This is a genomic window from Alcaligenes faecalis (assembly GCF_041521385.1).
Taxonomy (GTDB): domain Bacteria; phylum Pseudomonadota; class Gammaproteobacteria; order Burkholderiales; family Burkholderiaceae_B; genus Alcaligenes; species Alcaligenes faecalis_E.
Genome location: NZ_CP168006.1, coordinates 170,615 through 227,799, shown reverse-complemented (window position 1 = coordinate 227,799; position 57,185 = coordinate 170,615). Strand labels below are relative to the sequence as shown.

Below are 57,185 nucleotides of genomic sequence, written 5' to 3'. Positions count from 1 at the left end.
GGAACGTGAAGGTGTCTTGCAGGCGCAAGTGGTTCAGTTGGAAGGCGACAGTCCTAACGTCAGCGTGGAGATCAAGCCCGAATGGGGGCCGAACGTTTACGTGTCCGTGCTGGTTCTGCGTGGCCGTCTGCGTGAGGTGCCTTGGTACTCCTTTTTTAGCTGGGGCTGGAGTCAGCCTTTGAATTGGTATAAAGCCTACTCGGAAGGTGGTGGCGAATTTGTGGCCCCGACGACCACCGTGGATTTGTCCAAGCCTAGCTATCGTTTTGGTCTGGCCAGCATTGAAGTCAGCAGCCAGCAAGATGCGCTGGATGTGAAAGTGACGACAGACCGCAGCCAGTACGCGATTCGCGAACAGGCCAAAGTGGACATTCAGGTTCTGAAGTCTGATGGCACACCGGCAGCCGGTGCGTCCGTGGCTTTGGCTGCCGTGGATCAGGCCTTGCTGGAATTGAGCCCCAACAATAGCTGGAACCTGCTCAACGCCATGCGTGCCTTGCGTGGCTACAACGTGCAGACCGCCACCGCGCAGTCTGAAATTGTGGGTCGTCGTCACTATGGTCGCAAGGCTGTCGCAGCGGGTGGTGGCGGTGGCAAGAGCCCCACTCGCGAACTGCTGGATACCTTGCTGCTGTGGAAGGGCAATGTGGAGCTGGACGCAGAAGGTCGCGCAACGGTGACCGTGCCGCTGAAAGATTCCCTGACTCAATACCGTATTGTGGCCGTGGCCGATTTGGCAGGCGACCGCTTTGGTAGTGGTTCGGCTCAGATCGTTACGACGCAAGATTTGCAAATCATTTCCGGTTTGCCGGCCATTGCTCGTGAGGGTGATGACTACCAGGCTCAAGTGACGCTGCGTAATAGCAGCCCTCGTGCCATGACCGTGAAGGTGAAGGCGCAGTACCGTGGTAAAGGCTTGCCCTCGGCGGACTTGCCAGAGCAAACTGTTGAGCTGGCTTCGGGCTCGGCCAAAGTGGTTTCCTGGCCCATGTCGGTTCCACTGTCCAGCGGCTCAGCCGATTCGCACCAGATGGAGTGGACACTTGATGCACAGGAGGTTCAGCAGTCTGGTGCCACGGGCAAAGCCGCCAAAGACAGCCTGACGATTAAGCAGGAGGTCTTTACTGCCACCCCCGTGACGGTTCAGCAGGGAACGCTGGTTGCCGTGGGCATTGAGGAGCCGTTGAATATGTCGGTGCAAGCACCGGCCGGTGCCTTGAAGAATGAACAAGGTGTGGTTCAAGGAGGCTTGCAAATGCTGTTCCGTTCGTCCTTGGGTGGCGGTATGGAAGGAGTGCGTGCCTGGTTCGAACGCTATCCGTACAGTTGTTTTGAGCAGCAAGCCTCGCGCTTTATGGGCCTGCGTTCCGAACAGGCCTGGGCGGGCCTGATGCAGCGTATGCCCTCGTATATGGACCAGAATGGTTTGCTGCGTTACTTCCCAAGCAACTACGGGTGGGGCAGCCGCGTGCTGACCAGCTACATCCTGGATATCAGCTATATGGCTGAATCCATTGGTTTGAACTTCCCCATCCCGGATGGCATGCGCAACGAGATGCTGCAAGGTCTGGAAAACGTGGTGAATGGTCGTATCCCGAGTATGCAAACGGTTTCTCGTCAGGAGCGCGATATCGAAGTGATTCGTGCGACAGCCGTGTTGGCCAAGTACGATCGTGCACGCGTCAACATGCTGGATTCGGTGGAACTGAACCTGCAAAGCTGGCCCACTGAAATCCTGCTGGCCTGGGTGGATCTGACTCAGCGTTTGCCTGGTATCAAGAAGGCAGAGGAAACACGTCAAGAAGCCATGAATCTGATCCAGGCACGTCTGATCAGCCGTGGTACCCGTCTGGTCTTTGGTGAGGACGCGCTGAACGGCAGCCCATGGGCCATGACCAGCCGTGTGACCAACCAGGCGCGCTTGATGTTGCTGGTCAATGAGATGCCGGACTGGGCCGAGGATATGCCTCGTCTGGCCCAAGGTCTGTTGGCAGAACAGCAACGTGGTGCATGGCGCATGACCACGGAAAACCTTTTGGGTAGTCTGGCCATTGAGCAGTTCAGCCGTCATCACGAACAGAAGCCTGGCGGTCAGTCCTTGGTGATTCTGGGTTCGGAAACGGCTCAGGTGGTGGACTGGGATAGGCTCAAGCCTGACGGTCAAGGTGTGCGCTCCTCCAAGATTGCTGTACCTTGGCGCGGCGATCAGGCCGATAATCTGAGCGTTGAGCAAATGGGCGAGGGCAAGGCCTGGATCGACGTCCGTTCTCTGGCTGCGGTGCCGGTGACCAAGCCCATCTCTGCTGGCTTGAGTATGGAGCGTCATATTGAAGCCGTGGAGCAGGCCAAGCCGGGCGTGTGGAGTCGTGGCGACATCATGCGCGTGAAGATCAAAGTCAAGGCTCAGGGTCAGGCAAGCTGGGTTGTTGTCTCTGATCCGGTTCCTGCTGGTGCCACTATCTTGGGCAGTGGTCTGGGTCGCGACTCTGCCATGGCAACAGCCGGTGAAGAACAATCCGGCCACTGGCCCAGCTTTGTCGAGCGTCGCTTTGATGGCTACCGTGCGTACTACGAGCGCTTTGAAGAAGGCACGACCGAAGTCAGTTACACGGTGCGTCTGAATACAGTGGGTCAGTTTGTGCTGCCAGCCAGCCGTGCTGAAGCCCTGTACGAGCCCGATGTATTTGCCGTCTGGCCTAACGAGCAAGTTCTGGAAGTTGTGGATGCACCCGCCAAGTAAAGCAGGACTGCTGGTGTTGGGACTGGCCCTGTGGGCCAGTCCTGGGCAGACGACACCTAGTTATGAGGACGTTCGGCAAGCGTACCGGTCTTCCGATGTGCAGGTTTTGGACCGTCAGGGTCAGCTTATCCAACGAGTCCGTTTGGACTTTCATCAACGGCGTGGCGACTGGGTCGCGCTGGAGCAAATTTCTCCGGCTTTGCAAATGGCAGTCTTGATGTCTGAGGACCGTCGTTTTGAGTCTCATGGTGGGGTGGATTGGTTATCAGTCGGCTCTGCGGCCTGGGACGGTTTGTTTGCCGGACGTAGTCGCGGTGCTTCCACCATTACCATGCAGTTGGCCGGCCTGATGGATCAGGATCTGGTCGGTGGTCGTGGTGGGCGCTCGGTCTGGCAAAAGCTGGACCAGGTGGTGGCCGCCCAATCGCTGGAAGATACCTGGACCAAGCCGGAAATTCTGGAGGCCTATCTGAATCAGGTGGCTTTTCGGGGTGAGCTGGTCGGGGTGGATGCGATGGCGCGCACCTTGTTTCAAAAGCAGGCCGCCGCATTGGATGCGCGTGAGTCGGCCATTGCCGCAGTGTTGTTACGTGGCCCGAATGCCTCGGCTCTGACGGTTGAACGTCGGGCCTGTCTGACCTTGCAGGAAATGGGACGTGCTGAGCAATGTCGTTCATTGAGTCATCTGGTGCCCGTGGCCTTGCGCCGGTCCGGACAAGCTCCTTTGGGACCGGTCCAACGGGCGCCGCATTTTGCCCGTTGGGTCCTGGATCAGAATCCACAAATCAAGGCGGGTGACAGTGTCCGCACAAGCTTGGATACGCGATTGCAAATGCAGGTGCAGGCCAGTATGCGGCGACACTTGCTTGATCTCAGTACCGCGCGTGTGCAGGATGCTGCCGTTGTAGTGCTGGACAATCTCAGCGGGCAGGTTCTGGCCTACGTAGGCTCCAGTGGTGAGCTGTCCGAGGCGGCTGAGGTGGATCATGCCCGCTCTTTGCGGCAAGCGGGCTCGACACTCAAGCCTTTTCTGTATGAGATGGCAATTGAAAAACGCCTGTTGACGGCGACATCCTTGCTGGAGGACTCCCCGCTGAATTTGTCCACCGGTAATGGCCTGTATATCCCGCAAAATTATGACAAGCAGTTTGTGGGTTGGGTCAGCGCGCGCAATGCTCTGGCCTCTTCGCTGAATATCCCCGCCGTGCGGGTATTGACCATGCTGGGGCCTGCCAATTTGGTGGATCGCTTGCGTGCATTGGGCTTGAGTCTGCGTCAGGATGGCGATTTTTATGGCTATAGCCTGGCCTTGGGCAGCGCGGATGTCACTTTGTTGGAATTGAGCAATGCCTATCGTGCGCTGGCCAATTTAGGCCAGACGCAAGCGGTGCAAACACGGATGGATCAGCAAGCTGCTCCCTTTCAGGTTGTGATGGATGCCGGTGCTAGCTGGATTGTGGGCGACATATTGTCGGACCGTCAGGCTCGGGTGCTGACCTTTGGCTTGGACAGTGCCTTGAGCACCCCATTTTGGAGTGCGGTTAAAACTGGAACCAGTAAAGATATGCGTGATAACTGGGCCTTGGGTTGGACAGAGCACTTTACCGTTGGTGTCTGGGTCGGAAATAGTGCCGGTCAAAGTATGCAAGATGTATCAGGCGTCAGCGGTGCGGCACCGATTTGGCACGAGGTCATTTCGATCCTGAATCAGCGTCGCCCGGGTCGTCAAATAGCCATGCCTGCGCAGGTACAGATGCGCCAGATTGAATTTGTCCCTGCCCTGGAGCCCCGCCGTGAAGAGTTTTTTGTCGAGGGCACACAGACAGATCGCGTGGAGTTAAGTGATGTAGAGCAGGCCTATGCTGGTCCGGCTCGTATTCGCGAACCTGTCAATGGCACTGTTTTCGCGCTGGATCCGGATATTCCGCCACAGAGCCAGCAACTGCGATTACTGGCCCAAGGACAGATTACCGAGCCCTTGGTGTGGTGGGTGCAGGGAGTAGAGGCGGGGAGGGGAGCACAGTTGCGAATTCCGCTGGTGCCGGGAACGCTGCGAATTGAATTGAAAACGCAACAGGGTCGCTTGATGGATCAAGTCAGCGTACAAGTTAGAGGTGCACAAATGACAAGCTTTAACAAAGATTAACCGCTTGCACTTTTACATGGCTGATACACTGCTATCCTTATTGATTCTTCGTAAAGAGAGAGGGAAACTTCATTATGGTGACTTTACGCGCGCTCGCTCGAATTGTGGCTCCTGTTGGCTTGGTTGCATTGGCCGCTTGTCAGACCGTTCAAGAAAAACCGAGCGATACCGCTGGTGCTTCCAGCACCGCAACGCAAACAACTCCCTCCACGCCTGCAACGGGCGCTCAGCAGCCTCAAGCACAAGCAGGTGCTCAGCAGCAAGCCGCACCGGTACAGATCTTCCTGGCGGACACGCAGGAACAGGCGGGTTGGGCTCGTGTCGATGTTCAGCCCAATGGTGTGCTATTTGTGAATCCACGTGCCGTTGTGGTGCGTCAGGATCTGGTTGGTGTGCAGGCTGGCACCAATGACAGCAAGGAAGGCTTGTTGGCGTTGGATTTGACGCCAGAGGCGGCTCAACGTCTGCTGCAAGTGACCACTCAGTTCCCCAAAAAGCGTTTGGCGTTGGTCGTCGGTGACACCATGCTGGCTGCTCCCGCTTATGGTTCACCCGTCAAAGATGGCCGCCTGATTTTCATGGTGGGTACAGAAGCGAATGCCTTGGCGGCTGCGCGTGCCATTGCTGGTCAAGACGCGGCACAAACCAACGGCAAGAAGTAAGCCCTGCTTACGACTTTAATGCCATCCTGGTCTTGGGTTCATCCATGCCTGGCTTGTTGAAAATGCGGTGGGTGCAAATCCACCTCTCTTGTTAAGAACAGGAAAGTCGGTATGGTGACCCCGCCCAGTAGTTTTACGTTTTATATCCTTTCTTTTCGGGTTCTGATGGGCCTGCATGGGGCCGCGCTGCTGTTCATCATGTTGATGGGCACAGGAGTGATCGGATCCGTTTTTGTCCCCGCTTTTTTACGCCTGCCCTTGTTCGTCTTTCTGATGGGGCTGGTCTCGGCGTTTCTGGCCTTGTGCTGGAGCCATTGGACCCTGGCGTGGCACAGTTCCAAAGCAGGGCGTCGCTGGGCCTGGATCCCCGGTTTCTGTTCGGCCTTCTTTCTGGCCTTGAGCCTGGCGCTTTTTGTGATCGGCGTCTGGGGCACGTTAGGCCTGGCTGATTTTGCCTACCAGCATAGCGAGTGGCTTAGCTCCGGTCAGCAAGATTACGAGGGCTTCATGATGCCCAATGATGATCAGGCCGCGCCTTACAACATGCCGTATCGGCAGCATCCTTAAGCGTCGTTCTCATTAGGCGGTGAGTCTGGGCAGCAGTGACTCTGGCCTGCTGCGTAGACTGTCGTTGTATTTTCTGCAATAGCCTCAATTTCTTCTCGCTTTTTTATCGCTTGCGGTTTTAGAATGTACGCATTGCGTATATTTTATAAGCGAGAGCTGATATGGCCGTCTCCCAACAAGTTTTTTTGCGTGATGCAATGCGTCGCCTGAACCTGACTCGTGACGTTTTTGCGGCACGTATTGGGGTCAAGCGTCGCGCACTGGACACTTGGCTGCTGCCTGAAGGCTCTTTGGAGTCGCGGGCCATGCCGGAAGTGGTGCAGCGTTTTGTCACGGAAATTGTGGAAAACGAAGCGTTGCTGAGCAAGTATGCGCAAAGCGCACAGTCCGGCCCCTTGCGTGATCGCATTGCCACCGGCGGCAAGCATCAGCTCTTGTCCGTTGAGCAGTTCACTCGTGAAACTGTGGAAGAGCTGTGCAGTCTGGCCGATATCATGCAGCCCATCGCTCGCCGTCAGAAAGTGTCGCGCGTGCTGGAAGGGGCAGTGCTGGGTAACCTGTTTTTTGAAGCCTCCACTCGTACCCGCGTCAGCTTCGGCTCGGCCTTCTGCCGCCTGGGCGGTTCGGTGTGTGATACCACCGGCTTTACTTTTTCTTCCATGGCTAAAGGTGAGTCCATTTACGACACCAGCCGAGTCATGAGCGGCTATGTGGATGCCATGGTGATTCGTCACCCTGAGCAAGGTTCGGTCGCGGAATTTGCGCGCGCCACCAATATCCCGGTGGTTAACGGTGGTGACGGCGCAGGCGAGCACCCCAGTCAGGCGTTATTGGACTTGTATACGATCAGCACGGAGTTTTCCCGTCTGGGCAAGTTGCTGGATGGCGCACATATCGCCCTGGTAGGGGACCTGAAATATGGACGTACCGTACACTCCCTGATCAAGTTGCTGGGCATGTATCGTGGCCTGAAATTCACCCTGATTTCGCCCCCTGGCCTGGAAATGCCAGAGCACATTGTGGAGCAGGTTGCCAAGCAGGGTAAGCATGTCATCGAACAGACGAGCTCCTTGGAAAAAGGTCTGCCTGGCGTGGATGTGATTTACGCTACGCGCGTGCAAAAAGAGCGTTTCGAAGAAGGGCAGGATGGCAGCTTTACCGCCGACTTCCAGGTCAATAAAGCCATTATTGATCGCTGTTGTGGCCCTGATGTGATTGTGATGCACCCGTTGCCGCGTGATAGCCGTGAAGGGGCGCATGATCTGAGCGTGGACTTGAACCACGATCCGCGTCTGGCGATTTTCCGCCAGGCAGACAACGGTATTCCCGTACGTATGGCGATTTTTGCCGTGCTGCTGGGGGTGGAAACGCTGGTGCAGCATTCCATGCGCGATGTAACCTGGAACCCTCCATCGCATATCGGTCCTGATGATGCCGTTTTCCATGGCATGTATTAAGCCGGGCAGATGACAGCGTTAATTACGTGTCAGCAGTAAAAAAAGCCGGGGCTCTGATTCAGAGCCCCGGCTTTTTTGTCTTTGATAAAAGTGTTTTTTAAGTCTGCTGGGTGAGCAAACTTATAGCGATATGCCAGGCCGAATTGTCGCTTGGAGACGAAGAGTCAGCCCGGCACATCCACTTTTACTTGGACGTGGGCATGGCAAATTCCGCACCCTTGGAGATGCTTTCAGGCCAGCGCTGCATGATGGATTTCTGGCGGGTGTAAAAGCGCACGCCTTCTTCACCATAGGCGTGCATATCGCCAAACAGGCTCTTCTTCCAGCCACCAAAACCGTGCCAGGCCATAGGGACAGGAATAGGTACGTTGATACCGACCATACCCACGTGGATGCGGCGGCCAAATTCACGGGCTACGTTACCGTCACTGGTAAAGCAAGCCACACCGTTGCCGAACTGGTGCTTGTTGATCAGTTCAATGGCGCTGGCCAGATCCGGTACGCGTACGCAGCACAGCACAGGGCCAAAGATTTCATCCTGATAGACGCTCATCTCGGGGGTGACGTGATCGAACAGGGTGCCGCCCATCCAGAAGCCGTTCTCGCAACCTTCACCGGCTTTGGCGCCGTCAAAGTGACGGCCGTCCACCAGCAGTTTGGCGCCTTCTTGTACACCTTTGTCGATGCAGCTGCTGATACGTTCGCGTGCTTGCTGCGTCACGATGGGGCCCATTTCGGCGGCGGCGTTAGTGCCGTTCAGAATCTTCAGGCTGCGAGTGCGTTCTTCCAGTTTGGGCAGGATGCGCTCGGCAGAGTCACCCACCAGCACGGCTACCGAGATGGCCATGCAACGCTCGCCCGCCGAGCCGTAGGCGGCGCCGATCAAGGCGTCCACGGTCAGGTCGATGTCGGCATCAGGCATGACGACCAGGTGGTTCTTGGCACCGCCCAAAGCTTGTACGCGCTTGCCACCGGTTGCACCCATTTCATAAATGCGGTTGGCAATTGGGGTTGAACCCACAAAGGATACGGCTTGCACGTCCTGATGATTGACCAGAGCCTCAACCGCGTCTTTATCGCCTTGCACCACGTTGAATACGCCATCGGGCAGCCCGGCTTCTTTCAGCAGCTCGGCGATGAACAAGCTGGGGCTGGGGTCGATAGGGCTGGGTTTGAGCACAAAGGTGTTACCGGCGGCGATGGCGACAGGGAACATCCACATGGGCACCATGACCGGGAAGTTGAATGGGGTGATACCGGCAACGACACCCAGAGGCTGACGCATGGTCCAGTTGTCGATATTCGTGCTGACCTGCTCGGTGAAATCGCCTTTGAGCAACTGAGGAATGCCGCAAGCAAATTCCACAATTTCGATACCGCGGGTGACTTCGCCCATCGCATCGGACAGAACCTTGCCATGCTCGGCCGTGATCATGGCGGCCAGCTTCTCTTTGTTCTCGTTGAGCAAGGCCAAAAAATTGAACAGTACGCGGGCGCGGCGCAGTGGTGGCGTGTCGGCCCAGGCGGGGAAAGCAGCCTGGGCACTGGCCACAGCGGCGTCAATATCTTGCTGGCTACCCAGTTTGACCTTGGCGCTGACCTGGCCGGTGGCCGGGTTGTACACCGGTTGAGTACGGGTACCGGCGCCAGCCTGCTGGCCACCTCCGATGTAGTGAGCAATGTCGGGGGCGTTTAACTCTGTCATGGTGATGCTCCTGCTGGGATGAATTAAAACAAGGGGCGGTAGCCCGATCAGGCTGGGCTACCGCCAGAGTACCAAGTATCTAGTGAGACACAGCGGCAATACCGACTGCAGTTTCAGCGCGGACTTGCTGGGCGTCAAACCCATCACGGTCTTGGCTGGCACGACGGCTGTGGTCCAGTTTTGATACAAAGTAGATCATGAAGAATGCCAAAGGCATGGAAATCAGGGTGGGGAAGTCGTAGGGGAATACGGCTTCGGAAAAGCCCAGAATGCGGACCCACACGGCTGGGGACAGAATCACCAGACCCAGCGCCACCAGCAGGCCGCTCAGACCTCCATAGATCACACCACGGGTGGTGACACCACGCCAGTACATGGACATTAGCAAGACCGGGAAGTTGGCCGAGGCGGCAATACTGAAGGCCAGGGCAACCAGGAAAGCGACGTTTTGACCACGAAACAGCAGCCCCAGAAAAATGGCGACCAAGCCAATACCGATTGATGCCAGGCGGTTGACCCGCATGGCTTGCGATGGCGTGACATCGTCGCGACGGATGACTTTGGCGTACAGGTCATGGGCAACCGCCGAGGCACCGGCCAGGGTCAAGCCACTGACCACCGCCAGAATCGTGGCAAAGGACACGGCAGCCAGCAAACCGAACAGCAGGTTGCCACCCAAGGCCGTTGCCAGGTGCATGATGGGCATGTTCGAGCCACCCAGCACCATGCCGCCTACCTTGCCGTCCACATAGAACTCGGGGTGGTTGGGCAGGATGGCCATGGCAGCCAGGCCCAGAAAGCAGATCACCACAAAGAAGATACCCATCAAACCCGTTGCCACGAATACCGATTTACGGGCAGCGCGTGCATCCGGCACCGTGAAGAAACGCATCATGATGTGGGGCAGGCCGGCAATACCAAACACCAGGGAAACGGCCAGAGACAGACCCGAGAACGGATCGGCCATCAACTTCCAGGGGCCTTTCATGGCTGCGCCAGCCTGGTGATGTTCAGCCGCAGCGCCGACCAGGGCAGAAAAGTCGAAGTTGAAGTAGTACAGGGCCAGGGCAGCCATCAAAAAGCCATTGCCCATCATCAAAATAGCCTTGATGATTTGCACCCAGGTGGTTGCCACCATGCCGCCCACCACCACGTACACCATCATGAGCAAGCCCACGGCCACCACGGCGTAGGTGTAGTCGATGCCAAACAGCAGTTGCACCAGTTGTCCGGCCCCGACCATTTGCACGATCAGGTAGAACAGCACCACCGTCAGCGAGCTGATTGCGGTAAAGATGCGGGTGCTGCGTTCATCCAGACGGTACGAGACGATATCGCTCAAGGTGTAGCGGCCCAGATTGCGCAGGCGCTCGGCAATCAGAAACATGATGATCGGCCAGCCCATGAAGGCGCAAACGGCATACAGCAGCGAGTCAAAACCGTTGGTAAAGGCCAGGGACGAAATACCCAGCAAGGTGGCGGCGGACATGTAGTCGCCCACAATGGCCAGGCCATTTTGTGTGCCACTAATGCCGCCGCCTGCCGTGTAAAAATCCGAGCTGGAACGTGTGCGTGACGAAGCCCAATAGGTAATGCCCAGGGTCACCAGGACAAAAGCCGCAAAGATCAGAATGGCTTGTGTATTCATGGGCGTACCTTTGCCAGTACTCGCTCGCACAGTGGGTCAAAGCGGGTGTTGGCGATATGGATATACACGCCGGTTAATAACCAGGACACAAAAATCAGTCCTATTCCGTACACCATGCCACTGTTGACAGCTCCTCCACTGCCCAGGTCATGGGTTAGAACGCCGGGCCAGAAAATGGCCGTCACGATGAGCAGGGTCGTCAGCCCCAGGCAGAGGCCGGCGCAGGCAAATGCCAGACGCCGACGCTGCGATTTGAGTTGCTCATATTCCTGCAGTCCGGCGAGTGCCCGGCTTAACTCTTGATGCGACAGCATGGTTTTGTCTCCGTATTGTTGTGATTACTGCCCATGTTCGCCTGGCCGATGTTACTTGGTCGGCTTCACTTTATGAGCTTTCTTATTAACAAACTCTCCCAAGCGGTCCTGCACATCCCGCCCGGTCTGTACTACCGCTGCCATTAAGCCTTCGGCAAAGAGGCCGTCGGTGGCAGACATATCGGCAATGCGACTGATCGAGCTGACAATGGCGTAGTTCGACAAGATGGCATTGCCGGCAATGCGCTGAGCCAGTTCCAGGCTCAGCTCATAGGCTGTTTTGGGGTTGGCTTCGTTGTTGCATACGTAATGTGCCAGTCCCAGTCGCTCTCCTTCCACGGCATCGAGCACGCGGCCTGTCAGCATCAGTTCGATCATGCGGTTGGGAGAGATGATTTTTGCGGTGCGAACGGTAGCGCCACCGCCGGTGAAGATGCCGCGTGTGCCTTCAGGCAGGGCAAAGAAGGTGCTGTTGTCGGCCACGCGAATGTGCGCTGCGCTGGCCAGTTCCAGACCACCGCCTACGACGGCGCCTTGCAGGCAGGCAATGACGGGGATGCCGCCGTGTTCGATTTTGTCGAACGCACGGTGCCAGCTTTGGCAAACGCGCAGAAAATCCACGGCGCCGCGTTCCTTGTCATGGTGCTCTTTCAGATCCAGGCCCGCGCAGAAATGGTCGCCTTCTGCCTTCATCAGAATGACCCGGATGTGTTCGGGAATATTGGAGAAGTACGCATCAATTTCAGCAATGGCATCTTCATCCAGGGCGTTGCGTTTGTGCGCCTTGTTCAGCGTGACAATTCCGATGTTGTCCAACTCGGTGGTGAGCAGGAAAGGGGCGGCCATAAAAAACTCCTTGTGTTACGTAATAGCGAAGGCGGCAGTGCAAGTCAGCTGGGATTGGTTTGATCTGCCAGCATTTTGCGCAGCGCCATTTTTTGAATCTTTCCAGTTGCCGTCATGGGCATTTGGTCGATGAAAATGACTTTGTCGGGCACCGACCAGCGGGTGACTCGATCCTGGTAGCGTTGCAGCATATGGGTCTCGTCCAGATCAGCCCCTTCGCGTGGCACCACGAACAGCACAGGGCGCTCGCCCCATTTGTCGTCGGCCTGGGCGATGCAGGCAGCCAGTTCTACCAAGGGCTCTTCCATGGCGATGTTCTCGATCTCGATCGAGGAGATCCATTCGCCACCGGACTTGATGACATCCTTGCTGCGGTCGGTAATGTAGACGTAGCCGTCAGCGTCGATGGCGCCGACGTCGCCTGTACGGAACCAGCCGTTTTCACTGGCCAGATCAGGTTTGCCGTAATAGCGGTCCATGATCCAGTTACCCTGGATCAGCAGGTGGCCGCTGCTTTTGCCATCACGGGGCAAGGTGTTGCCTTCGTCGTCGACGGTTTTCAGGCGTGCGCCGAACAGGGCACGGCCTTGTGAGGCCAGCACGTGCTGTTGCTGAGCTTCGGGCAGCGTGCTGTGTTTGGGCAGCAATTGGCACACCGTACCCAGCGGCGAGGTTTCTGTCATGCCCCAGGCGTGACGGACGGTAATGCCGTAGCTTGCCCAGGTGGCAATCATATTGGGTGGGCAAGCGGAGCCACCGATCAGGATGCGGCTCAGCGTAGTGAATTGCTTGCCATTGGCTTTGGCGTAGTCCAGTACGGTTTTCCAGATGGTGGGTACACCGGCTGATAGGGTGACGCCAGCGCGTTCACACAGGGAGTAAATACGCTCTCCCTGCAAGTTGGCACCGGGCAGAACAATTTTGGCTCCAGACATCAGGCCGGAGTAAGGCAGGCCCCAGGCATTGACGTGAAACATTGGAACCAAAGGCATGACGGCGTCTGCGCTGGCAATGCACAGCGCGTTCGGGTGGGCCGAGGCATAAGCATGCAAGAGGGTGGAGCGATGGGTGTACAGGGCACCCTTAGGAGCACCGGTGGTGCCGGAGGTGTAGCACAGGCCGCTGGCGGTATTCTCGTCAAACACGGGCCATTCAAAGCCCGTCGTGTCATTGCCCAGCCAGCCTTCGTACTCGTCGGCCAACGGGCCTTGAGCCTGACTGCCCATGCGTACCCACTGCTTGACGGTGGGACATTGGCCGCGCAGATCGCTGACCATTTCTTCGAAATGTTCGTCGTAGAACATTACCGAGTCTTGGGCATCATTGATGATGAAGGCAATTTGCTCGCGCGTCAGACGCGGGTTCACGGTGTGACAGATCAGACCGACGCCCGAGGTGGCGTAATAAATTTCCAGGTGGCGGTAGGTGTTCCATGCCAAAGTCGCCACGCGCTCCCCAGGCTGCAGGCCTTCACGGCACAGTCCCAGAGCCAGATCCTGAACCCGGTGGGCAAAGTCAAGATAGCTGTAGCGATGTAGCTCGCCATTATCCAAAGCGGTAACAATCTCCTGCTCAGGGTTATTCTCTAGGGCGTGGGTGAGAATTGAACTGATGAGCAAGGGCATGTGCATCATATTTCCAGTGCCTGACATGGTGATGTCTCCTTGTATTATGTGTGTCAGCATAGGATGGTTTAGCACCTTGCCCAATAGCGAATACTGACGTCGAATATGCAAAAAGTGACAATCTTTGAGGGGTCATAGGAAATGAATGCTTTGCCTGGCACGCTCCCGGTGCCTGTTGATGCGGCCCATACCACCACGGTGGCGCTGGATCTGGTGCAGGACTGGTTTCACAGCCTGCGCAGCAGCTATTCCGAAGCGGTGCTGGATCACTGCCTGAAGCAGTCGGGCATCGTGAAAGATTTTATTGATCGGCCCGGCGCTCGTTTGACGCGTGATCAATTAGTGCGCCTGTATCAGGAAAGCGCCCGGAAAACCGGCGATGAAATGATGGGTTTCTGGACTCGGCCCATACGGGCGGGCGCACTGAAATACATTGTGCGTACGGTGCGGGATGCGCCGTCCATCAATGTGGCCTTGTATCGCTTTACCCAGTTCTGGAATCTGTTGCTGGATGATTTCAACCTGAACCTGATACGCACGGATAAAGAATTGGGTATTGAGCTGGTGCCACGCTACCCCGCGGCTGATGTACATCGTTTCGGTCATGCCCTGATGCTGAAACTGACCCACGGGATTGTGTCCTGGCTGATGGGGCGCGAGGTGCCCGTGCAGCAAGTGGCCTTTGCCTTTCCCAGACCGGCTTTTGCGGCGGACTACTCGGTGCTGTTTCCGGCTTCAGTCAGTTTTGATACGCCGTACTCGCACATCTTGTTCGGGGCGGAGCTGGGCCAGGTGCGTCCGCAACGCACCCAGGTAGAGGCCAGGGCTTTTCTGGAACGGGCGCCGCGTGACTGGATTTTTACTTCCTATCACGAGCATGCCTTGCGCCTGAAAGTGCGGGAAATCTTGCATACTGATTTGGGTCATACCTTGCAGGACGTATCTGGCAAATTGCATATGTCGGCGCGCACCTTGATACGCCGGCTGCAAGAGGAAGGCCTGTCGTTTCAGGGGATCAAGGATGAGTTGCGCCGAGATTTGGCAATTTTCAAGTTGCTGCGCAAGGATATGTCGCTGGCTGAAATTGCTTACGCCTTGAAGTTCAGTTCGCCAGCGACATTTCACCGGGCTTTCCGCCATTGGACGGGCATGACGCCCGGGGTGTATCGCGCCGCCCAGCAGGAGCTGGTCTGAGGGGCGGCCCTAGCCGGGTTTGAGCCCGGCCTGGCCTGGGCTTTACTGGCGTTCGCCGCCCAGTACTTCGACCAGATCACTGATCATCTTGGCCAGCTCGGAGGTCATCAAGGTCATGTCGGCATCAAAGATTTCGTCATCGTTGACGGCCGTCACGTCTTGTTTTTCAGTCAGGATGTCCAGCGGGGCCACACGTTTGACGTCCAGCGCATCGGTCAGCACAAAGCTGATGCGATCCGCCCAGGTCATGGCCAAACGGGTGCATTGCTTGCCGGCTTCAACGTGCTTGCGCACTTCGTCAATGTCGGCGCTTTGCTTCACGTAGCGCACGGCAGCGCCGCTATCGCCGGTGGAACGCAGCTCAGTGTCCTGGTCCACAGTAAAGTTGGCCAGTTGCTCTTCGTCCACCAGCCAGGAGGTCATGGCCGCACCGGGCGATTGCTCGGTGTACAACGGCTGTACGGGGAAGGGTTCCACACTCTTGGCTAACAGACCCAGAACTTCGTCGCTCTTGGCGGTGGCCGCGGCGTCAATGACCAGCCAGTGATTGCGGGTATCCAGCCAGACACGGGTGTCGCGCGAGACGGCGAAGGCACGCGGCATCAAGTCCACGATGACTTGTTCCTTGATTTCCTTCATTTGCTTGCGGCCGGGCTTGTAGCCTTGCTGCTCTTCGATATCACGAGCCTTTTCACGAGCGACCTGATTGATCACGGTGGTGGGCAGCAGTTTCTTTTCGGCGCGCAGGGCGATCAGGTACTGCCCATTGACTTCATGCACCAGGGCATTGTTCTCACGGGGGCTGACCCAGCCCAGGCTGAGCGGTTCCTGGCTGGAGCCAGGGGTGAAGCTGTGTTTGGCCAGAGCTTCTTCCAGCTCTTGGGCGGAACATACCCAGTCGGGGGAGAGGCGATAGATGCGTAGATTCTTAAACCACATGGAGACGAAGATAAATAAACAGAAGAAAAGGGAGCGGGCACAAAACCCGGGGCAATGTTCGATTGTACGCGCAGATCTTCCTGTGTCGCCCTGCCATTTACGGACCCTTGCATTTGCTTGACAGGGGGCGGGAAATGACAGGCACAAGACGTGCGGATGTCTGGGCTTGCTAACGATTGATATCGTTATGGCGGGTTTCTCGCACAAAGGGAACGCCAATCGCAACCGTTACCAGGCAGATCAAAATTGGATACCACAAACCATCATATATATTGCCGGTGATGGCAATCATGGCAAAGGACAGGGTGGGTAAAAATCCCCCGAACCAGCCGTTGCCAATGTGATAAGGCAGGCTCATGGAGGTGTAGCGAATGCGGATCGGGAACATCTCCACCAGCATGGCAGCGATAGGACCGTAAACCGCCGTGACCAGACCCACCAGATAGGTCAGCAAGACCACTAACATGACCTTGTTGGCCTGGGCCGGATCGGCACCGTCCGGGTAGCCGTACTGGCGCATGGTCTGCGTTAGTTCATTTTTCAGTTCTTGCGAGTGGCGCGCAAAGTCGGCTCGGCTCAGATCACCGCCTTCAAAGCCGTCAATCACATGATCGCCAATACGTACCTGGGCCACCTGACCGGGTGAGCCCGTAATGTTGTTGTAGCTGACCGCGTGGCTGGCCATATAGGACTTCACAATATCGCAAGAACTGGTGAAGGTATGGCTGCCTACCGGATTGAACTGAAAGGAACAACTGGCCGGGTCGGTAATGACTGTTACGGGGGCGTTGCGCTGCGCCTGGACCAAAGCAGGATTGGCAAAATAGGCCAGGCCCTGGAAGGCTGGGTAATAGGTCAGGGCGGCCAGCAAGCAGCCCGTCAGAATGATGGGCTTGCGTCCGATTCGATCTGAGAGCCAGCCAAAAAAGATAAACAGCGGGGTGGCCAACAACAGAGCAATGACCATCAAGGTTTGCGCCAGGGTGGCGTGCAAGCCCAGCATATGGGTGATGAAAAACAAGGCGTAAAACTGCCCCGTGTACCAAACCACACCTTGGCCGGCGGTCAGCCCGAACAAGGCCAGCAAGGCAATGCGCAGATTTGCCCAACGACCAAAAGACTCGGTAATGGGCGAGGTCGAGAGTGTGCCTTCTTCCTTGATGTGCTGAAAGGCCGGGGACTCTTTCAGGTTCATCCGTATCCAGACGGAAATCGCCAGCAGCAGCACGGAAATCAGAAAGGGAATGCGCCAGCCCCAAATAACAAAGGCGTCTTCACCGACCAGGCTGCGTATTCCCATGATGACCAGCAAGGACAGCAGCAAACCCACGGATGCCGTGGTCTGAATCCAACTGGTGTAAAAGCCGCGCCGGTGCTGGGGCGCGTATTCAGCCACATAGGTGGCGGCACCGCCATATTCGCCACCCATGGCCAGCCCTTGCAGCAGGCGCAGGACGATCAGCATGATGGGGGCGGCAATACCGATGGCCTCATAGCTCGGCAACACACCCACCAGAAAGGTGGACAGACCCATTAGCAAGATGGTGATCAGGAAGGTGTATTTGCGGCCCACACGGTCACCGATCCGGCCAAAGAGCAGGGCGCCAAACGGGCGTACAGCAAAGCCGGCGGCAAAGGCCAGCAGGGCAAAGATGAAACCGGCTGTCGGGTTGACAGCGGAAAAGAAGTGTTGTGCCAGAATGGCGGCCATGGAGCCGTAGAGGTAAAAGTCGTACCACTCAAACATGGTGCCCAGGGCGGAGGCGAAAATGACTTTGCGGCCTTGGGTGTCCAGTTTGTTCTTGGTTTTTGGAGCGGCGGCACGGGTGATTGTCAGGGGCATGTGCTCAGGCTCTCCAAGGCAAAGACAGTGGGAAACTGACTCGCAAGCGCAGGCCACTTTCCTGGCCCCCAGTCAGTGGCATGAAGTCGATGGAGGCACCGTGAATCTCGGCGATCTCCCGCACAATGGCTAGCCCCAGGCCACTGCCGTCGGCTTGGTTTCCTATGATGCGATAAAAACGATCAAAAATCCGTGCTTGATGTTCAGCGGGAATGCCAGGGCCGTTGTCCTCAATTTCCAACCACACGTTGCCTTGTGCCTGGCCGGTACGCATGGTGATCCATCCGCCCCTTGGAGTGTAGATCAGGGCGTTGTCCAGCAGATTGTTGATCAGCTCGTCGAGCAGGATCGGATCGGCTTGCAAGAGGAGGGCTTGGGTATGGTTCTCCAGGCCCAGGTCCAGCCCAAGCTTCAGGGCATCGGGGACACGCTGGCCTACGTGCAGTTCAGTGAGTGTATTGAGGTCCAGGGTTTGCTGCGTGGGGGCATACAGGGCGTCGCTGCTCTCGGCGCGGGCCAAGGCCAGCATTTGGGTGACCAGACGCGTGGCGCGGTCGGTGCCGCGTACCAGTTGTTGCAGGCTGGCTTCGGTCTGCTTTGGGTCTCGTTCGCGCAAGGCAAGCTCGGCCTGAGTGCGTATCCCGGCAAGTGGCGTTTTCAGTTGATGGGCGGCATTGGCGACAAACTGGCGTTGAGTGGCTGAAAACTGCGCCTGTTGGGCCAGTAGCTCATTCATGGCATCAATCAGTGGCACGATTTCGGCAGGTGCTTGCTCCTGATCCACGGGAGACAAATCGCCGGGCGCCCGGGCGCGCAAGCGCGCTTGCAGCAGGTTCAGTGGCTCCAGGCCATGTGTCAGCCCCAGGCCCGCCAGCATGGCTGCCAGCGGCACCAGAATGAATTGCGGTGTCAGCATCCCGATCAGAATTTCTCTGTGTAATACGGCCCTATGTTCATTGGTTTCGGCGGCAACCGCCAGAAAGGGCGTGTTGTTTTTGTCCTTACCGCCCCAGACATAGGCCAGCCGCAGACTGTGATCGTTCAGGATGACGTCACGGTAGCGCAGCAAGTCGGTGTCATAGCTCCAGCTATCAGGAACCGGCAAACTGGCATTCCCTGCCAGTGGGTAGCCATTGGCATCGCGGATTTGCCACAATGTGGGGGTCGGGCTTTCCTGGCGCAAGATGGTTTGCGCTCCATGTGACAAATGAATGGGTTGGCTTAGGTCCTGGCGGCTGATTTCTACCCGCAACAAGTCCAGGTGATCGCGCAAGGTGCGATCGTAGGGCGAGTTGGCAATGTGCTGGGCGATGAAGTAGGTAATGACAATGCCCACCGTCCACAACAAAAACAAAGGCCCGAAAATCCAGATCATGATCTTGTGGATCAGCGGGCGCGGAGCCACGCGCTTGCCTGTTGGGCGCGTGCCGGTACTTTTTTTGGGGGGTGTGGCTGGCTGCATGGACGATCCCTTAAGCTGGAGCGTCTTCTCGCAGTTTCTCCGGTTCCAGACAGTATCCCAGACCCCGCACGGTCAGGATGCGTACCCCGCTCGGCTCCAGTTTTTTGCGCAAGCGATGGATGTAGACCTCAATGGCGTTTGGGGTGACCTCTTCACCCCACTCACAGAGTAAATCCACAAACTGGTTCTTGCTGATCATGCGACCGCTGCGCGACAGGAAAATCTCCAGCAAGCTGGTTTCGCGTGCCGACAGCTCCAAGGGCTGATTGTCTATATAGGCCATGCGACCTTTCAAGTCGAAGCTCAGCCGTTTGTGATGCAGCAAGGCGCTGCTGGTGCCGGTGCTGCGACGCGTCAGGGCGCGTACACGGGCCTCCAGTTCGGTCAGGGCAAAGGGTTTGGACATGTAGTCGTCTGCGCCCAGGTCCAGACCGCGTACGCGCTGTTCTACGGTGTCGCTGGCGGTCAGAATGAGAACGGGTAGGGTGTCCTGGCGTTGGCGTATGGACTGCAGCACCGACAAGCCGGGCTTTCTGGGCAGGTCCAGATCCAGGATCAGAAGGTCGAAGCTTTGCAGTTGCAAGGCGGAGTCTGCACTGTCGCCATCATGCACGACATCGACGGCATAGCCTTCGTAGCGTAAGGAACGAGAAAGTCCATCCGCGAGAATACTGTCGTCTTCAGCTATGAGTATGCGCATGACCCTACACAAACAAGTGATTGAATGGCTGTTCGGCATTGTTGCATAAGCTCGACAGACCGGTCAGTAGGGGATAACGATGGCGCTTGGCGAATATATTTGGATATCTGTTTATATATACAGTATAATTTGATGCAATAATGAGGTTTGATTTTTAAATTGCCGTGCCCGTCCGTTGGGGCGCCATTCCACAGTCAAGGATTTTTCATGGACGATAAAAACAGTAAAGCAGTGGCCTCGGAACGTTCCAAGGCGCTGGCCGCCGCTCTGTCGCAAATCGAAAAGCAGTTTGGCAAGGGCTCGATCATGCGTTATGGCGACGACAACGTCGAGCATGACATCCAGGTGGTCTCGACGGGTTCGCTGGGTCTGGATATTGCTTTGGGCGTCGGTGGTCTGCCACGCGGTCGTGTTATCGAGATTTACGGCCCGGAATCCTCGGGTAAAACAACGCTGACCCTGCAAGTCATTGCAGAAATGCAAAAACTCAAGGGTACGTGTGCCTTTATTGACGCCGAGCACGCGCTGGATGTGCAGTACGCTCAAAAGCTGGGTGTCAATCTGGGTGATCTGTTGATTTCCCAGCCCGATACCGGCGAACAGGCTCTGGAAATTACCGAGGCTCTGGTACGTTCGGGGTCGGTGGATTTGATCGTTATCGACTCGGTGGCCGCCTTGACTCCCAAGGCTGAAATCGAAGGCGATATGGGCGATTCCCTACCCGGTCTGCAAGCCCGACTGATGAGCCAGGCCCTGCGTAAATTGACAGCGACTATCAAGCGCGCCAATTGCACGGTAATTTTCATTAACCAGATTCGTATGAAAATTGGCGTCATGTTTGGCAACCCTGAAACTACGACGGGTGGTAACGCACTGAAGTTTTACTCCTCTGTGCGTCTGGACATCCGCCGTATCGGTTCCATCAAGCGTGGCGATGAAATGGTGGGTAACGAAACCCGCGTTAAAGTGGTCAAGAACAAGGTTGCGCCTCCCTTCAAGCAAACCGAGTTCGACATCATGTACGGTAGCGGTATCTCCCGCGAAGGCGAGATTATCGATCTGGGCGTACAAACCGGCGTGGTCGACAAGGCGGGTGCCTGGTACAGCTACGATGGCAACCGCATTGGCCAAGGTAAGGACAATGTGCGTGAATTCCTGAAAGAGCGCCCCGAACTAGCCCGTGAAATCGAAAATAAAGTGCGTGAAAAACTGGGGGTTGCCTTGATGAGCACTGCGGTCAATCGCTCGGCTACGGCTCCGGTGGCGGATCAGGCCGAGGGAGAAGTCTGATTTTCCCCCCAGACTTTGATGACGAACCCTTTGAGACAGACCCGGAGGAAATCCGGGAACGCAAACAAGCTCAAGGGGAACGCATTGCCGCGCTTTCTGCCCGGCCCACACGGGTGGGCAGAAACGTAGAAGAAAGCTCGGGTGAGGATGCGCTGGCAGCGGAAAAGAAAGCCCCGTCCAAACGGCCGGGGCTGTCTCTTAAAGCCAGAGCTTTGAACTTTTTATCCCGACGCGAATACTCGCGCCTGGAATTGGGTCGCCGATTGGCCCCTCATGCAGAAAGTGCTGAAGAAGTGGAAGCTTTGCTCGACGCCTTGGTCGAACAGAAATGGCTGTCCAACGAGCGTTTTGCGCATAGTGTGGTGAACCGCCGGGCCTCGCGTGTGGGCACCCGTGTCATTGTGCAAGAGCTGCGCCAGCATGGCGTGGATGTAGAACAGACCGAAATCATTAAAGAAGAATTAATGGCAACCGAGCTGGAGCGGGCTAAACACGTGTGGGGCAAGAAGTTCAGTGCGCCGCCAGATGATCCCCGCAGTTACGCCAAACAATATCGTTTCATGGCCAGTCGAGGTTTTTCGGGCCGTATCTTGCAGCAAATATTGGGTGATTGGGAAGACGATCCGGCTTGACGTTGTTGTTTCATCTGCAGTGCTTCGTTGGACGGCGATTCTTGGCGATACGCTGCCACCAAGAGAAAACGCAGGTTCATTCAAGTTGGCGTTTGGCCACACATACTTCCCCTTTCAAAAAGGCTGTGTAGGTCCAGGTGACGTAGTCATCGCATTTCTATAGCAGCTCAGGTGTTTCACCGTGCTCTTGTTAACTAGATCAAGGTTGTGCAGCCACAATTCCTTGCAGGCTTTTGAAGCAGGTCTCGCGTGCCTGTGCCAAAAAGGCCTGCACATAATCCGCCTGTAAATCCTCACTGCGTACGGTGGCGTACAGCGTGCGCCAGATGCCGTGTTCTCCCAAGCGGCAAGTGCGAATGGAAGCCGGGTTCAGAAACTCCGTCAAAGCCCAGTTCGGCAAAGCCGTCACGCCGCGTTGGCTGGCGACCAGTTGCACGATCATGGGCGTCAGTTCGGCCTGCCGAATAGCGGCGGGTTCTACATCGGCAGGCGTCAGGAACTGCGTGAAAATATCCAGGCGATTGCGTTCCACCGGGTAGGTGATGAGGACCTGATCCGTCAATTGGAAAGGTTCGACGTAGCGGTATTGCGACAAGGGGTGCTGGTTGGAGACAGCCAGCACCAGCTCATAGCGAAACAGGGGCTCGTAGTGGACGGCGGGATTGTCCTGTGGGTCCGACGTAATCACCACATCCAGATCCCCTCGCATCAAGGCGGGCAAGGGTGCAAAAGAAAACGCCGCACTCAAGTCCAGCGTGACATCAGGCCATTGCTGCCTGAATGCGTCCAGCGCGGGCATCAACCATTGAAAGCAGGAATGGCAATCAATCGCCACATGCAGACGCCCCGTACGTCCGGCGGCAAGCCGTTGCAGGTCACGTTCGGTAGCACGCACACGCGGCAAGATGTCATCGGCCAGAACCAGAATGCGCAAGGCAGCCGTGGTCAGGCGGGCAGGGCGGGTTCGCCGGTTCAGCAATTGCACTTGCAGCCGCACTTCCAGATCGCGTAGCTGGTGGGAGAGGGCGGACTGCGTGACATGCAGGCGCTCGGCGGCTTCCTGCAAGCTGCCACTGTCCCGAATGGCGCTCAGAGTCTCTAGATGACGAATTTCAAGCATATTGAGGAAAACTCATAATTAGCATGGTGTATTTGATTTTTTTTCAAGTAATTGTACAGGCACAATGGTTCCCCAGCGCCTGATAAGGGCCTCCTATTTCTAATTTATGGGCTTACTATGACTATTATTCATAATCTGGGTTTCCCCCGTATGGGTGAGCAGCGCGAATTGAAGCGCGCTTTGGAAGCCTATTGGGCCGGTCAGCTAAGCCAGCAAGATCTATTGGATACAGGCAAAGCTCTACGCGCCCGGCATTGGGATTTGCAAAGCAAGGCTGGCCTGGACACCGTGCCTGTGGGTGACTTTGCCTGGTATGACCAGATTTTGGAGTGGAGCACCTTGCTGGGGGCCGTTCCCGCCCGGTTCGGCCAGGCCGACAATGCGCCCGTATCTTTGGATACCTTGTTTCGCATGGCGCGTGGCCGTGCGCCTAGCGGTAGGCCGGCTGCCGCTTGTGAAATGACCAAGTGGTTCGATACGAATTACCACTACATCGTCCCTGAGTTCACGCCCGGCCAAAGCTTCCGGATTGCCCGTGAATGCTTGTTTGAGCAGGTTGATGAAGCCCAGGCTTTGGGACACAAGGTCAAGCCTGTCATTCCCGGCCCGCTGACCTGGTTGTGGCTGGGCAAGGGCGACGCGTATGAAGGGCTGGCTGATGTGGGCAAGCTCGCTTTGCTGGATGCCTTGTTGCCCGTTTATGAACAAGTGCTGGCCCGCTTCAAAACCCAGGGTGTGGAGTGGGTGCAGATTGATGAGCCTATTCTGGTTCTGGATTTGCCTCAAGCGTGGCAAGACGCCTTCCGTCGTGCCTATCAAGCTCTGAATCAATCTGGCTTGAAGCTGCTGCTGGCGACCTATTTTGATGATTTGCACGAAAACGTCGTGATATTGGAAGACTTGCCCATTGCGGGCGTGCATGTGGACGCTGTGCGCGCACCGGCTGCTTTACAGGCGGTGCAAGCGGTATTGGGGCAGGACCAGGTGCTGTCTGCCGGTGTCATCTCGGGGCGTGATATTTGGCGTACCGATCTGGAAAAAACACTTCACACCCTGGAGCCCTTGAAAGCAGCGTTGGGCGAGCGATTGTGGATTGCGCCATCCTGCTCGCTCCTGCATGTGCCCGTGGATGTGCACAGTGAAACCGGCCTGGATGCGGAGTTAAAGAGCTGGCTGTCTTTTGCCGTGCAGAAATTGGACGAATTGAAGCTCTTGCAAGGATTGCTGGATGGCACCCTGGATGAGGCGGGGCAGCAGGCGGTTCAAGCGCAACAAGCTGCGTTGAAAGCGCGCCGTGAGTCCAAGCGCACACGCAATCCTGCCGTACAAGCTCAGATGGCCAACATTGACCAGCTCAAGCGTCAACGTACACCATTTGCCCAGCGTATTCAGGCCCAGCGCAACAAGCTGAATTTGCCTGCTTTTCCCACCACCACGATTGGCTCGTTCCCCCAGACCACGGACATTCGTACCGCCCGGCGCAATTGGCGTGGCGGTGCTCTCAGTGATGCGGCTTATGAAAAAGCCATGCAAGCTGAAATCGAGCAGGTCATCCGTTTTCAGGAACGCGTTGGACTGGATGTTCTGGTACATGGTGAGGCCGAACGCAACGATATGGTGGAGTATTTTGGTGAGCTGCTGGGCGGTTTTGCCTTTACACAAAATGGCTGGGTGCAAAGCTACGGTTCACGTTGTGTGAAGCCGCCGATTATCTTTGGTGATGTGTTGCGTTTGGCACCCATGAGCGTCGCCTGGTCTTCCTATGCCCAGTCCTTGACCGAACGACCCGTCAAAGGCATGCTGACCGGCCCAGTGACGATGCTGCAATGGTCTTTTGTTCGTGACGACCAGCCGCGTGTGGATACCTGCCGTCAGTTGGCCTTGGCGCTGCGGGACGAGGTCTCCGATCTGGAGCAGGCAGGGATTCGTGTCATTCAACTGGATGAACCGGCCTTTCGCGAAGGCTTGCCGCTACGTCAAGGCGACTGGCAGGCGTATCTGGATTGGGCGGTGGATTGTTTTCGCCTGTCCACCAGCGCCGTGTCGGATGAAACGCAGATCCACACGCATATGTGTTATTCGGAGTTCAACGACATCATGCAGTCCATCGCGGATATGGACGCCGATGTAATCACGATCGAAACCTCGCGTTCCAATATGCTCTTGCTGGATGCCTTCAAGAGCTTTGAGTATCCCAATCAGATTGGTCCTGGGGTCTACGATATTCACTCTCCCAATGTGCCCGACAAGGACTGGATGGTGCGATTGATGGGAGAGGCCGCCAAGCGCCTGCCCGCCGACCGTTTGTGGGTAAATCCGGACTGCGGTTTGAAGACACGGGGCTGGGCTGAAACCGAAGCTTCCTTGCTGGCTATGGTGGATGCAGCCAAAGCATTGCGGGCGACTGTCTGAGTTAGTGCAGGCATGAAATAAACCGCCTGAATGGAATGTCAGGGCAGGGCGTGTCCCACCTTGTTGCTGGATTTTCCAGGCAGAACGAAAACGACCACCTGACGGGCGGTCGTTTTTTTCAAGCAAATTTGGTATACCGTAGTATCGATGCCGCGTAGACCCTGTGTTTTGCCCGCTTTGGATGCGCTTGCTGATTATGTAAGTGGCTGATACGGAACATACGAGGTGCGTTATACTTGATCGGTTTCAATCTTGCCGCCTCGTCCATATCAATGCCTTTACCCCCGCCGTCCGTCGCCCGTGAACCCATGCATACACGTACCATCACGGTACAGTCGTTTGCACGGGAAGATGGCCTCTGGGATCTGGAGGCCTCGCTGTTGGATGTGAAGTCCTATGACTTTCCCATACGCAACGGTCAAACCCATAAGGCAGGCGATCCCGTGCATTTAATGCATCTGCGTATCACTATAGATAGCAGCTTTGAGATTGTGGATGCGGTGGCGGTCTACGATGCGGCCCCTTACCAGGACAATTGTTCGTCGATTTCGGATGCTTACCGGAAATTGATAGGCCTGAATTTGCTCAAGCAGTTTCGTCAGGGCGTTAAAGAGCGTTTTGGGCGCTCGGCTGGCTGTACGCACATGAGCGAGTTGGCGCAGGTTTTGCCAACCACCGCGGTACAGACCATGGCCGGACGACGTCGCAGCAGTGGGGAATCAGAAATCTATCGCACCGATAAGCAGCCTTTCCATCTGGATGGCTGTCATGCCTTGCGTTTGAGCGGTCCCGTGGTTGAGGAGTTTTATCCTGTCTGGTATCGACCCAAAGTCACCGACGGGATGGATTAGTTTTTTGTTTTAGTCAGGTCTCGGGCTCAGGCCTTGGGTTCCTGCCTTCTTTTTTTATTGTGTTTTTAGACTGACAGGTATCACATGAAAATTCACGAATATCAGGGCAAAGCACTGCTTAAGCAGTTTGGCGTTGCCGTGCCACGCGGAATTCCTGCCTTCTCCGTCGATGAAGCGGTTGCAGCTGCGCAGGAGCTGGGTGGCTCTGTGTGGGTTGTCAAAGCCCAGATTCACGCCGGTGGCCGTGGCAAGGGCGGTGGCGTCAAGCTGGCTCGCTCGATGGACGAAGTGCGTCAACTGGCCTCGGAAATCCTGGGCATGCAGCTGATCACTCACCAAACTGGTCCTGAAGGCCAGAAAGTGGGTCGCTTGCTGATCGAGGAAGGCGCGGACATCAAGAAGGAATACTACGTCGGTATCGTGACCGACCGTGCGACCCAGCGCGTGGCCGTGATGGCTTCCAGCGAAGGCGGCATGGAAATTGAAGAAGTGGCCGAGCGTGACCCTGATGCCATTCTGAAAGAATTCGTGGACCCAGCCCTGGGCCTGACCAACGAGCAAGCCACCAAGCTGGCTCGCGGTATTGGCGTTCCTGACGCTTCCATCGAGAAAGCCGTTGCGGAATTCCAGAAGCTGTACAAGTGCTACACCGAAACCGACGCTGAACTGGCCGAGATCAACCCTCTGATCCTGACCGGCTCGGGCGACATCATCGCTTTGGACGCCAAGTTCAACTTTGATGGCAACGCTTTGTTCCGTCACCCCGATATCGTGGCTTTCCGTGACCTGGCTGAAGAAGATCCTGCTGAAGTTGAAGCCAGCAAATACGATCTGGCCTACATTCAACTGGACGGCAACATCGGCTGCCTGGTGAACGGTGCTGGTCTGGCCATGGCAACCATGGACACCATCAAGCTGTTTGGCGGTGAGCCTGCCAACTTCCTGGACGTGGGCGGTGGCGCTACGGCCGAAAAAGTGACTGAAGCCTTCAAGATCATGTTGGCCAACAAGGGCGTCAAAGCCATTCTGGTTAACATCTTCGGCGGCATCATGCGCTGCGACGTGATCGCTGAAGGCGTGATCGCTGCTTGCAAGGCCGTCAACCTGAACGTGCCTCTGGTGGTACGCATGAAGGGTACCAACGAAGAGCTGGGCAAGAAAATGCTGGCCGATTCCGGTCTGCCCATCATCAGTGCTGACACCATGGCCGAAGCGGCGACTGCTGTTGTCGCTGCCGCCAAGTAAGAAAAGGTTGAGGATTAGCAAATGTCGATTCTGATCAATAAAGACACTAAAGTCATCACGCAAGGGATCACCGGTAAGACCGGCCAGTTCCATACCCGCATGTGCCGTGAATACGGTAACGGCATGGAAGCCTTTGTGGCTGGCGTGAACCCCAAGCGTGCTGGTGAGGATTTCGAAGGTGTACCTATTTACGCCTCCGTGTCCGACGCCAAAGCTGAAACTGGCGCAACCGTGTCGGTTATCTACGTTCCACCCGCAGGTGCTGCGGCTGCCATCTGGGAAGCGGTTGAAGCTGACCTGGATCTGGTTATCTGCATTACCGAAGGCATCCCTGTCCGTGACATGCTGGAAGTTCGCAACCGCATGCGCGCTGAAAACCGCAAAACCTTGCTGTTGGGCCCGAACTGCCCCGGTCTGATCACTCCTGACGAGCTGAAGATCGGTATCATGCCCGGCCACATTCATCGTAAGGGCCGCATCGGTGTGGTCAGCCGCTCCGGTACGCTGACATACGAAGCCGTTGCTCAAGTAACCGAACTGGGCCTGGGTCAATCCTCGGCTGTCGGTATCGGTGGCGACCCAATCAACGGTCTGAAGCACATCGACGTGCTCAAGATGTTCAACGACGATCCTGATACCGATGCCGTTATCATGATTGGCGAGATCGGCGGTCCAGACGAAGTCAATGCGGCTTTGTGGGCTAAAGACAATATGACCAAGCCCGTTGTTGGCTTTATCGCTGGTGTGACAGCGCCTCCCGGAAAACGCATGGGTCACGCCGGTGCCCTGATCTCCGGTGGTGCCGACACGGCCGACGCCAAGCTGGAAGTGATGGAAGCTTGCGGTATTCGTACCACTCGCAACCCATCTGAAATGGGCAAGCTGCTCAAAGCAGTGCTGTAAATAGTCGTACCAGGGCCCGCTTGTGAGCGGGCTCTTTGTCTGGCTGCCTAGAGCAGCCAGGCAAGATTGGCCAGCCGGTTTCGTCAAGAAAAACACCACAACCCGGCGCACTCCTTCCCGAATCTGGCCAGCCTGATCATGCTGAAACGAATCAAGTAAGAAAAAGAAGCCCTCATCGTGCGCAGGCTAGGACTAGTTTGCTGCTTTCAGGGGCATGGTTGTCTTGGGACGGCCCGGCGACAAAAAAAGAATAGTTGTCCAGCGGCCAGGAAGAGAGCTCATGTTGAGCGACACGGGAACGAAATGATTGAATTTCTCCAAACCCTGCATTGGGGTTCACTGTTTCAAATTGTACTGATTGATATTTTGCTCGGTGGCGACAATGCTGTCGTCATTGCACTTGCCTGTCGTAACTTGCCCAAGCAGCAGCGCATGCAAGGCATTTTGTGGGGGACCGCAGGCGCAATTATCCTGCGTGTGGTTCTGATTTTCTTTGCTCTGACCTTATTGGATCTGCCATTCCTGAAAGTGGTGGGCGGCCTTTTGCTTATGTGGATCGGCATCAAGCTGCTGATGCCCGACGATGATGCACACGGCAATATCCAAGGGGGCGGAACGATCTGGGCGGCTGTCAAAACCATTATCATCGCGGACTTCGTGATGAGCCTGGATAACGTGATTGCCATTGCGGGTGCCGCGCAGAATGCGCACCTGGACCACCAATTGGGCTACGTGATCTTTGGTTTATTGTTAAGTGTCCCCATTATTGTCTGGGGTAGCACCCTGGTTCTGAGACTGATCGACCGTTTCCCTATTGTTGTCACCCTGGGTGGTGCCTTGCTGGGCTGGATTGCAGGTGGCATGCTGGTCACGGACAAGATTGTGGAAAATCAATTTGGTGTGCAGCCCCAGCCTGTTAAACTCGGGGTCGAGATTGTTTGTGCCTTATTCGTGGTGGTGCTGGGCAAGTGGCTGGCGCACCGTAAAGGTTCTACCAAGGAAGCTTAGTTCTATGGCAATTTTTAAATCCTCCGACGCCAAAGGTCAGGAAAGCGGTTTGTCCCTGCTGCAAGGCTTAGGGATCCTGGCCATTATCGGTATTGTTGCTGCCGCTATCGTACGTTACTTCGCTGCATGACCGCTGTGGCTTCTACTCCTCAGGAATTGGTGATTGCCACTCGTGCCAGCCAACTGGCCTTGTGGCAAGCCAAGCATGTTCGCGACCGTCTGCAGCAGTTATACCCACAGTGCAAGGTGTCCTTGCTGGAGATGACCACCCGTGGTGATCAGATTCTGGATCGTACGCTGTCCAAAGTGGGTGGCAAGGGCCTGTTTGTCAAAGAGCTGGAAACCGCCTTGCTCGATGGCCGAGCCCATCTGGCCGTGCACTCCCTGAAAGACGTGCCGGTGGTGTTGCCCGAGTCCTTTGATCTGCCCATCATCATGGAACGGGACGATCCGCGCGACGCATTTGTGTCCAACACGTATCCCAATCTGGCGGCTCTACCTGCGGGTGCCATCGTAGGCACCTCCAGCTTGCGCCGTGAGTCCCAGATTCGTGAACGCTATCCGCATCTGGACATTCGTCCGCTGCGCGGCAATGTACAGACTCGTTTGTCCAAGCTGGATCGGGGCGATTACGACGCCATTATTCTGGCGTCGGCCGGTTTGTGCCGCCTGGAACTGGCCGAGCGTATCCGCGATTACATCTCGATTGAAGACAGCTTGCCTGCCGCCGGGCAGGGTGCTTTGGGGATTGAGATCTTGAAGACCCGCAAGGATGTGGCGCAATGGCTGGTGCCCTTGGCTCACGATACCAGCCATGTCTGCGCGCTGGCTGAACGTGCCGTATCCCGCTCCTTGGGTGGTTCTTGCCAAGTGCCCTTGGCCGCCTATGCCACTTTGGATGGCGAGCAACTCAACTTGAGCGGTCTGGTCGCCGAGCCAGATGGGTCTACGGTTTACCGTGCTCAGATCAGTGGTCCGGCACAGCAGGCAGAAGCCCTGGGCCTGTCTCTGGCAGAGGATTTGAAGCAGCAAGGAGCCCAGGCTATCTTGGATCGCTTGCTGACGGAACAGCCGCCAGAAGGTGAATAAAGCGGCATGAATCTGCCCACGGCATTACTGACCCGCCCAGCGGGACGGAACGAAACCCTGTCGGCTGCTTTGGCTGCGCAGGGTTTTTCTTCCTTGGTCCTGCCTGCCTTGAGCCTGGAAGCTCAGCCGTTGTCAGAGGCTCAGTGGCAGGCCCCTGAGCATTTTGATCTTGTGCTCTTTGTCAGCAGCAGCGCGGTTAATTTCTATTTCTCTGCCTTGCAGGAACGCGGCCAGACGTGGCCTGCCAGCGTTTTTCTGGCGGCTGTGGGTTTGGCAACGGCCGCTTGCTTGCGTGCGCAGGTAGGTGTGGCCCAGGATAAGGTGCTGCACCCGGAAGGCTCGGATTCCCTGCAGGACTCCGAAGCCTTGTGGACGGTGCTGGAGCCGCGGCTCGGGCAGTTGCAGCGGGTATTGATTGTGCGCGGCCATAATGGCCGTGAATGGTTGGGGCAGCGTCTGGAAAGTCATGGCGTAGATGTTCAGCGACTGGCGATCTATCAGCGCAATGCCGCGCAGTGGAGTCCGGAGCAAGGCCGTCAAATTCGTGACAGTTTGCAGGCCGGGCCTTTGGCCGTATTACTCAGCAGTTCCCAAAGTGCCGATGCTGTTTTTGCCAATGTGCAAAGACTGGGTTTACAGGACGTTTGGGCGCAATGCGCCTATGTCGTCATTCATCCGCGTATTGAAGAACATTTACAGTCCTTATTGTTGCGGGCTGGAATCGCAACGCCACCAATGGTAAAAAGGTGTACGCCAGACGATGATGACATTGTCGCTGCCTTGATGGCGGTGCTCTCGCGCGATTAGCCTCACACGGATTACAATCTTGCCATGAACGATAAAACAGAGAACGCATCCGCAAGCGAACCGGAGACTCCGATTTCCAGCCCAGCCAGTACAACGGCTTCTCGTCCGTACTCCGAACCCAAAGACAGCATCACTGCGCCGCAAAAGCGTAAAGGTAGTGCGGGTCCGGCTTATGTCATGACGGCGGTTGTGGTGGTGCTGGCCGCTGCCGGCTTGTGGTACCAGAATTCATTGCTGGAAAAACACAAGGCTGAGCTGCAAGCCCAGTTGGCAACCAATATCAACACCACAGAGCAGGCGCGTCAAACCGCCCAACAGGCCTTGGCATTGGCACAGCGGCAATCCGACAAGCTTGCCCTGCTGGAAAAATCCTTTAACGATTCCACCGAGCAGTTTCATGATCTGAGCCAAGCCTTCCAGACCATGACGGACAGTGGTTCGGAACTGGTGTTGTTGAACGATATTGATCACCTGACCACGATAGCGCAGCAACAACTGATGCTGGGTGGCAATGTAGCCAATGCTATTGTTTCTCTGGAGGCTGCCCAGGCGCAGTTGGCGCGTGCCAATCGTGTGGGTCTGGCGTCCTTGCAACAGACACTGAATGGTGATCTGGAGCGTTTGCGTGCGGCGGCCACAGTGGATGTGGCTTCTTTGTCGCGCCAGTTGGACACCTTGTCGCGTTATGTCTCGGAGGCCCCTTTGCTGGTGCCCGATGACGTTGCTGGTGGTGCGAGTGCCGAGGCTCTGGACTTGGCGTCCGAGGCGGCTGCACCGGCTGATGTGCCTGCCGACGCCCCGTGGTGGGAGCGCAGTTGGAATACGTTGGAACAGTGGGGGAGCAGCGCCTGGAATTCTGTTACCCACGATCTGGGTCAGTTTGTCTCCATCCGGCGGGTAGATGATGCCGCCGCCTTGCTGATGTCGCCCGATCAGGCCGCCCGTCTACGTGAAAACCTGCGTCTACGCATTATGGCCGCACAATTGGCCATGATGATGAACCAGTCTGCTGTCTGGCAGACTGAGCTCAATGCGGTGGCGACCGCCCTGGAAAAACGTTTTGACACCCAGTCGAATCAAGTGCAACAAGCCTTGCGTCTGACCCGTCAATTGCAAGACACCCGGATTGGTGCACGTTTGCCCACTGTGAACAACACCTTGGCAGCCATTGAAAGCCTGCGTCAAGCCCAGGCCAGCCACGGTCGGAGCAACACCGACGAGACCACGACCGAGCCGGGCGACACTGGTCAAGTCCCGTCCGATCTTCCTCAATCCACAGAACCTGCCAGCCAGGAGGAGTCCGTTGCTCCTGCTGCCGAGCAGGCCGAGTCTGGTGCTACCGTTCAAACCGAGACGGCACAGCCCGCGCAGGCGCAGGGGTAAGGTATGCGTACTTGGTTTTGGACTCTTATCTTATTTATCGCTGCGGTCGCCTTGGCCTTGGTCTTGCGTGAGCACGCCGGTAATGTTTACTTGGTGACGCCGCATTATTTGGCACGTGCCTCCTTGACCTACGTGGTTCTGTGTACGCTGGGTCTATTCATCCTCTTGTATGTGCTGTTGCGTCTGCTGGCCTGGTTTGGTGGTGGCCCGGAGCGTTTTCGCCTGTGGCGTGGTCGGCGTGCTCAACGCCGAGATCAAGCCTTGTTGGAAACCGGCTGGATCAGCATTCTGGAAGGTCGCTACGAGCAAGCTGAAAAAGACATGATGAAGCTGATGAGCAAAACCCGCTCGCAGACCAGCAAAGTCGTGGCTGGTCTGGCAGCGGCTCGTGCCGCGCATTATCAAGGTCAGATTGCGCAACGTGATGAAGCATTGGCTGCTGCGCGTGCCGCCGCTGGCGACGATGCGCGCTTGAAAGAAGCCAGTGCCGTGGCCTCGGCCGAGTTGTACCTGGATCAGAATCGTACAGAAGAGGCCATCGAGCTATTGCAGGGTTTGCAGGACGCCAGTTCGCGCCATCTGCATGCCACTCGTTTATTGTTGCGCGCCTATCGTCAGCAAGGCAATGCCGAACGAGTTTACGAACTGACCCGTTTGCTGGTGCGTCGCAGTGGCATCGAGCGTCAAGAGGCGTTGAATCACATTGAATTTGCTGCTGCTGTTCGTTTGCGCGTGGGTGGTGTTGAGCAGTTCAAGGCTTTGTGGTCGGATCTGAAATCCGAAGAAAAAGTCTTGCCCGGCGTGGCACTGGAAGCTGCCTTGATTCAAGAGCATGAGGGTAATTACGAAGACGCTGGCCGTATTCTGGAACCTGCCATTACGGCCAGTTTCGATAGCCGTTTGCTTGAAGCTTATGCTCAGTGCCCGCCTGAATATGTGGGCCGTCGTTTAGCCAAGGCGGAAGAGTGGCTGCGTAGCCAGCCCAACAATCCGGTTTTGCTGTCCACCTTGGGCCATCTTTGCCTGACGAGCCAATTGTGGGGGCAGGGTGAGCACTACCTGCTTCGCAGCCTGAAAATCCAGGGCGATTTGCGCAATCACGCTTTGCTGGGCAATCTGTACGATAGTCTGGGTCGACACGACGAAGCTGTTTCCTACTGGCGCAAGGCGGCGTCCATGGCTGGTACTTTGCCGATTCTGGCGGTCAGCACGGCCTTGCCAGCGGCGGATACGCGTCATGACCCCAGTCATACAGATGCAGATAGTCTGCCATCGCAAAATGACGATGATCTGCCACATTACACCTATGCCGCCAGTGTCGTGGCCGAGGACCTGCCTGATCAAGGTCGTCCCTTGCCTGTCGTGGCCGAGCCTGTGCCTGCTGCTGTTTCGCCGTCGCAAGACAGCGTGAGCTCCTCTTCGGATCTGGATGATTACTTTGATACGGCTCCCATCCCCGGGGTCGATCTGTCTCAAACTTCGGACCGTCCTCGACGCTCCAACGATTAATTTCTTTTATTTTTAAAGGTTTGCAAGAATGAGCCTCGCCCAAATACCTGCTGGTAAAAACCTGCCCGACGAGATCAACGTAGTCATCGAAATTCCCATGAATTCGGATCCCGTCAAATACGAAGTTGACGAGAACGGCGTGGTTTTTGTGGACCGCTTTATGCTGACCGCGATGCACTACCCTTGCAACTACGGTTACGTGCCTCAAACCATCTCCGACGATGGTGACCCAGTTGACGTGCTGGTGATTGCTCCTTTCCCAATCCAGATCGGTGCCGTCATTCCTTGCCGTCCTATTGGCGTGCTGCATATGGACGACGAGGCAGGTGGTGATGCCAAATTGCTGGCGGTGCCTACCGACAAGCTGTACCCCCTGTACCGCAACGTGAAGTCGCCTGAAGATCTGCAGCCGGAAGAGCTGGAGCGCATCAAGCACTTTTTTGAGCACTACAAAGATATCGAAAAAGGCAAATGGGTGAAAGTGAAGGGATGGGAAGGCATCGAAGCGGCCAAGAAAGAACTGGTAGACGGTGCCAAGCGTTTTGCTGACGACCAGGCAAAATGAGTACCGTTATCCCCGCACCCGCCGTTGCAGCCCTGAACGTACAGGACAGTGAGCAGGTTTTTCCTGTACGCCGCATTTATTGCGTCGGCCGCAATTACGTTGAGCACGCACAGGAAATGGGTTTTACCGGCCGCGAAGATCCTTTCTTCTTCTGCAAGCCGGCAGATTCCATTTTGAATGTGCTGCCCGGTCAAGTTTGCGACATGCCGTATCCTTCGCGTACTCAGGATTTGCACCACGAGATTGAGCTCGTCGTGGCCTTGTCCAAGGGCGGACGTGATCTGACTGTGGAGCAGGCTGCTGAATGTGTGTGGGGATACGCGGTGGGTCTGGACATGACCCGCCGGGATTTGCAGACGCAAGCCAAAAAAGCTGGTCGTCCCTGGGAGGTGGGTAAAGCCTTTGACCATTCCGCACCGACCGGCCCTCTGGTGCCACGCAGTCGTATTGGTGAGCTGTCCCAAGGTGCCATCACCCTGGACGTCAACGGCGAGCGCCGCCAGACCGGCGATTTGAATCAGCTGATCTGGAATGTGGCTGAATCTATTGCGTATCTGTCGGGTCTGTTCGAGCTGGCACCAGGCGACCTCATTTTCACGGGAACGCCAGCCGGTGTGAGCTCGGTGGAACGTGGGGATGTGATGCACGGGGCGATTGACGGTCTTGGCAGCATAGACGTGCGTTTGGTCTAAGCCGTATTGGCTTGAAGAAAAAATCGCCTTCAGGCGCAATGCCAGTCAGTGAACACTGACTGGCATTTTTGTTGGAAGTACAGTGCCGTGGGCAAGTTCGCTTGACTTGGCACAGCCACTATCCACAATAACCATGCTTTTCGGGACGTAAGGAGCAGGTAGCTCTTAAAGCTGGACAAGCCCATCTAGCTCGGTTTTTGCGAATATTCAGGCCCGCTGCCAAGGGGCAGACTGTGAACTGACTTTTGGGAGATTCCAATGAGACAGTTCATCAGACGGCAGCGCGGCCAGGGCATGGTCGAGTATTTGATTATTGTGGCTTTGGTCGCGGTGGCGGCCATTGCTGTTTACCAGTCCTTCGGTCAGGTGATTCGCAACCAGACCGCGGCTATGGCCAAGGAACTGGCGGGCGAGGATGGTTCCGAGCAGACTCAACAAGCGCAATCGGCCGCGTCTGCTGCGGCCGCTCAAGGCAGTGCCAAGAGTCTGAAATCCTTTACGGGCAATGCACAATGAGGCAGCCCGACCATCCACAAGAGGGGGCGACACTGGCCTGGGGCCTGATCGCGCTGGCGCTCCTGTCCATTGCCTGGGGCGGCTACTTTCATGTGAACCAGATTGCCGAGCAACAAGGGCGCTTGTCCTTGGTGCTGGATGCGGCTGCTTATGGTGCCGCCACCGAGCAGGCACGTACCTTGAATTTGCTGGCGTATATCAATCGGGCGCAGTTGGGGCATCAACTGGCCTTGGGCCATTTATTGACCTTGGCAACGTGGGATAGAGCAGCACAAACCCAGTCCGGGCAAGCGCGTCGGGCGAATCCACCTGCTCACTTGGTGGCCATGATGTTTGGTTCCGCACATGGACTGGCCTATACCCAGGCGCGCTCTGCTGGAGACAATCAACAGGCCTTGGAACAGGCTTTCCAGGCCCATCAGCGTTTGGTCTATGAGGTGCTGGCTCAGGCCCAGCAGCAATTGGCAAAGGGCTTGCCGCAACGACGGCAAGCCATTATTCAGGCGACCCTGGACGGCAGTTTGCCGGATTGGCCCACTCAGGCAATTCGCTGGCAGTTTGAGCAGGACAGTTGGCCGCAGTTCCTGTCGCTGCAATCTGGGCAAGCGCAGTGGCAGTCGGGCTTGGCGCATTTGGTGTCCTTGTACGGGTTTCTGGCCCCACGGGATTATGAGGCTCGCTCTTACCCCGGTGTGGATCGGCGTTGTCCCTTGTGGCGGCACCGTTTGCGTCGCGCTGGTCGTACTGAGTTCGATAGCTCGGGCCGCTGGCATTCCAACGATACGCAGTCCATGCATATGGTGCGTTCCAACCGTTGGATAGGTTGTTACTTCCGTGAATATGCCATGGCATGGGGCCTGCAAACGCCAGCCCATAGGTCGGGGATTGATGCGCCGGATGATTTTTCAGGACAGAGCTTCTGGAAGTGGGCGTTGGAGCAGGGCAATGGCTCTTTGCTATCTGCTCAAGGTAATACAGTGGCGCAATCCTGGGCGCGACGAGACGCCAGACCCTGGAGTCAAAGGCCGTGGGTAGATGGGTATGTCTTGTCAGATCCCGAGCAGAGCGCCGGCCCTGATCTGGTGCTGACCTTGCAGGCCCAAGGCCATTTGGGTCAGATCGTTCATACGCGGGCGGCGGCCCAATCGTTTTTCTCCTTGCCACCGAATAGCGAGGATTCTGGGGGCGATGTGGAACCCAGCCTGTTTCTGCCTTTCTGGCAGGCACGGTTGATGGACGCAGGGGGCCGCCGATCATGAGCAAGCGACAAAAAGGGATGGCACTGGTCGAGGCCTGTTTGCTGGGCGTGGTGCTGGGCTTGATGGTCATGGCGGGGCGCTGGCTGATGCAGCAGCAGTATCGCTTACAGCAAATGCAGCAAAGCACGCATGTGAGCCTGTTCATGCACGATGCTCATGGTAAGCCGATTTCTGCTGTGAGCAGTGTTGTACAAGAAACAGTGCCCACCCGTTTTTTGGAGTCCTCGATACCGGCAACCCAGTCTTTGCAATGGGAGCTTCTGAGTCTGCGTAGCGGATTTTGGACGGCACAGTCGCGCGTTTCCATTCCGTGGCCGCGTTGGCTGGAGGAGTTGAGTACCAAAACGCAATTGCAGCGCCAATCTCACTTGTGGGCGGCTGCGGGGCAGGCGGCCAGTACACAGCAGACTCGTCAGCGTTTGGAAAACAGTACGACTGCTTGGGGTGAGGCAGTGGGATCGAGCAGACCCGCTGCCAGAGAAACGATACGACATGCAGGGCCTATGGACGCGGCCTGGGGACGGACGCCAGCTGATTTGGATTGGTTGAGTCGGTGGCAGGATTATGTGCCGGATCATGGATCCAAGGAGCGGTCATGAGACAGCTACTTGCCTTGCTCTTGCTGTTTCTGTTGATGCTCAGCCCTGTGCCGGCCAAAACGCAACCCTTGCGCCCGCCTTTGCAGGATTCCCAAGTTCAGTGGGGTCGCATACAAACGACACAGACTGATATCGGACCTGTGTATAGCTGGGGTCTGAGCACAGAGCTGGATGCGCAGACGTTGGCCTCTCGTTTGGAGCCATTCTGTGGTGCCCATTATGGCGCGATCAGAACGGAAGGCCAGTGGGTATTCCTGCGTGCCAAAGACGGTAAGAATTGCGTCTTGCGGCTGGAGGATATACAGGCTCCCGTCCTGTCGGGTTTGTTAAGCGTTTCCGAGCAAAGTCAGGCTGTTTTTCCCTCAGCTCTTAGGTCTGTGGCACCCATTGCCGGTGCTGTCTTGTGGCAGCACGAACAGCCAGGGCCAGTGCAAAGCTGGCTGTTGATAGCCGAGCCTGGATGGCAAGCGGATTTGCGTCGCAAGGATTGGGGAGCGGAGGCGGGCGAGCGTTATTGGCGCAAAGGTCCGTCCGAGCTGGATGTGATGGAACTGGAGCATGAGCAGCAGCGTTACCTGCTCTTGATCTGTCGTGCCTGTGAAAAGGAGGCTTCATGATTCGGGCAAAATTCTTGTGGCTATGTCGCCATCCCAGCGCAGGGTTTGGCCTCTTGGCCTTGTTGGCTGGTTTGATGGCTGCCGGGACTAGCAGCCGTTATCTGGACCGGCAGGAAGAAGCTCTGCGGCAGGCGGCGCATCGTGTGCAGTTGGATAGGGTGGTGGCTGCGTCCAGTCTGGCAGCGGGAACGGTGCTGCAAGCAGAGCATTTAGCCGCTCGCGCTTTTCCGGCGGAACTGGTGCCTAGTGACAGTTGGGATGTGTCGCAGTTTGAGAACTTATTAGGACAAGTGTTGAGCCAGCCTTTGCGGGCAGGGGATTTGATCAGCAAGGCGCATGTGCAGGAGGTCAGCAGCCCGTTTTCACAGCAACTGCTGTCAGGCAGGCGTGCCCTGACTGTGCCGGTGGATGCGATCAGTTCGGTGTCGGGCTTGATTCGCCCTGGAGATCTGATCGATATCTATGTCAGCTTTGATGACAGGCAGCGACGGGTAACGGCGCCGTTGTTGCAGTCTGTCCTGGTCCTGGCGACAGGGCAAAAGTCGGGGGAAGCTTCGGCCACTGCTCGTTTGGATAAGGATGCCTATAACACCTTGACCTTGGATGTAGGCCCGGACGATGCCTTGAAGTTACTGGCGGCCAGACAGCATGGACGCATCAGTGCCTTGCTGCGTAATCCGGATGACCATACACCTCATCAGGCGGCGGTGCGTGGGGAGCTGGCGGATATTCTGGGGCTCGGCTCGGGTGTCGCGCCCAAACAACCTGTACAGGTTTTGTACGGCAACAGACCGGCTGAGCAACTTGGCCAGGCAGAAGTGGAGCGCCTGGGTTGGCTGGATATGCCGGACGGCTTTTCTGTGGGGCAGCAGCCATGAGCAAAAATCGCTATTGGTGTAGGCGGGCGGCTATGAGTGTGCTGTCTGGAGCCCTGTGTAGTGCAAGTTTGCAAAGTCAGGCCCAGGGTTTGGGGCTACAAGTCGGTGAGTTGATGGTTCTACCTGATACGCAGGTGGAGCGGGTGGCGGTCGGCGACGGTGACATTGTTCACGCTGTCACCACGGAATCGGGCGAGCTGATTCTGTTTGCACGCAAGACGGGCAGCACGGTGGTGCAAGTCTGGTCTCATTCCGGGCAAAGCCAGTCCTACCACGTTGAGGTGTCACCCGAAAACCAGAGGCAAACCTTGGCGGAGCTACGTGGTTTGCTGGAGCGTATTCCTGAGCTACGTATCAGTGAATTGGGTGGCAAGTTGGTATTGGAAGGAGAAAGGCTGAGTGATCAGGACAAGCAACGCATTCAGGCTTTAAGCCAGGAGCACCCTCAATTGCTGGATTTCACGCAGCAGGACGGCTGGGAACCGATGGTCTTGCTGGATGTGCAGGTCGTCGAGGTACCACGTAACAGCCTGCGGGAGCTGGGAGTGCGCTGGGACGGTAGTTCCCAAGGCGGCTTGAGTATGGGCGGCGCCTGGGATGGGGCCACTCATCAGTTTCTGGATAGACCGGGTGAAGCTGTTTTGCCCTTGGCTTTTCCTGCCAAACAGGGGGCGGCGTTCTTTGGTGTTGGCGCCTTGATGTCTGCTCGCGTTCAGGCCATGGCTCAGGAGGGGCATGCGGTGGTGCTGGCGCAACCGCAGTTGTTGGCACGCAGTGGTTCGCAAGCCGAGTTTCTGGCCGGGGGCGAGTTGCCTTACACCACCACGGACGACAAGGGAAACAGCAAGACCAGTTTCAAGCCTTACGGTGTTTCGCTGCGCATTGTGCCGCGAGTGGAGCGTGGTGGCTTGGTGCGCTCACAGATCGAGGTCGAAGTCAGCTCTGTTGATGCCAGCTTGTCTCAACCTGCCGGGCCGTCTTTGAAGACTCGACGAGCCTCGACCGAGTTCAATGTGCGTTCTGGGCAGACCCTGGTGCTGGCAGGGTTTATTTCGCGGGAAGAGTCCCGGCATGTGGATCGCTTGCCGGGGCTGGCCAGTTTGCCCGTGTTGGGCGCCTTGTTTCGTTCTGAACGCTTTGCTCGGCAGGAAACGGAGTTGGCGGTTTTTGTGACCCCGACCTTGGTAGCGGCCGAACATCCTGATTTGTTGGCCAGGCAGGCGAATGCTGCGCAGTGGTTGGATCAAGCATTTCCGGATGCCCCACGACTGAATACGCCTGTGCGTGCTCTCCCCAAGGGGGCAAGGCAAGACGCTTGGTCGCAATGGGTAGAACCCGATAGTGAGGTGTTTCGTGTTGAACCTTGAGCTTGAGTCGGAGCTGGGGACGGCGCGCCCCTGCACGGTCAGTTTGCCTGCCTTGATAGGGCGTGATCCTGCCTGTGATCTTGTTCTGCCATCCTGGCGTATCGCACGTCAACATGCCAGTCTGTTGCAACGAGCGGGGGCAGTGTACATCCAGGATCATGGCTCGTTGACAGGGGTGCAACTAAACGGCAAACGGGTATATGACGATGGGCCCTTGCGCTTGGGGGATGTGCTGGTGCTGGGCGGGTTCAAGCTGCGGATTACTGGCGTTGGGCAGGCGGTTCAGCCGCGAAGTGAGATGGCTGTTCCGAACCAGGAGTGTCCAATGGAAACCTCCGAACCACCGTCTTTGCTCATGGAGGAGCCGCGACAGACTGTACAAGGTGAACAGGGCTTCTTTACGGCAGGGCAAGCAGATCTTTCAGTATCCGATAGTGAGTTGTTCAGACAAGAGCAGCAACGTCTGCATCAGGCCTTGTTAAGTGCTTTGGAGCTGGAGCGTCGGGACTTGTCCCGTGTAAGCGACAAGCAGCTGGAACAGGAAGCTTTCGACTGTCTGGGGCGCCTGATCCAGGCCCAATGCGCTGTTCCCAAGGATGAGCAGGCCAGATTGCAAGCCAGTGTTTGTGCCGAAGCGGTGGGTTTGGGACCTCTGGAGCCCTTGTTGGCCGATACTTCGGTCTCGGAGATCATGGTTAACCATTACGACCGGGTGTTTGTTGAGCAGGCGGGGCGGCTCCAGGCCCATCCCCTGGTGTTCAGCAGTGAGTCGGCCTTGCGGGCGATTATTGACCGCATTCTGGCTCCCTTGGGTAGACGGCTGGATATCAGCTCGCCCGCAGTGGATGGGCGCTTGGCGGATGGCTCGCGTTTCCATGCGGTACTGTCACCCATTGCGGTCAAAGGAACCTGCGTGACCATACGCAAGTTCCCCAAACGACGCCTGGGGCTGGAGGATCTGTTGCAGACGGGCAGTTTGTTACCGGAGATGGCTGCTTTCCTGCAACAGGCGGTGCAGCGGCGCTGCAATATTCTGGTCTCGGGTGGAACGGGTACAGGTAAAACCACCCTGCTGAATATGCTTAGCACGTGCATTGATTCAGGCGAGCGAATCGTTACCCTGGAAGATGCGGCCGAATTACAGTTGCAGCACAGCAATTGGGTGGCTTTGGAGTCACGGCCTGCGAATGCAGAAGGTCAGGGGCAGGTGGATATACGGAGTCTGTTGCGACAAGCCTTGCGCATGAGGCCAGACCGGATTGTGGTGGGGGAGTGCCGGGGTGCAGAAGCCTTCGACATGTTGTCGGCCATGAATACCGGCCACGAGGGATCGATGGGGACCTTGCATGCGAATACCCCGCGAGATGCCTTGTCACGTTTGGAAGGTATGGTCTTGATGGCTGGTCTGGATTTGCCTTTGCTGGTTGTGCGAGAGCATATCGCGCGGGCTTTGCACATTATTGTGCAGTTGAGCCGCTTGCCCGATGGCAAGCGTTTGGTTCACGAGATTGTGGAGGTGACTGGCATCGAGGCGCAGCGTATTCAACTGCAAACCTTGTACAGCTATCGCCCGGAGTTTGGTTTTGCTGCCAGTGGTTTGCGGTCGAAGTATGTTTCCCCACCCGAGGGGCAAGCATGAGATTGTTAAGTGTTTTGCTGATTGTCTTGGGCACCACCGCTTTGGCGTATGTGCTGCTGCGTTCAGGACAGGGGCTTGCTACGCGCTATAGACAGCAACTGCTTAAGCAGTCCGAGCAGAGCTTGCAGTCGCATTTTGTCTTTGTACGCAGCCAGTATCTGGCTGTTGGGGCCTGGGCCTTATTGCCTCTGATCTTTCTGACGGCGTGGTGGCTGATGCAGTCGTTCTGGCTGGCCGCGATAGTGGTCTTGTTGGCTGCGGCAGCGCCTTTAGTGCTTCTGCGCGGGCTGGCACGGCGACGCCTGGAAAAGTTACGACGACAATTGCCGGACTTTGTGCTGTCGTTGGCCTTGAGCTTGCAAGCAGGCTTGGCGTTGCAAGCGGCCTTGCAACAGTTGGCTCAATCCTTGCCTGCACCTTTGGGACAAGAGTTGCGCTTGCTCTTGCGCCAGCAGCGTTTGGGGGTGAATACCAAGGATTTGTATCGGGATCTCGTGGACCGAGTGTCTGTGCCAGAACTAGCCATGCTGGTCAGCGCCTTACAGATGGGCCAGAGTACAGGGGCGGGGCTGGGGGAGCGATTGAAGATATTGGCGCAAACCATTCGAGCGCGTCTGACGATCGAGGACAAGATCGTTGCCTTGACTGCTCAGGCTCGTTTGCAGGCGCGAATCATGTTCTGCTTGCCGGGTTTTGTGGCGGGAGCTTTATACCTTCTGGATGCCGCGGCATTTGAGCAAGCCTGGTTCAACACATTAGGCATTTGGGTGGCGGGGGCGCTAGTGGCCATGCTGGTGATAGGGCTGTGGTGGATGCAAGTGATTCTGCGCGGGGAGGGGTGAGTATGCTCGCATTGATCTGGATGCTCTCTGCCCTGAGTGCGGCCTTGTTCTTGATCGCGCTCCTCTGGGCTTGGCGTGGCCGATATCTGCTTTTGCTGCAAGGGGGCAGCAGTTTGGGGCAGGCGGCCTGGCAGGCGTGGGAAGCTCCGTTTTCCAGAGCTTTGAATATTTGCCTGTCCCTGCCTTTTGTACATGAGTGGCCCGAGCGATTATGGGGTTCGTATGCCAAGGAGGTACGGGAGTTTTTAAGCAAACGTGTGGCCTTGACTGGATTGCTCTCAAGTCTTGTCAGTGCTTTTTTGTTGACTCAGGGGGCTTCATTGCTGGAGCTGGCAGGGTTGGTTGTGATGGGTTTCTTCCTGAGCGTATTGCAAGCTATTTCGCGGGGAAAAAAATTGCAGCGCCGACATCATTCCCGCTGCCGCCGGGATTTGCCGTTCTTTCTGGATCTGCTGGTGCTGGCTGTCGAGTCCGGGCTGGGTTTGCAGCAGGCCTGGGCACGGGCAACGGAGGCCCTACCGCAAGGTAGTTTGCTGATCAGCTTGAACAAGGTACAGGGCGAGGTTCGAGCAGGACGGCGTTTGCCGCAAGCGATGCGTAATGTCGCTTTGAGCTTCAGGCAGGCAGAGTTGGAGGAGTTGGCCTTGTCTTTGGAGCTGGCGCAGGACACGGGTTTGTCCTTGGCCTTGTTGCTGCGTTCTCAAGCAGAAAAACTGCGTAGTCATTTACACCTGGAAGCCGAGCAAAGAGCCCTCAAACTACCCGTTTATTTGCTGGCTCCTTTGGTCGTATGCATTTTTCCCTGCACGTTTTTGGTGATTGCCATGAGTCTGTTAGGCCCTTGGTTGGCAGGGGGAGGCTAGGGGGATGACCATATCAGTACTGATCAAACAGCCGCTGCAGCAGGCGCAACCCCAGCCCCTGTATGTATTCGACGCCCATACTTTCTTGGCCCGTTGGCGCGGCTGGGATGCCCTTCCAAAGAACAAGGGTTTCACAACTGCTGTGTGGCTGCGGCCTTGCAGAGCGGTTCATCTATGGGGAATGCGCCAGGCTCTGGATATCTGCTTTCTGGATGAAAATGATCAGCCCTTGAGATTCTGTCCGGCAGTATTGCCAGGGGCAGTTCGTTGGCATAGAAGGGCGCGGTCGGTATTGGAAGCTCCGGTCGGCTATTTATCCAGACCGGAGCAGTTTTACCCTTGGGTGGCCGCCCTGCAGGAGATACGGCAAACAGGAGGCGGTGCAGGGCTGAACCGTGTTTAGTTTGGCTGGGTGTTGCCTGCTGGATCACCAAATACGCTGCGGTAAGCCGGGTAGAAGCTGGCGTAAAGAATGGCGGCCATGGTCAGGTTGATAGGTGTCAGCACCATGGTCGCCGTGCCTGGGCTTAAACCGGCCCCCAGTAATAGCCCGCCCAAGGTTTGGATGGCGAAAAAGGCAGCCGCCCAGCACAGGCCGTACAGCAGGAAGGCGGCCTTGTTACGCCAGCAGGCAACCATGGAAAAGAACAGGGCTTGCTTGACTGGGATGGCATGCCAGCCTACCAGCGCCGGAGCGTGCCAGAACAGGGCGGACAGGCCCAGGTACAGTACGAAGAACAAAATAATAGGCTTGCGAAAGGCCGCCATGACTTCTTGTGGAGTGGCATTGCTGTTGTCCATCAACTGGGACAGCTCATTCACAAAAGGGAAGGTCGCCACAAAGCCGACGACCAGGCAGGCCAGTAGGTAAATAAAGCCCAGCTTGATCAAACGGTTACGTACCGGGGCAGGCTTTAAGGGTTCGCTCCACATGCCCAGGCGGATGACTTCTCCCTTATGAATACGGCGACAGGCATTCTGGATGATGAAGGTCATGGTCGGGACCAGCACGATCAGCACCATCTGGCCGATGATGGGGAAAATATTGCTCAGGTTGATCAGGATGGAGGTGATCAGGCTCCAGAAGAACAGAGCAGCCGGTTGCAGCTTGAACAAGCGCAATCCTTCCTGAATCCAGTACCACCCGTAAAGAAAGGGGAGCTTGGCAGCTTGCATATCAGTATCCGTATTTATCGAGGGAGCGCCGGTACAGCATGGTCGCGACGCTGGCGCAGCACACGCTCAAAGTGCCGCGGGTCGTGCGGCTTCAGAGTTTGAGCGGGGCGGGGCAGATAAAAGTCGTACAGGCGCGAGATCCAGAAGCGCAGCGCGGCGGCCTGGATCAGTATAGGCCAGGCGCTGTGCTCAGCTTCGGTAAAGGGCCGCACCTGGGCGTAGGATTCCAGCCAGGCCTGGGCTTTTTCCTGGTTCAGGGCACCGCTCAGACGGTCGATACACCAGTCGTTAACAGCCACAGCCACGTCAAACAGCCAGGTGTCGCAACCGGCAAAGTAAAAGTCGATGATGCCGCCCATCTGGGGCGCTTCCGAGGTGCCGGCAAACAGCACGTTGTCGCGGAACAGGTCGCAGTGGGCCGGGCCTTGGGGCAAGGAGCGGTAGGTATCGCTGTCGGCAAAGTTACTTTGTTCGTGCAGAACCGCCTGAATCAGTTCGGACTGGCTGGCATCCAGGAAGGGCAGGACTTGGGGTACGGTGCTTTTCCACCAGCTCAAGCCACGCAGATTGGGCTGCTCCAGGGGGAAGTCCTGAGCGGCCAGGTGAGCCTGGGCCTGGGTGCGGGCGATCTGGCGGCAGTGTTCCACCGTAGGCTCGGGCTCGTAGCCCCCACGCAGACGCGTCACAATCGAGCAGGGTTTGCCATGCATGACACAGATGCGTTTGCCATCGCGGCGGGTCATGGGCTCGGGCACCGGCACCCCTTTGGCGGCCAGATGGTGCATCAGTTCGATGTAGAAGGGCAGTTGTTCCAGCGTCAGGACTTCAAATAAAGTCAGAACGTACTCGCCCTGGGTGGTGCTCAGAAAGTAGTTGGTGTTTTCAATGCCGGCGGTAATGCCTCGTAAGGAAACGAACTCACCCAGTGTGTAGTGTTCCAGTAGTTCGCGGGCGTCAAGTTCGCTGACAGAAGTAAAAACAGCCATGCTTTCAGTGAGAATCCGGTTGTTGGCGCATTTTTAGGCGCGCGAGTAGGTCAAACGGCTGATTTTAGACTAGTGCGCCAGATTTTTGGGGCCTTGCCGCGATTTACCGCGCTTTATCTTTGTCCTGTGGCCGGCTGAAACCATTAAAATGGGCGTTTTCCTTTTTTACCAAGCCTGCCGTCAGGCCTTTTGCTCCCTGTTTATGACTAATTTTGTGATGCCGGACAGCCAGATGTGGCGTTTGAGTGTGGCGCCCATGATTGATGTGACTGACCGCCACAGCCGCTTTTTTCATCGTCTGCTGGCGCCGCGCGCCTTGCTGTTTACGGAAATGATCACGACGGGTGCGCTGACGCACGGTGATCAGGCACGCCATCTGGATTTTGATCAGGCCGAGCATCCGGTAGCCTTGCAACTGGGGGGTAGTGACCGGGACGCCTTGGTCACCAGTGCCCTGGCAGGTGAGCAGTGGGGCTATGACGAAATTAATCTGAACTGCGGCTGCCCCTCTGAGCGGGTTCAAAAAGGTGCTTTCGGTGCCTGTTTGATGAATGAGCCGCAACTGGTGGCTGACTGCGTCAAAGCCATGCAGGATGCTGTATCGGTGCCTGTTACCGTCAAACACAGGTTGGGGCTGGATTACAACGAGTCCTATGATTTTGTGCGGGACTTTGTGGGTATGCTGTTCGAGTCCGGGTGCCGTGTCTTTACAGTACATGCCCGCAATGCGGTCTTGAAAGGCTTGTCGCCCAAGGACAATCGGGAGATTCCGCCTCTGCGCTATGACGTGGCTTTGCAACTGAAAAAGGATTTTCCCGAGGCGCTGTTCATTTTGAATGGTGGTATTCAGGAACCTGGTCAGGCAGTCGAGTTGGAACAACAGTTCGATGGCGTAATGCTCGGTCGCGCCGCCTGGCATACGCCAGCGGTATTAAGTGAGATTCATCGTCGCCTGTGGCCTGAGCATTCCGTGATGGACGAGGACACTGTGGTGGAGCAGATGATTGCTTATGCCCGGCACTATGTTCAGGTCGGTGTGCCGTTACGTATTGTGATCAAGAGCATGCTGGGCTGGCCGCACGGCAAGAAGGGCGCACGACAGTGGCGTCGTACCTTGTCCGATCACAATTGGCTGGCTAAAAACGATCCAGGCCTGCTTGCGCAGGCCTGGGAGCAATTGCAGCGCCAACAGTAAGGGCGGCTGGCGTGGGTGGGTCAGGGTGCGCTGGCCTGCTCGGAATCGGTAGGCCAGTCGCGGATGTAGGCTTTGAGCATATTGTTCTCGAACTGCTGGGCATGAACAATGGCACGCGCCATATCAAAGAAGGAAATAACCCCCATCAGCACCGGGCCGTCCATGACGGGCATGTAGCGTGCGTGGTTGTTCAGCATCAGTCGCTGCACTTCGTCGGCGCTGGTGTTGGGGGTAACACTGACGGGGGCGTCATCCATGATACTGCGCACCGTGAAGCCTTGGGCTTTGTCTCCCTGGGCGTGCCAGTGGCGAATGATCTCGCGAAAGGTCAACATACCCACCAACTGACCATGTTCCATGATCACCAGCGAACCAATATCCAGTTCGCTCATGCTCTGTACCGCTTTTTCGACGGTCATTTCGGGGGTGCCTGTATAAAGCGTGTCTCCCTTGACACGCAGGATTTCACTGACTTTTAGCATACTGGGTCTCCTGACCGGGATCGGCGTTTAGTATGGCTGGTTGTCCTGTCAGAATGCCTTGCGGCGACTCAAACAGTTCTTCCAGATTGGATAGTCGCTGATCGAAAAACTGAGAAAGATAATTGAATACATATTCTAGCGGACCCTCGTGGGTATGGGCGCGGTCCAGCAGAAATGCCTTGGTCAGTTGTTTCAGGCTGACCTGGCGCAGATCGCAACTCAGGACCCACTGTTCGTCATTGTCTTGCTGGGTATCCGCAATCAGCCCCATGGACTTGAGCTTGCATAAAATGCCGTACAGCTCGTCCGGGTCGCGTTCCAGCTTGTGGCTAAGTTCACGTATGCTCAGTCCCTGCTGATTCTGACGGTTCAGCCATAGCTGATAGAGCAGGTTCACCGCATCGGTAAAGGCGATGCCGGGCACATTGGTCTTGACCCAGTTGCGGCCACGCCAGTCGGGCAGAATCGCCACCATGGAGGCGCCCAGCAGGACGATCAGCCAGGAGATGTAAATCCACAGCAGGAAGATCGGCAGGATGGCAAAGGCACCGTAGATAATCGTGTAGGTGGGAAAGCGCGTCAGGTAGAAGGCGAAACCGGCTTTCATCAATTCCAGCAAGGCGGCCGTGACTACTCCGCCGATCAGGGCGTCGCGCCACCATACACGGCGGTTGGGCACATACATGAACAGTGCTGTCAGCCCCAGGGCAGTAAACAGGAAAGGCACGTAGGCCAGGGCGAAGGACACAATGCCGGACAAGTCGCCGATATACCCTAAGGACTCCCGCGCCAGAATGGTGGTGGCCCACAGGCTGGCACCTGTCAGAATGGGGCCCAGCGAAATAATGGCCCAGTACACAAGCAGGCGCTGGCCCAAAGGGCGCTGCGTATGAACTTGGAAAATATTGTTGAAGGTCTCGTCAATCGTCATGATCAGCATGATGGACGTGACAATCAGGAACAAGCTGCCTACCGCCGTCAGGCCGGAGGCTTTGGCGGCAAACTGGTTCAGATACAGCATGATGTTTTCTGATACCACCTCGGGCATCAGATTACGGGTCAAAAATCCTTCCAGAGCACTTTCAAATTCCTGAAACAGGGGGAAAGCGGTGAACAGGGCCAGCACCACGGTCAGCATGGGCACAATGGCCAGGATCGTGGTGTAGGTCAGGCTGGAGGCCACCTTCATCAGATCTTTTTCAGCCACCCGCTTGATGGCAAAGCGCGCCACACTTAAAAAGTGATGCTTGGCAGTGGGCGCGGGCTCCTGCTGCAAAGCAGGAGCGGTGTTTTCTGGATTCAAGTCTGTTTGTTCAGCTTGCTCAGAGGACATAGGAGGGTTCTCGTCGTTTTTCATAGCGGTTTGATGCGGCGGACGCTGCTTTTCGACAGGGTTCAGGTGATAATAACAGCATGCATGAACCTTTAAACCCCATACTTCATCGAGTGGCGGCCCTGGCTTTGGTCGCCTTGATTGCTTTGTGCCTGGCCTGGGAGCTTCATTTTGCGCCCTTGAAACCCGGCGGCTCCTGGCTGGTGCTGAAAGTGATTCCTTTGGTGCTGCCCTTGCGCAGCGTGCTCAAGGGCAATTTGTATACCCTGCAATGGACCTCCATGATGATTCTGCTGTATTTCGCAGAAGGGGTTATGCGTGCCTGGTCGGATCCGGTGGCAGACGTGTTGCCCTGGGCGATTGCCGAAATTGTCTTGTCCCTGATTTATTATTTCTGCGCCATTTTCTATCTCTGGCCTGCCAAGAAAGCAGCCAAGCAGCGTAGCAAGGCCGAAAAGGCCGAGGCTGCCAAAGCCGCCAAATCAGCCTAAGGAGGCGGTATGTCCAGCTTGTTTGATGGCTTGACCATCGCGCATCGTTTTGCAGATTTACCTTCTGCCTTTCACACCGTTGTTCCGCCTCAGCCTCTGGCCAATTCGCGCCTGCTGCACGTCAATAAGGAATTGGCGGCGCAACTGGGCCTGGATATCTCCCGTTTGGGGGAGCCGGAATTTCTGGATGTGGTCAGCGGCCAGGCTCCCTTGCCGGGTGGCCTGACGGTATCGGCTGTCTATAGCGGCCACCAATTCGGTGTCTGGGCGGGGCAATTGGGTGATGGCCGCGCACATTTGCTGGGGCAAATCGATACCCCCACGGGCCCGCAGGAATTGCAGTTGAAGGGCGCCGGTAAAACCCCGTACTCCCGTATGGGCGATGGCCGTGCCGTGCTGCGTTCCAGTGTGCGCGAATATCTGGCCAGCGAAGCGATGGCGGGTTTGGGCATTGCGACCAGCCGGGCCTTGGCCCTGGTTACCTCGGATACGCCTGTGTACCGGGAAACCGTGGAAACGGGCGCGATTGTGACCCGTGTTGCCCCCAGCTTTGTACGCTTTGGCTCGTTCGAGCATTGGGCTAACGACGCCACGCGTGTGCGAGAGTTGCTGGATTATGTGCTGCGCGAGTTCTATCCGGAATTGCTGGTCGAAGGCGATTCGGAGCAGGAACGTGTCTGTCGCTTTTTGCAGGAAGTGACGCACCGCAGCGCCCAGATGGTGGCCGACTGGCAAACCGTCGGTTTTTGCCACGGTGTCATGAATACTGACAATATGTCCATTCTGGGCTTGACCATTGATTATGGCCCGTACGGCTTCATGGACCGATTCCGTGTGAATCACGTCTGCAATCGCAGCGACAATCAAGGTCGTTACGCCTGGAATGCACAGCCTGCGATTGTGCATTGGAACTTGTACCGCCTGGCCAGCGCCTTGATGGTGCTGGATCCGGACGTCGATGCGGTAAAAGAGCGCTTGCAGACGTTTGAAGCCAGTTTTCTGAATCGCTATCACGCCAATTTGCAGGCCAAGCTGGGTCTGCGCACCTGGCAGGCCGATGATGCGCAACTGGTCGATGATTGGTGGCGTTTGCTGCACAACAGCGGGGCAGATTTTACCTTGTCCTTTCGTGCTCTGGCCCAGGCCAGCAAGGCGCCCGACGCTTTCTTGAGCCTGTTTGAAGGTTCTGAGGATCAGGCCCAGGCCTGGTGGCAGGCTTATAGCCAGCGTCTTGCCTTGGATGGTTCCGATACGCCCGAGCAGCGTGAGGCCATGAATCGCGTCAATCCCTTGTATGTATTGCGTAACCACTTGGCCGAGCAGGCCATTCAGGCCGCTGCCAAGGACGACGCCAGTGAAATCGACACCATGCTGATGTTGCTGCGCGACCCTTATACCGAGCGGGCCGGTTTTGAGGCCTATGCCATGCCGCCGCCAGAAGGCAGTGCGGAGCTGGCCGTCAGTTGTTCTTCCTGAAAGATCGGGCGCGGTCCAGGGCATGTCCGGATTCGGGAACAATGCCATAATCGTGCCTGTCTTTTATTTTTCCTCATTTCTTTGCGTTCACTCTCTCTATGTCCGGCAATACTCTAGGTAAAAGCTTTCGCGTCACGAATTACGGCGAATCTCATGGTCCAGCGATTGGCGCAGTGATCGACGGCTGCCCTCCGGGCCTGGAGCTGTCTGAACAGGATATTCAGTTTGAACTGGATCGCCGCCGTCCTGGCACCTCGCGCCACGTAACTCAGCGCCGTGAGCCCGACCAGGTGGAAATCCTGTCCGGCATTTACGAAGGCCGTACCACGGGCACGCCCATTAGCCTGTTGATTCGCAATTCCGATGCGCGTAGCAAGGATTACGGCAATCTGCTGGACACTTTCCGCCCCGGCCATGCGGATTACACCTACTGGAAGAAGTTCGAGAACCGCGACCCGCGTGGCGGTGGCCGTTCTTCGGCTCGCCTGACCGCGCCTACCGTGGCTGCCGGTGCGATTGCCAAAAAATGGCTGGCCGAGCACTTCGGCGTGAAGATTCGCGGCTATATGAGCCAACTGGGCCCTGTCGCCATTCCGTTCAAAAGCTGGGATGTGGTCGAGCAGAATCCCTTTTACGCGCCGGATCTGGACGTCGTGCCGCAGTTGGAAGCCTATATGGATGAGCTGCGCAAAGAAGGCGAATCCATTGGTGCCCGCATTGAAGTCGTGGCCGAAGGCGTGCCTGCTGGTTGGGGTGAACCTATTTACGACCGTCTGGATGCCGATATCGCCCACGCCATGATGGGGTTGAATGCCGTTAAAGGTGTGTCCATTGGGGCTGGCTTTGACTGCATTACGCAAAAAGGCTCGGAGCACGGTGATGCGCTGTATCCCGATGGTTTCAAGACCAATCAGGCCGGTGGCGTGCTGGGTGGTATTTCCTCGGGGCAGGCCGTGACGGTTTCCCTGGCGATCAAGCCTACCGCCAGCATCCGCACCCTGCGCCCTTCCGTGAACCGTGCCGGTGAAGCGGTCGAGGTCCAGACTCTGGGCCGTCACGATCCTTGTGTGGGCATTCGTGCCACCCCCATTGCTGAAGCCTTGCTGGCGATTGTGTTGATGGACCATTGCCTGCGTCACCGTTCGCAGTGTGGTGTCTGAGTTTAAGCATTTGCGCAGAGGCATAGCACTGCATTTTCTTGTCAGGTTTGTGTGTCGGAGCTGATCATGAAAGGTATTGCGACAGTAAAACGCGTTGTTGTGACCGGTCTGATTCTGGTCATGACAGGTTGCGCCACGGTGCAGACTACGCAAGGCGGCGCTGTAGGTGTTGAGCGCAAACAGTTCATTTCCAATCTGGTGTCCGAGGCCGAGCTGAATCAGGTGGCTGCCCAGAATTATGCCCAGGTGCTGTCTCAGGCTCGGCAGCAAAAGGCGCTGGATACGGATGCGACCCAGACTCGTCGGGTCAAAACGATTGCTCAACGCTTGATTGATCAAGTCGGTGTTTTTCGGGCCGATGCGCGCTCCTGGAACTGGGAGGTCCATGTCATCAATCAGGACGAGGTCAATGCCTGGTGCATGCCGGGTGGCAAGATGGCGGTTTTCAGTGGCCTGATTAAACGTATTCGGCCTACTGACGCGGAACTGGCCGCCGTCATTGGCCATGAAATGGCCCACGCTTTGCGTGAGCATTCGCGTGAGCAGGTTTCCCAAAAAATGGCGACGTCTTTTGGCTTGACTGTTTTGTCCGCCCTGACCGGCGTGCAAGCGGTGAACGATCTGGGAGGTACGCTGAGCGAAGTGATGTTTGAGCTGCCCAATAGCCGTACCCATGAGTCCGAAGCGGACTTGATTGGCGTTGAACTGGCTGCGCGTGCTGGCTACGACCCGCGTGCGGCAGTGACTTTGTGGCAGAAGATGGGCGCCTTGGAGCAGGGCAGAAGTCAGCCGGAATTTTTGTCTACCCATCCGGCTTCTTCAACCCGGATTGCAGATTTACAGGCAATCTCGGAGCGGGTCATGCCCTTGTATCAGCAGGCCCCTAAGCCGTGAAAACTGATTTTTAAATGACTTAAGCCAGTACCGATGACGCCCTCAGGATTGAGGGCGTTTTTCATGGGTATTACTTGCGCATGCTGATGGCTAAACGGTTGAAGGCGCCCATCAGGGCAATTGCAAAAGTCAGGTCCGAGATTTCTTCATCACTGAAATGGGCTTTCAACGGCTTGAAGTGCTCGTCGGGGGCATGACTGTGGGCGATACCCACCACCGACTCCGTCCATTCCAAGGCTGCACGTTCGCGTTCGTCGAAGTGCGCGCTAACGCGCCAACCTGCCAGGCTGTCTATCTTGGCATTGGCCACGCCTGAGCTGCGCAGGGACGAGGCATGCATCTCCAGACAAAAGGAGCAGCCATTGATTTGCGAAATACGTAAATTGACCAGTTCGATCAACTCTTTGCCCAGGCTGCTTTTGTCCAATGCCAGTTTCGTTTGCAGTAGACCTTGATAAGCTTTGGGAGACAGGGTGTCGTAGGGAAGACGAAGTGCGCTCATGGCGTATCCAATTGAAAGTAAGACAAGGGGAGGCAGCCTTTCTCCAGGCTACTGGCTTTACTGACGGATTATGCATGATTAAAGTCCTAGCCATTAATGCGACACATCCGTCAGGGTCAGTTGCACGCAGGGGATAGGGGGTGCCGTTCGCGTACCGTCTGACCCGTTACTATCCTGGTAGTTCCAATACTAGGATAGTAACTGGCCTTGTCCCAGTTACTGCGCCTGTCATAATAAGAAAAAATTTATATGCGGCCTGCTTTGTGCGGGTTGTAGTCTTAACTGAATCGCGAGAGCGCAATGGCAAAAACCTTATACGATAAGCTGTTCGATGAACACGTCGTGCATCAGGACACGGATGGCACCTGTTTGATCTACATTGATCGCCACTTGCTGCATGAAGTGACCAGCCCCCAGGCCTTTGAAGGTCTGACACTGGCCGGCCGCAAGCCGTGGCGCATCAGTGCCAACCTGGCGGTGGCGGACCACAATGTTCCTACTACCTCCCGCCAGAATGGCATTACAGACCCGATCTCGCGCCTGCAGGTCGACACCCTGGACGCCAACTGTGAAGAGTTTGGCATTACCGAATTCCGCATGAACGACGTGCGTCAGGGCATTGTGCACATTGTTGGCCCCGAGCAGGGCGCCACCTTGCCCGGCATGACCGTGGTGTGTGGTGATTCCCACACCAGTACGCACGGTGCGGTGGGCGCTTTGGCTTTTGGTATCGGTACGTCGGAAGTGGAGCACACGCTGGCCACTCAAACTTTGCTGATGAAAAAAAGCAAAAGCATGTTGATCCAGGTGGATGGCAAGCTGCCTTTTGGCTGTACCGCCAAAGACCTGATTCTGTACGTGATCGGTCAGATTGGTACTGCGGGTGGTACCGGCTATGCCATTGAGTTCGGCGGCTCGGCGATTCGCGCCTTGTCTATGGAAGGCCGTATGACGGTGTGCAATATGGCGATTGAAGCCGGTGCACGTTCGGGCATGGTGGCCGTGGACGAGCAAACCATTCAGTACTTGCGTGGCCGACCTTACTCGCCCAAAGGCGTGTTGTGGGATCAGGCCGTAGCGTACTGGAACACCTTGCATACCGACGAAGGTGCCGAGTTTGACCGCGTGATCCGTCTTGACGCCAGTCAGATCACCCCTCAGTTAACGTGGGGCACGTCACCTGAAATGGTGCTGCCTATCGACAGTCGCGTACCCGATCCTGAGAAAGAAAAAGATGAGGTTGCCCGCAACGGCATGGAGCGTGCCCTGGAATACATGGGTCTGACGCCCAATATGCCCTTGAGCGATATTCGTATCGACCGCGTGTTCATCGGCTCCTGTACCAATGCCCGTATTGAAGACTTGCGTGCGGCCGCCAGCGTGGCCAAGGGTCGCAAAGTGGCGTCCAACGTCAAGCAGGCCATGATTGTTCCCGGCTCTGGCTTGGTGAAACGTCAGGCCGAGCAAGAAGGTCTGGACAAAATTTTCCTGAACGCCGGTTTTGAGTGGCGTGAGCCTGGTTGCTCCATGTGTCTGGCCATGAACGCTGACCGTCTGGAACCCGGCGAGCGTTGTGCTTCGACCTCCAATCGTAACTTTGAAGGACGTCAGGGGCAGGGCGGTCGCACCCACTTGGTCAGCCCAGCCATGGCGGCCGCTGCCGCTATTGCTGGCCATTTTGTCGACGTGCGTTCGTTCAACTGAGGAAATCCACACCATGCAAGCATTTACTACTCATGAAGGTCTGGTTGCTCCCTTGGATCGGGAGAACGTGGATACGGACTTGATCATCCCCAAGCAGTTCCTCAAATCCATCAAACGTACCGGCTTTGGCCCCAACTTGTTTGATGAATTGCGCTATCTGGACCACGGCGAGCCTGGCATGGACAATTCCCGCCGCCCATTGAACCCGGACTTTGTGCTGAACCAGGACCGCTACCAGGGTGCTTCCGTGCTGCTGGCGCGCAAGAATTTTGGTTGTGGCTCCAGCCGTGAACACGCTCCCTGGGCTTTGATGCAATACGGTTTTCGCGCCATTATCGCGCCGTCCTTTGCCGATATTTTCTTCAACAACAGCTTCAAGAACGGCTTGCTGCCTATTGTCCTGAACGAGCTGGATGTTGCCCGACTGTTCGATGAAGTCAAAGCCTTCCCCGGTTACAAGCTGCGTATTGATCTGGCCGAGCAGCGCGTCATCACGCCTGAAGGTCGGGAGTTGCCATTCACCATTGATGCCTCGCGCAAGCACAGCCTCTTGAATGGCCTGGATGAAATTGGTCTGACCTTGCAGAAAGCGGACATGATCCGTCAGTACGAAGCCGAACGTCTGGCTCGTCACCCCTGGCTGGTTGGCCAGCCTTGAGCTTGCTTGCAGGCCCTTTGTAAAAGCCTCGCTGTGGCTGCCTTCGTATGGCGGCCAAGATGCTCCGGCCATCAGGCCGGAGTTCTTCACTCTTATTCTCTAATTTTTACGTCCTACTTATCATGACTCATAAAATTGCAGTATTGCCCGGTGACGGCATCGGTCCCGAAATTACTGAACAGGCTCAGCGCGTGCTAGGCGCTCTGGGCATGGATCTGGAAATGACCGTGGCTCCCGTGGGCGGCGCCGCTTATGATGTGCACGGCCACCCGTTGCCACCTGAAACACTGAGTCTGGCTCAACACTCCGACGCTGTGCTGTTCGGTGCCGTGGGCGACTGGAAATACGACTCGCTGGAGCGTCATCTGCGTCCAGAGCAAGCCATTTTGGGTCTGCGTCGTGCCATGGGCCTGTTTGCCAACCTGCGTCCCGCTATTTTGTACCCACAGTTGGCTAACGCTTCCACGCTGAAACCAGAAGTTGTGTCCGGTCTGGATATCCTGATTGTGCGTGAACTGACGGGCGACATCTACTTTGGTCAGCCTCGTGGCGTGCGTACTGTGGAAGAGGGCAACTTCGCTGGCGAGCGTCAGGGCTTTGACACCATGCACTATGCCGAAAGCGAAGTGCGCCGTATTGCCCACGTGGGTTTCCAGGCCGCACAAAAGCGTCAAAAACGCTTGTGCAGCGTGGACAAGTCCAATGTGCTGGAAACGTCTCAGTTCTGGCGCGACATCATGATTGATGTGGCCCGCGACTATCCGGACGTGGAGCTGAGCCATATGTATGTGGATAATGCCGCCATGCAATTGGTGCGCGCACCAAAAGAATTCGACGTGATCGTCACAGGCAACCTGTTTGGCGATATCCTATCGGATGAAGCGGCCATGTTGACAGGCTCCATTGGCATGTTGCCCTCGGCATCTCTGAACGCATCCCAGCAAGGTTTGTACGAACCCAGCCACGGCTCGGCACCCGATATCGCCGGCCAGGACAAGGCCAATCCTTTGGCCACCATTTTGTCCGCTGCCATGTTGCTGCGCTACTCGCTCAATGCAGAAGACCAGGCCAAACGTATCGAAGCGGCGGTTGCCAGCGTGCTCGAACAAGGTCTGCGTACCGGCGACATCTACGAAGACGGTTGCCAATTGCTGAGCACCAGTGCTATGGGGGATGCAGTGCTCAAGGCTTTGC

Annotated in this window: 52 protein-coding genes (2 of these 52 running past the window's edge); 37 read left to right on the top strand and 15 right to left on the bottom strand. The window is 56.6% G+C overall.

What is annotated here, in order from left to right; genetic code table 11:
* The 5 genes from ACDI13_RS01075 to ACDI13_RS01055 all read left to right on the top strand — a co-directional run.
* Positions 1-2,740, top strand: the 3' portion of a protein-coding gene (locus ACDI13_RS01075; RefSeq protein WP_316989730.1) for an MG2 domain-containing protein. Its footprint begins 3,170 nt before the window's first position; 2,740 of the gene's 5,910 nt are visible here — the last part of the coding sequence; its start codon lies off the left edge, out of view; it ends in the stop codon at positions 2,738-2,740.
* Positions 2,724-4,886: a penicillin-binding protein 1C gene (gene pbpC / locus ACDI13_RS01070; protein WP_316989729.1), complete on the top strand. Its 2,163-nt coding sequence runs from the start codon at positions 2,724-2,726 to the stop codon at positions 4,884-4,886. Before ACDI13_RS01075 ends, pbpC begins: the two co-directional genes overlap by 17 nt.
* 74 nt (positions 4,887-4,960) lie before the next feature.
* A complete protein-coding gene (locus ACDI13_RS01065; RefSeq protein WP_316989728.1) occupies positions 4,961-5,548 on the top strand; it encodes a hypothetical protein in 588 nt (195 codons plus the stop codon).
* A gap of 111 nt (positions 5,549-5,659) precedes the next feature.
* A complete protein-coding gene (locus ACDI13_RS01060; RefSeq protein WP_316989727.1) occupies positions 5,660-6,115 on the top strand; it encodes a hypothetical protein in 456 nt (151 codons plus the stop codon).
* 161 nt (positions 6,116-6,276) lie between these two features.
* Positions 6,277-7,572, top strand: a complete 1,296-nt coding sequence (locus ACDI13_RS01055; protein WP_316989726.1) for an aspartate carbamoyltransferase — start codon at positions 6,277-6,279, stop codon at positions 7,570-7,572.
* 184 nt (positions 7,573-7,756) lie between these two features.
* Here ACDI13_RS01055 and ACDI13_RS01050 read toward each other — a convergent pair whose 3' ends face one another.
* From ACDI13_RS01050 to ACDI13_RS01030, 5 genes are all read right to left on the bottom strand, one after another.
* A complete protein-coding gene (locus ACDI13_RS01050; RefSeq protein WP_316989725.1) occupies positions 7,757-9,277 on the bottom strand; it encodes a CoA-acylating methylmalonate-semialdehyde dehydrogenase in 1,521 nt (506 codons plus the stop codon).
* A 79-nt stretch (positions 9,278-9,356) separates the two neighbouring features.
* Entirely contained in the window at positions 9,357-10,925 is a 1,569-nt protein-coding gene (locus tag ACDI13_RS01045; protein WP_316989724.1) for a sodium/solute symporter, read from the bottom strand.
* Positions 10,922-11,239 carry a DUF485 domain-containing protein gene (locus ACDI13_RS01040; protein ID WP_316989723.1) on the bottom strand — a complete coding sequence of 106 codons (318 nt, stop codon included), beginning with the start codon at positions 11,237-11,239 and terminating at the stop codon, positions 10,922-10,924. The genes ACDI13_RS01045 and ACDI13_RS01040 overlap by 4 nt, the downstream gene beginning before the upstream one ends.
* 51 nt (positions 11,240-11,290) lie before the next feature.
* Entirely contained in the window at positions 11,291-12,085 is a 795-nt protein-coding gene (locus tag ACDI13_RS01035; protein ID WP_316989722.1) for a crotonase/enoyl-CoA hydratase family protein, read from the bottom strand.
* Positions 12,086-12,129: 44 nt separating this feature from the next.
* Positions 12,130-13,737 (bottom strand): long-chain-fatty-acid--CoA ligase, encoded by a 1,608-nt coding sequence (locus ACDI13_RS01030; RefSeq protein WP_316989721.1) that lies wholly within the window; start codon positions 13,735-13,737, stop codon positions 12,130-12,132.
* A gap of 114 nt (positions 13,738-13,851) precedes the next feature.
* Here ACDI13_RS01030 and ACDI13_RS01025 point away from each other — a divergent pair, with 114 nt between their 5' ends.
* The gene (locus tag ACDI13_RS01025; RefSeq protein ID WP_316989720.1) at positions 13,852-14,904 is read left to right on the top strand and encodes an AraC family transcriptional regulator ligand-binding domain-containing protein; all 1,053 of its coding nucleotides are present in this window, start codon (positions 13,852-13,854) and stop codon (positions 14,902-14,904) included.
* A gap of 42 nt (positions 14,905-14,946) precedes the next feature.
* Here the strand turns inward: ACDI13_RS01025 and ACDI13_RS01020 are convergent, their stop codons facing one another.
* From ACDI13_RS01020 to ACDI13_RS01005, 4 genes are all read right to left on the bottom strand, one after another.
* On the bottom strand, positions 14,947-15,843 hold the full coding sequence (locus ACDI13_RS01020) for a recombination-associated protein RdgC (RefSeq protein ID WP_372372608.1): 897 nt from the start codon (positions 15,841-15,843) through the stop codon (positions 14,947-14,949).
* A gap of 169 nt (positions 15,844-16,012) precedes the next feature.
* Positions 16,013-17,686 carry an MFS transporter gene (locus ACDI13_RS01015; protein WP_316990786.1) on the bottom strand — a complete coding sequence of 558 codons (1,674 nt, stop codon included), beginning with the start codon at positions 17,684-17,686 and terminating at the stop codon, positions 16,013-16,015.
* A gap of 4 nt (positions 17,687-17,690) precedes the next feature.
* Positions 17,691-19,148 carry an ATP-binding protein gene (locus tag ACDI13_RS01010; RefSeq protein ID WP_316990785.1) on the bottom strand — a complete coding sequence of 486 codons (1,458 nt, stop codon included), beginning with the start codon at positions 19,146-19,148 and terminating at the stop codon, positions 17,691-17,693.
* Positions 19,149-19,158: 10 nt separating this feature from the next.
* Positions 19,159-19,848 (bottom strand): response regulator transcription factor, encoded by a 690-nt coding sequence (locus ACDI13_RS01005; protein WP_316990784.1) that lies wholly within the window; start codon positions 19,846-19,848, stop codon positions 19,159-19,161.
* A 207-nt stretch (positions 19,849-20,055) separates the two neighbouring features.
* On the opposite strand from ACDI13_RS01005, the gene recA reads away from it, so the two are divergent.
* Both recA and recX read left to right on the top strand, forming a co-directional pair.
* A complete protein-coding gene (recA, locus tag ACDI13_RS01000; RefSeq protein ID WP_316990783.1) occupies positions 20,056-21,138 on the top strand; it encodes a recombinase RecA in 1,083 nt (360 codons plus the stop codon).
* 212 nt (positions 21,139-21,350) lie between these two features.
* Complete coding sequence (recX, locus tag ACDI13_RS00995) at positions 21,351-21,770, top strand: recombination regulator RecX (protein WP_316990782.1); 420 nt, start codon at positions 21,351-21,353, stop codon at positions 21,768-21,770.
* Positions 21,771-21,969: 199 nt separating this feature from the next.
* On the opposite strand, the gene ACDI13_RS00990 is transcribed toward recX, so the two are convergent.
* On the bottom strand, positions 21,970-22,890 hold the full coding sequence (locus ACDI13_RS00990; RefSeq protein WP_372372606.1) for a LysR substrate-binding domain-containing protein: 921 nt from the start codon (positions 22,888-22,890) through the stop codon (positions 21,970-21,972).
* A gap of 117 nt (positions 22,891-23,007) precedes the next feature.
* Here ACDI13_RS00990 and metE point away from each other — a divergent pair, with 117 nt between their 5' ends.
* The 21 genes from metE to ACDI13_RS00885 all read left to right on the top strand — a co-directional run bounded on the left by metE (position 23,008) and on the right by ACDI13_RS00885 (position 43,934).
* Positions 23,008-25,302, top strand: a complete 2,295-nt coding sequence (gene metE / locus ACDI13_RS00985) for a 5-methyltetrahydropteroyltriglutamate--homocysteine S-methyltransferase (RefSeq protein WP_316988686.1) — start codon at positions 23,008-23,010, stop codon at positions 25,300-25,302.
* Positions 25,303-25,574: 272 nt separating this feature from the next.
* On the top strand, positions 25,575-26,153 hold the full coding sequence (locus tag ACDI13_RS00980; RefSeq protein ID WP_316988685.1) for a DUF2889 domain-containing protein: 579 nt from the start codon (positions 25,575-25,577) through the stop codon (positions 26,151-26,153).
* Between the two features lie 84 nt (positions 26,154-26,237).
* The gene (sucC, locus tag ACDI13_RS00975) at positions 26,238-27,398 is read left to right on the top strand and encodes an ADP-forming succinate--CoA ligase subunit beta (protein ID WP_042481113.1); all 1,161 of its coding nucleotides are present in this window, start codon (positions 26,238-26,240) and stop codon (positions 27,396-27,398) included.
* Between the two features lie 21 nt (positions 27,399-27,419).
* A complete protein-coding gene (gene sucD / locus ACDI13_RS00970; protein WP_094196959.1) occupies positions 27,420-28,301 on the top strand; it encodes a succinate--CoA ligase subunit alpha in 882 nt (293 codons plus the stop codon).
* Positions 28,302-28,604: 303 nt separating this feature from the next.
* Entirely contained in the window at positions 28,605-29,309 is a 705-nt protein-coding gene (locus ACDI13_RS00965; RefSeq protein WP_316988684.1) for a TerC family protein, read from the top strand.
* 4 nt (positions 29,310-29,313) lie between these two features.
* Complete coding sequence (locus tag ACDI13_RS00960) at positions 29,314-29,439, top strand: hypothetical protein (protein WP_003799533.1); 126 nt, start codon at positions 29,314-29,316, stop codon at positions 29,437-29,439.
* Positions 29,436-30,398 carry a hydroxymethylbilane synthase gene (gene hemC, locus ACDI13_RS00955; protein WP_316988683.1) on the top strand — a complete coding sequence of 321 codons (963 nt, stop codon included), beginning with the start codon at positions 29,436-29,438 and terminating at the stop codon, positions 30,396-30,398. The genes ACDI13_RS00960 and hemC overlap by 4 nt, the downstream gene beginning before the upstream one ends.
* Before the next feature lie 6 nt (positions 30,399-30,404).
* Positions 30,405-31,205 (top strand): uroporphyrinogen-III synthase, encoded by an 801-nt coding sequence (locus ACDI13_RS00950; protein ID WP_316988682.1) that lies wholly within the window; start codon positions 30,405-30,407, stop codon positions 31,203-31,205.
* 24 nt (positions 31,206-31,229) lie between these two features.
* Positions 31,230-32,588 carry a uroporphyrinogen-III C-methyltransferase gene (locus ACDI13_RS00945; RefSeq protein ID WP_316988681.1) on the top strand — a complete coding sequence of 453 codons (1,359 nt, stop codon included), beginning with the start codon at positions 31,230-31,232 and terminating at the stop codon, positions 32,586-32,588.
* A 3-nt stretch (positions 32,589-32,591) separates the two neighbouring features.
* A complete protein-coding gene (locus ACDI13_RS00940) occupies positions 32,592-34,097 on the top strand; it encodes a heme biosynthesis HemY N-terminal domain-containing protein (RefSeq protein ID WP_316988680.1) in 1,506 nt (501 codons plus the stop codon).
* A 28-nt stretch (positions 34,098-34,125) separates the two neighbouring features.
* A complete protein-coding gene (gene ppa, locus ACDI13_RS00935) occupies positions 34,126-34,662 on the top strand; it encodes an inorganic diphosphatase (protein WP_316988679.1) in 537 nt (178 codons plus the stop codon).
* Positions 34,659-35,354, top strand: a complete 696-nt coding sequence (locus tag ACDI13_RS00930; RefSeq protein ID WP_316988678.1) for a fumarylacetoacetate hydrolase family protein — start codon at positions 34,659-34,661, stop codon at positions 35,352-35,354. Before ppa ends, ACDI13_RS00930 begins: the two co-directional genes overlap by 4 nt.
* Positions 35,355-35,612: 258 nt before the next feature.
* A complete protein-coding gene (locus ACDI13_RS00925) occupies positions 35,613-35,870 on the top strand; it encodes a hypothetical protein (protein WP_009462197.1) in 258 nt (85 codons plus the stop codon).
* Positions 35,867-37,129, top strand: coding sequence for a hypothetical protein (locus tag ACDI13_RS00920; protein ID WP_316988677.1), 1,263 nt, complete (start codon positions 35,867-35,869; stop codon positions 37,127-37,129). Before ACDI13_RS00925 ends, ACDI13_RS00920 begins: the two co-directional genes overlap by 4 nt.
* Positions 37,126-37,728, top strand: coding sequence for a pilus assembly protein TadE (locus tag ACDI13_RS00915; RefSeq protein ID WP_316988676.1), 603 nt, complete (start codon positions 37,126-37,128; stop codon positions 37,726-37,728). Before ACDI13_RS00920 ends, ACDI13_RS00915 begins: the two co-directional genes overlap by 4 nt.
* Positions 37,725-38,345, top strand: coding sequence for a hypothetical protein (locus ACDI13_RS00910; RefSeq protein WP_316988675.1), 621 nt, complete (start codon positions 37,725-37,727; stop codon positions 38,343-38,345). Before ACDI13_RS00915 ends, ACDI13_RS00910 begins: the two co-directional genes overlap by 4 nt.
* Positions 38,342-39,223: a Flp pilus assembly protein CpaB gene (gene cpaB, locus ACDI13_RS00905; RefSeq protein WP_316988674.1), complete on the top strand. Its 882-nt coding sequence runs from the start codon at positions 38,342-38,344 to the stop codon at positions 39,221-39,223. The genes ACDI13_RS00910 and cpaB overlap by 4 nt, the downstream gene beginning before the upstream one ends.
* Positions 39,224-39,255: 32 nt before the next feature.
* A complete protein-coding gene (locus ACDI13_RS00900; RefSeq protein WP_316988673.1) occupies positions 39,256-40,590 on the top strand; it encodes a pilus assembly protein N-terminal domain-containing protein in 1,335 nt (444 codons plus the stop codon).
* A complete protein-coding gene (locus tag ACDI13_RS00895; protein WP_372372601.1) occupies positions 40,580-42,229 on the top strand; it encodes an ATPase, T2SS/T4P/T4SS family in 1,650 nt (549 codons plus the stop codon). Before ACDI13_RS00900 ends, ACDI13_RS00895 begins: the two co-directional genes overlap by 11 nt.
* Positions 42,226-43,071, top strand: a complete 846-nt coding sequence (locus ACDI13_RS00890) for a type II secretion system F family protein (RefSeq protein ID WP_316988671.1) — start codon at positions 42,226-42,228, stop codon at positions 43,069-43,071. Before ACDI13_RS00895 ends, ACDI13_RS00890 begins: the two co-directional genes overlap by 4 nt.
* A 2-nt stretch (positions 43,072-43,073) precedes the next feature.
* A complete protein-coding gene (locus ACDI13_RS00885; protein ID WP_316988670.1) occupies positions 43,074-43,934 on the top strand; it encodes a type II secretion system F family protein in 861 nt (286 codons plus the stop codon).
* Between the two features lie 399 nt (positions 43,935-44,333).
* On the opposite strand, the gene ACDI13_RS00880 is transcribed toward ACDI13_RS00885, so the two are convergent.
* A complete protein-coding gene (locus ACDI13_RS00880) occupies positions 44,334-45,110 on the bottom strand; it encodes a BPSS1780 family membrane protein (RefSeq protein WP_316988669.1) in 777 nt (258 codons plus the stop codon).
* Positions 45,111-45,124: 14 nt separating this feature from the next.
* Positions 45,125-46,096 carry a homoserine kinase gene (locus tag ACDI13_RS00875; RefSeq protein WP_316988668.1) on the bottom strand — a complete coding sequence of 324 codons (972 nt, stop codon included), beginning with the start codon at positions 46,094-46,096 and terminating at the stop codon, positions 45,125-45,127.
* Positions 46,097-46,298: 202 nt separating this feature from the next.
* Between ACDI13_RS00875 and dusA the strand changes: the two genes are divergently transcribed.
* Complete coding sequence (gene dusA / locus ACDI13_RS00870; RefSeq protein WP_316988667.1) at positions 46,299-47,291, top strand: tRNA dihydrouridine(20/20a) synthase DusA; 993 nt, start codon at positions 46,299-46,301, stop codon at positions 47,289-47,291.
* Positions 47,292-47,311: 20 nt separating this feature from the next.
* On the opposite strand, the gene ACDI13_RS00865 is transcribed toward dusA, so the two are convergent.
* Positions 47,312-47,773 carry a CBS domain-containing protein gene (locus ACDI13_RS00865; RefSeq protein WP_042481058.1) on the bottom strand — a complete coding sequence of 154 codons (462 nt, stop codon included), beginning with the start codon at positions 47,771-47,773 and terminating at the stop codon, positions 47,312-47,314.
* Positions 47,757-49,106 carry a YihY family inner membrane protein gene (locus ACDI13_RS00860; RefSeq protein ID WP_316988666.1) on the bottom strand — a complete coding sequence of 450 codons (1,350 nt, stop codon included), beginning with the start codon at positions 49,104-49,106 and terminating at the stop codon, positions 47,757-47,759. Before ACDI13_RS00860 ends, ACDI13_RS00865 begins: the two co-directional genes overlap by 17 nt.
* Before the next feature lie 80 nt (positions 49,107-49,186).
* On the opposite strand from ACDI13_RS00860, the gene ACDI13_RS00855 reads away from it, so the two are divergent.
* From ACDI13_RS00855 to ACDI13_RS00840, 4 genes are all read left to right on the top strand, one after another.
* Entirely contained in the window at positions 49,187-49,597 is a 411-nt protein-coding gene (locus tag ACDI13_RS00855) for a DUF2069 domain-containing protein (protein ID WP_316988665.1), read from the top strand.
* Positions 49,598-49,606: 9 nt separating this feature from the next.
* Positions 49,607-51,073 (top strand): protein adenylyltransferase SelO family protein, encoded by a 1,467-nt coding sequence (locus ACDI13_RS00850; RefSeq protein WP_316988664.1) that lies wholly within the window; start codon positions 49,607-49,609, stop codon positions 51,071-51,073.
* Positions 51,074-51,171: 98 nt separating this feature from the next.
* Positions 51,172-52,233, top strand: coding sequence for a chorismate synthase (gene aroC / locus ACDI13_RS00845; RefSeq protein WP_316988663.1), 1,062 nt, complete (start codon positions 51,172-51,174; stop codon positions 52,231-52,233).
* A gap of 66 nt (positions 52,234-52,299) precedes the next feature.
* A complete protein-coding gene (locus ACDI13_RS00840; RefSeq protein WP_316988662.1) occupies positions 52,300-53,127 on the top strand; it encodes a M48 family metallopeptidase in 828 nt (275 codons plus the stop codon).
* Between the two features lie 70 nt (positions 53,128-53,197).
* On the opposite strand, the gene ACDI13_RS00835 is transcribed toward ACDI13_RS00840, so the two are convergent.
* Positions 53,198-53,629: a carboxymuconolactone decarboxylase family protein gene (locus ACDI13_RS00835; RefSeq protein ID WP_316988661.1), complete on the bottom strand. Its 432-nt coding sequence runs from the start codon at positions 53,627-53,629 to the stop codon at positions 53,198-53,200.
* A gap of 300 nt (positions 53,630-53,929) precedes the next feature.
* Between ACDI13_RS00835 and leuC the strand changes: the two genes are divergently transcribed.
* From leuC to leuB, 3 genes are all read left to right on the top strand, one after another.
* Positions 53,930-55,333: a 3-isopropylmalate dehydratase large subunit gene (gene leuC / locus ACDI13_RS00830; RefSeq protein ID WP_316988660.1), complete on the top strand. Its 1,404-nt coding sequence runs from the start codon at positions 53,930-53,932 to the stop codon at positions 55,331-55,333.
* Positions 55,334-55,346: 13 nt separating this feature from the next.
* Positions 55,347-55,991 carry a 3-isopropylmalate dehydratase small subunit gene (leuD, locus tag ACDI13_RS00825; RefSeq protein WP_230017937.1) on the top strand — a complete coding sequence of 215 codons (645 nt, stop codon included), beginning with the start codon at positions 55,347-55,349 and terminating at the stop codon, positions 55,989-55,991.
* Positions 55,992-56,113: 122 nt separating this feature from the next.
* Positions 56,114-57,185 carry the 5' portion of a 3-isopropylmalate dehydrogenase gene (gene leuB, locus ACDI13_RS00820; RefSeq protein WP_316988659.1) on the top strand. Its footprint extends 5 nt past the window's final position, so only the first 1,072 of its 1,077 coding nucleotides appear in the window; its start codon is at positions 56,114-56,116; its stop codon lies off the right edge, out of view.

Bases quoted from the DNA above. Each gene is read 5' to 3' on its own strand.
- leuD (WP_230017937.1), top strand. From the start codon at position 55,347: ATGCAAGCATTTACTACTCATGAAGGTCTGGTTGCTCCCTTGGATCGG.
- ACDI13_RS01035 (WP_316989722.1), bottom strand. From the start codon at position 12,085: ATGGCCGCCCCTTTCCTGCTCACCACCGAGTTGGACAACATCGGAATT.
- ACDI13_RS01010 (WP_316990785.1), bottom strand. From the start codon at position 19,148: ATGCAGCCAGCCACACCCCCCAAAAAAAGTACCGGCACGCGCCCAACA.
- metE (WP_316988686.1), top strand. From the start codon at position 23,008: ATGACTATTATTCATAATCTGGGTTTCCCCCGTATGGGTGAGCAGCGC.
- ACDI13_RS00920 (WP_316988677.1), top strand. From the start codon at position 35,867: ATGAGGCAGCCCGACCATCCACAAGAGGGGGCGACACTGGCCTGGGGC.
- ACDI13_RS00865 (WP_042481058.1), bottom strand. From the start codon at position 47,773: ATGCTAAAAGTCAGTGAAATCCTGCGTGTCAAGGGAGACACGCTTTAT.
- ACDI13_RS00925 (WP_009462197.1), top strand. From the start codon at position 35,613: ATGAGACAGTTCATCAGACGGCAGCGCGGCCAGGGCATGGTCGAGTAT.
- ACDI13_RS00915 (WP_316988676.1), top strand. From the start codon at position 37,126: ATGAGCAAGCGACAAAAAGGGATGGCACTGGTCGAGGCCTGTTTGCTG.
- ACDI13_RS01045 (WP_316989724.1), bottom strand. From the start codon at position 10,925: ATGAATACACAAGCCATTCTGATCTTTGCGGCTTTTGTCCTGGTGACC.
- recA (WP_316990783.1), top strand. From the start codon at position 20,056: ATGGACGATAAAAACAGTAAAGCAGTGGCCTCGGAACGTTCCAAGGCG.
- ACDI13_RS00980 (WP_316988685.1), top strand. From the start codon at position 25,575: ATGCCTTTACCCCCGCCGTCCGTCGCCCGTGAACCCATGCATACACGT.
- leuC (WP_316988660.1), top strand. From the start codon at position 53,930: ATGGCAAAAACCTTATACGATAAGCTGTTCGATGAACACGTCGTGCAT.
- ACDI13_RS01005 (WP_316990784.1), bottom strand. From the start codon at position 19,848: ATGCGCATACTCATAGCTGAAGACGACAGTATTCTCGCGGATGGACTT.
- ACDI13_RS00990 (WP_372372606.1), bottom strand. From the start codon at position 22,890: ATGCTTGAAATTCGTCATCTAGAGACTCTGAGCGCCATTCGGGACAGT.
- ACDI13_RS01015 (WP_316990786.1), bottom strand. From the start codon at position 17,686: ATGCCCCTGACAATCACCCGTGCCGCCGCTCCAAAAACCAAGAACAAA.
- cpaB (WP_316988674.1), top strand. From the start codon at position 38,342: ATGATTCGGGCAAAATTCTTGTGGCTATGTCGCCATCCCAGCGCAGGG.
- ACDI13_RS00840 (WP_316988662.1), top strand. From the start codon at position 52,300: ATGAAAGGTATTGCGACAGTAAAACGCGTTGTTGTGACCGGTCTGATT.
- ACDI13_RS00880 (WP_316988669.1), bottom strand. From the start codon at position 45,110: ATGCAAGCTGCCAAGCTCCCCTTTCTTTACGGGTGGTACTGGATTCAG.
- pbpC (WP_316989729.1), top strand. From the start codon at position 2,724: ATGCACCCGCCAAGTAAAGCAGGACTGCTGGTGTTGGGACTGGCCCTG.
- hemC (WP_316988683.1), top strand. From the start codon at position 29,436: ATGACCGCTGTGGCTTCTACTCCTCAGGAATTGGTGATTGCCACTCGT.
- ACDI13_RS00945 (WP_316988681.1), top strand. From the start codon at position 31,230: ATGAACGATAAAACAGAGAACGCATCCGCAAGCGAACCGGAGACTCCG.
- ACDI13_RS00850 (WP_316988664.1), top strand. From the start codon at position 49,607: ATGTCCAGCTTGTTTGATGGCTTGACCATCGCGCATCGTTTTGCAGAT.
- ACDI13_RS00965 (WP_316988684.1), top strand. From the start codon at position 28,605: ATGATTGAATTTCTCCAAACCCTGCATTGGGGTTCACTGTTTCAAATT.
- aroC (WP_316988663.1), top strand. From the start codon at position 51,172: ATGTCCGGCAATACTCTAGGTAAAAGCTTTCGCGTCACGAATTACGGC.
- ACDI13_RS00950 (WP_316988682.1), top strand. From the start codon at position 30,405: ATGAATCTGCCCACGGCATTACTGACCCGCCCAGCGGGACGGAACGAA.
- ACDI13_RS01020 (WP_372372608.1), bottom strand. From the start codon at position 15,843: ATGTGGTTTAAGAATCTACGCATCTATCGCCTCTCCCCCGACTGGGTA.
- ACDI13_RS00940 (WP_316988680.1), top strand. From the start codon at position 32,592: ATGCGTACTTGGTTTTGGACTCTTATCTTATTTATCGCTGCGGTCGCC.
- ACDI13_RS01025 (WP_316989720.1), top strand. From the start codon at position 13,852: ATGAATGCTTTGCCTGGCACGCTCCCGGTGCCTGTTGATGCGGCCCAT.
- ACDI13_RS01060 (WP_316989727.1), top strand. From the start codon at position 5,660: ATGGTGACCCCGCCCAGTAGTTTTACGTTTTATATCCTTTCTTTTCGG.
- ppa (WP_316988679.1), top strand. From the start codon at position 34,126: ATGAGCCTCGCCCAAATACCTGCTGGTAAAAACCTGCCCGACGAGATC.
- ACDI13_RS00860 (WP_316988666.1), bottom strand. From the start codon at position 49,106: ATGTCCTCTGAGCAAGCTGAACAAACAGACTTGAATCCAGAAAACACC.
- ACDI13_RS01030 (WP_316989721.1), bottom strand. From the start codon at position 13,737: ATGTCAGGCACTGGAAATATGATGCACATGCCCTTGCTCATCAGTTCA.
- sucC (WP_042481113.1), top strand. From the start codon at position 26,238: ATGAAAATTCACGAATATCAGGGCAAAGCACTGCTTAAGCAGTTTGGC.
- ACDI13_RS01065 (WP_316989728.1), top strand. From the start codon at position 4,961: ATGGTGACTTTACGCGCGCTCGCTCGAATTGTGGCTCCTGTTGGCTTG.
- ACDI13_RS00855 (WP_316988665.1), top strand. From the start codon at position 49,187: ATGCATGAACCTTTAAACCCCATACTTCATCGAGTGGCGGCCCTGGCT.
- ACDI13_RS01050 (WP_316989725.1), bottom strand. From the start codon at position 9,277: ATGACAGAGTTAAACGCCCCCGACATTGCTCACTACATCGGAGGTGGC.
- ACDI13_RS00875 (WP_316988668.1), bottom strand. From the start codon at position 46,096: ATGGCTGTTTTTACTTCTGTCAGCGAACTTGACGCCCGCGAACTACTG.
- ACDI13_RS00885 (WP_316988670.1), top strand. From the start codon at position 43,074: ATGCTCGCATTGATCTGGATGCTCTCTGCCCTGAGTGCGGCCTTGTTC.
- ACDI13_RS00900 (WP_316988673.1), top strand. From the start codon at position 39,256: ATGAGTGTGCTGTCTGGAGCCCTGTGTAGTGCAAGTTTGCAAAGTCAG.
- ACDI13_RS00930 (WP_316988678.1), top strand. From the start codon at position 34,659: ATGAGTACCGTTATCCCCGCACCCGCCGTTGCAGCCCTGAACGTACAG.
- ACDI13_RS00910 (WP_316988675.1), top strand. From the start codon at position 37,725: ATGAGACAGCTACTTGCCTTGCTCTTGCTGTTTCTGTTGATGCTCAGC.
- ACDI13_RS01055 (WP_316989726.1), top strand. From the start codon at position 6,277: ATGGCCGTCTCCCAACAAGTTTTTTTGCGTGATGCAATGCGTCGCCTG.
- ACDI13_RS01040 (WP_316989723.1), bottom strand. From the start codon at position 11,239: ATGCTGTCGCATCAAGAGTTAAGCCGGGCACTCGCCGGACTGCAGGAA.
- ACDI13_RS00890 (WP_316988671.1), top strand. From the start codon at position 42,226: ATGAGATTGTTAAGTGTTTTGCTGATTGTCTTGGGCACCACCGCTTTG.
- dusA (WP_316988667.1), top strand. From the start codon at position 46,299: ATGACTAATTTTGTGATGCCGGACAGCCAGATGTGGCGTTTGAGTGTG.
- ACDI13_RS00960 (WP_003799533.1), top strand. From the start codon at position 29,314: ATGGCAATTTTTAAATCCTCCGACGCCAAAGGTCAGGAAAGCGGTTTG.
- ACDI13_RS00835 (WP_316988661.1), bottom strand. From the start codon at position 53,629: ATGAGCGCACTTCGTCTTCCCTACGACACCCTGTCTCCCAAAGCTTAT.
- sucD (WP_094196959.1), top strand. From the start codon at position 27,420: ATGTCGATTCTGATCAATAAAGACACTAAAGTCATCACGCAAGGGATC.